This is a genomic window from Microbacterium barkeri, assembly GCF_027921765.1.
Lineage (GTDB): Bacteria > Actinomycetota > Actinomycetes > Actinomycetales > Microbacteriaceae > Microbacterium > Microbacterium barkeri.
In genome coordinates this window covers 1-54090 of record NZ_BSEJ01000009.1, presented here as the reverse complement: position 1 = coordinate 54090, position 54090 = coordinate 1, and the positions used below count along the sequence as shown (strand labels likewise).

The 54090-nt window shown below is 72.2% G+C and carries 58 protein-coding genes and 3 tRNA genes (1 of these 61 only partly in view); 34 read left to right on the top strand and 27 right to left on the bottom strand.

All coding sequences use genetic code 11. The features are described 5' to 3' along the window. Together ygfZ and PKE79_RS10190 are read left to right on the top strand one after the other, a co-directional pair. On the top strand, positions 1-280 hold the final stretch of the coding sequence (gene ygfZ / locus PKE79_RS10195) for a CAF17-like 4Fe-4S cluster assembly/insertion protein YgfZ (RefSeq protein ID WP_271173593.1). It extends 818 nt beyond the left edge of the window; only the last 280 of its 1098 coding nucleotides appear in the window; its start codon lies off the left edge, out of view; its stop codon occupies positions 278-280. A gap of 17 nt (positions 281-297) precedes the next feature. Then, positions 298-1422: an FUSC family protein gene (locus tag PKE79_RS10190; RefSeq protein ID WP_271173592.1), complete on the top strand. Its 1125-nt coding sequence runs from the start codon at positions 298-300 to the stop codon at positions 1420-1422. Between the two features lie 12 nt (positions 1423-1434). Here PKE79_RS10190 and PKE79_RS10185 read toward each other — a convergent pair whose 3' ends face one another. Next, positions 1435-2253 (bottom strand): class I SAM-dependent methyltransferase, encoded by an 819-nt coding sequence (locus tag PKE79_RS10185; protein WP_271173591.1) that lies wholly within the window; start codon positions 2251-2253, stop codon positions 1435-1437. Between the two features lie 71 nt (positions 2254-2324). Between PKE79_RS10185 and PKE79_RS10180 the strand changes: the two genes are divergently transcribed. Continuing rightward, positions 2325-3068: a phosphoglyceromutase gene (locus PKE79_RS10180; protein ID WP_271173590.1), complete on the top strand. Its 744-nt coding sequence runs from the start codon at positions 2325-2327 to the stop codon at positions 3066-3068. Positions 3069-3122: 54 nt separating this feature from the next. Here the strand turns inward: PKE79_RS10180 and phoU are convergent, their stop codons facing one another. Continuing rightward, positions 3123-3812 (bottom strand): phosphate signaling complex protein PhoU, encoded by a 690-nt coding sequence (gene phoU, locus PKE79_RS10175; RefSeq protein WP_271173589.1) that lies wholly within the window; start codon positions 3810-3812, stop codon positions 3123-3125. 190 nt (positions 3813-4002) lie between these two features. Between phoU and PKE79_RS10170 the strand changes: the two genes are divergently transcribed. Both PKE79_RS10170 and PKE79_RS10165 read left to right on the top strand, forming a co-directional pair. Beyond that, on the top strand, positions 4003-5193 hold the full coding sequence (locus PKE79_RS10170) for a sensor histidine kinase (RefSeq protein ID WP_271173588.1): 1191 nt from the start codon (positions 4003-4005) through the stop codon (positions 5191-5193). 28 nt (positions 5194-5221) lie between these two features. Beyond that, on the top strand, positions 5222-5905 hold the full coding sequence (locus PKE79_RS10165) for a response regulator (RefSeq protein ID WP_271173587.1): 684 nt from the start codon (positions 5222-5224) through the stop codon (positions 5903-5905). A 71-nt stretch (positions 5906-5976) separates the two neighbouring features. Here PKE79_RS10165 and PKE79_RS10160 read toward each other — a convergent pair whose 3' ends face one another. Next, positions 5977-6504 (bottom strand): DNA modification methylase, encoded by a 528-nt coding sequence (locus PKE79_RS10160; protein WP_271173586.1) that lies wholly within the window; start codon positions 6502-6504, stop codon positions 5977-5979. Between the two features lie 174 nt (positions 6505-6678). Between PKE79_RS10160 and PKE79_RS10155 the strand changes: the two genes are divergently transcribed. Then, positions 6679-7164: a CarD family transcriptional regulator gene (locus tag PKE79_RS10155; RefSeq protein ID WP_271173585.1), complete on the top strand. Its 486-nt coding sequence runs from the start codon at positions 6679-6681 to the stop codon at positions 7162-7164. 76 nt (positions 7165-7240) lie between these two features. Then, positions 7241-8422: a 2-C-methyl-D-erythritol 4-phosphate cytidylyltransferase gene (gene ispD, locus PKE79_RS10150; RefSeq protein ID WP_271173584.1), complete on the top strand. Its 1182-nt coding sequence runs from the start codon at positions 7241-7243 to the stop codon at positions 8420-8422. 10 nt (positions 8423-8432) lie between these two features. Here ispD and PKE79_RS10145 read toward each other — a convergent pair whose 3' ends face one another. Together PKE79_RS10145 and PKE79_RS10140 are read right to left on the bottom strand one after the other, a co-directional pair. Next, positions 8433-8894, bottom strand: a complete 462-nt coding sequence (locus PKE79_RS10145) for a GNAT family N-acetyltransferase (RefSeq protein WP_271173583.1) — start codon at positions 8892-8894, stop codon at positions 8433-8435. A gap of 1 nt (position 8895) precedes the next feature. Next, complete coding sequence (locus PKE79_RS10140) at positions 8896-9807, bottom strand: DMT family transporter (RefSeq protein ID WP_271173685.1); 912 nt, start codon at positions 9805-9807, stop codon at positions 8896-8898. A gap of 86 nt (positions 9808-9893) precedes the next feature. On the opposite strand from PKE79_RS10140, the gene cysS reads away from it, so the two are divergent. Then, positions 9894-11285: a cysteine--tRNA ligase gene (gene cysS, locus PKE79_RS10135; RefSeq protein ID WP_271173582.1), complete on the top strand. Its 1392-nt coding sequence runs from the start codon at positions 9894-9896 to the stop codon at positions 11283-11285. Continuing rightward, positions 11278-12252 (top strand): 23S rRNA (guanosine(2251)-2'-O)-methyltransferase RlmB, encoded by a 975-nt coding sequence (gene rlmB, locus PKE79_RS10130; RefSeq protein ID WP_271173581.1) that lies wholly within the window; start codon positions 11278-11280, stop codon positions 12250-12252. Before cysS ends, rlmB begins: the two co-directional genes overlap by 8 nt. A 65-nt stretch (positions 12253-12317) precedes the next feature. On the opposite strand, the gene PKE79_RS10125 is transcribed toward rlmB, so the two are convergent. Both PKE79_RS10125 and PKE79_RS10120 read right to left on the bottom strand, forming a co-directional pair. Beyond that, positions 12318-13601, bottom strand: a complete 1284-nt coding sequence (locus PKE79_RS10125) for a DUF4032 domain-containing protein (protein ID WP_271173580.1) — start codon at positions 13599-13601, stop codon at positions 12318-12320. A gap of 78 nt (positions 13602-13679) precedes the next feature. Next, positions 13680-14777, bottom strand: a complete 1098-nt coding sequence (locus PKE79_RS10120) for an ABC transporter ATP-binding protein (RefSeq protein ID WP_271173579.1) — start codon at positions 14775-14777, stop codon at positions 13680-13682. Positions 14778-15047: 270 nt separating this feature from the next. Between PKE79_RS10120 and PKE79_RS10115 the strand changes: the two genes are divergently transcribed. Both PKE79_RS10115 and PKE79_RS10110 read left to right on the top strand, forming a co-directional pair. Continuing rightward, positions 15048-16037 carry a DsbA family protein gene (locus tag PKE79_RS10115; RefSeq protein WP_271173578.1) on the top strand — a complete coding sequence of 330 codons (990 nt, stop codon included), beginning with the start codon at positions 15048-15050 and terminating at the stop codon, positions 16035-16037. A gap of 53 nt (positions 16038-16090) precedes the next feature. Continuing rightward, positions 16091-16166: transfer RNA gene (locus PKE79_RS10110), tRNA-Thr, on the top strand. Between the two features lie 60 nt (positions 16167-16226). Here PKE79_RS10110 and PKE79_RS10105 read toward each other — a convergent pair. Both PKE79_RS10105 and PKE79_RS10100 read right to left on the bottom strand, forming a co-directional pair. Next, positions 16227-19121: a glycosyl hydrolase gene (locus tag PKE79_RS10105; RefSeq protein ID WP_271173577.1), complete on the bottom strand. Its 2895-nt coding sequence runs from the start codon at positions 19119-19121 to the stop codon at positions 16227-16229. 77 nt (positions 19122-19198) lie between these two features. Beyond that, positions 19199-19969 carry a metal-dependent hydrolase gene (locus PKE79_RS10100; RefSeq protein WP_271173576.1) on the bottom strand — a complete coding sequence of 257 codons (771 nt, stop codon included), beginning with the start codon at positions 19967-19969 and terminating at the stop codon, positions 19199-19201. 306 nt (positions 19970-20275) lie between these two features. On the opposite strand from PKE79_RS10100, the gene PKE79_RS10095 reads away from it, so the two are divergent. Together PKE79_RS10095 and PKE79_RS10090 are read left to right on the top strand one after the other, a co-directional pair. Next, positions 20276-20575 (top strand): hypothetical protein, encoded by a 300-nt coding sequence (locus PKE79_RS10095; protein WP_271173575.1) that lies wholly within the window; start codon positions 20276-20278, stop codon positions 20573-20575. Between the two features lie 100 nt (positions 20576-20675). Continuing rightward, the gene (locus PKE79_RS10090; RefSeq protein ID WP_271173574.1) at positions 20676-21626 is read left to right on the top strand and encodes a DMT family transporter; all 951 of its coding nucleotides are present in this window, start codon (positions 20676-20678) and stop codon (positions 21624-21626) included. A gap of 4 nt (positions 21627-21630) precedes the next feature. Here the strand turns inward: PKE79_RS10090 and PKE79_RS10085 are convergent, their stop codons facing one another. Then, positions 21631-22611: an ArsR/SmtB family transcription factor gene (locus tag PKE79_RS10085; RefSeq protein ID WP_271173573.1), complete on the bottom strand. Its 981-nt coding sequence runs from the start codon at positions 22609-22611 to the stop codon at positions 21631-21633. 65 nt (positions 22612-22676) lie between these two features. Here PKE79_RS10085 and PKE79_RS10080 point away from each other — a divergent pair, with 65 nt between their 5' ends. Continuing rightward, a complete protein-coding gene (locus PKE79_RS10080; protein ID WP_271173572.1) occupies positions 22677-23009 on the top strand; it encodes a cupin domain-containing protein in 333 nt (110 codons plus the stop codon). Continuing rightward, positions 23009-23302, top strand: coding sequence for a DUF4287 domain-containing protein (locus tag PKE79_RS10075; RefSeq protein WP_271173571.1), 294 nt, complete (start codon positions 23009-23011; stop codon positions 23300-23302). Before PKE79_RS10080 ends, PKE79_RS10075 begins: the two co-directional genes overlap by 1 nt. A gap of 1 nt (position 23303) precedes the next feature. Here PKE79_RS10075 and PKE79_RS10070 read toward each other — a convergent pair whose 3' ends face one another. Further along, entirely contained in the window at positions 23304-23852 is a 549-nt protein-coding gene (locus PKE79_RS10070) for a nitroreductase family protein (protein ID WP_271173684.1), read from the bottom strand. Between the two features lie 11 nt (positions 23853-23863). Continuing rightward, the gene (msrB, locus tag PKE79_RS10065; RefSeq protein WP_271173570.1) at positions 23864-24265 is read right to left on the bottom strand and encodes a peptide-methionine (R)-S-oxide reductase MsrB; all 402 of its coding nucleotides are present in this window, start codon (positions 24263-24265) and stop codon (positions 23864-23866) included. Positions 24266-24337: 72 nt separating this feature from the next. Here msrB and PKE79_RS10060 point away from each other — a divergent pair, with 72 nt between their 5' ends. The 5 genes from PKE79_RS10060 (at position 24338) to groL (ending at position 28277) form a co-directional block, all read left to right on the top strand. Beyond that, entirely contained in the window at positions 24338-25321 is a 984-nt protein-coding gene (locus PKE79_RS10060; protein WP_271173569.1) for a DUF2332 domain-containing protein, read from the top strand. A 35-nt stretch (positions 25322-25356) separates the two neighbouring features. Beyond that, entirely contained in the window at positions 25357-25602 is a 246-nt protein-coding gene (locus tag PKE79_RS10055; RefSeq protein WP_271173568.1) for a DUF3263 domain-containing protein, read from the top strand. A 29-nt stretch (positions 25603-25631) separates the two neighbouring features. Beyond that, complete coding sequence (locus PKE79_RS10050) at positions 25632-26171, top strand: LytR C-terminal domain-containing protein (RefSeq protein WP_271173567.1); 540 nt, start codon at positions 25632-25634, stop codon at positions 26169-26171. A 103-nt stretch (positions 26172-26274) separates the two neighbouring features. Then, the gene (locus PKE79_RS10045) at positions 26275-26478 is read left to right on the top strand and encodes a cold-shock protein (RefSeq protein ID WP_271173566.1); all 204 of its coding nucleotides are present in this window, start codon (positions 26275-26277) and stop codon (positions 26476-26478) included. Positions 26479-26657: 179 nt separating this feature from the next. After that, the gene (gene groL, locus PKE79_RS10040) at positions 26658-28277 is read left to right on the top strand and encodes a chaperonin GroEL (protein WP_271173565.1); all 1620 of its coding nucleotides are present in this window, start codon (positions 26658-26660) and stop codon (positions 28275-28277) included. A gap of 82 nt (positions 28278-28359) precedes the next feature. Here groL and PKE79_RS10035 read toward each other — a convergent pair whose 3' ends face one another. The 6 genes from PKE79_RS10035 to PKE79_RS10010 form a co-directional block, all read right to left on the bottom strand. Further along, positions 28360-28647 (bottom strand): WXG100 family type VII secretion target, encoded by a 288-nt coding sequence (locus PKE79_RS10035; protein WP_271173564.1) that lies wholly within the window; start codon positions 28645-28647, stop codon positions 28360-28362. A 47-nt stretch (positions 28648-28694) separates the two neighbouring features. Then, positions 28695-30497, bottom strand: coding sequence for a sensor histidine kinase (locus PKE79_RS10030; RefSeq protein WP_271173563.1), 1803 nt, complete (start codon positions 30495-30497; stop codon positions 28695-28697). A 61-nt stretch (positions 30498-30558) separates the two neighbouring features. Then, positions 30559-31254 (bottom strand): response regulator transcription factor, encoded by a 696-nt coding sequence (locus PKE79_RS10025; RefSeq protein WP_271173562.1) that lies wholly within the window; start codon positions 31252-31254, stop codon positions 30559-30561. Positions 31255-31335: 81 nt separating this feature from the next. Further along, on the bottom strand, positions 31336-32979 hold the full coding sequence (locus PKE79_RS10020; RefSeq protein ID WP_271173561.1) for a DNA repair helicase XPB: 1644 nt from the start codon (positions 32977-32979) through the stop codon (positions 31336-31338). A 49-nt stretch (positions 32980-33028) separates the two neighbouring features. Then, positions 33029-34720 carry a helicase-associated domain-containing protein gene (locus PKE79_RS10015; protein WP_271173560.1) on the bottom strand — a complete coding sequence of 564 codons (1692 nt, stop codon included), beginning with the start codon at positions 34718-34720 and terminating at the stop codon, positions 33029-33031. Between the two features lie 4 nt (positions 34721-34724). Beyond that, positions 34725-34991 (bottom strand): multidrug ABC transporter ATPase, encoded by a 267-nt coding sequence (locus PKE79_RS10010; RefSeq protein WP_271173559.1) that lies wholly within the window; start codon positions 34989-34991, stop codon positions 34725-34727. 96 nt (positions 34992-35087) lie between these two features. Between PKE79_RS10010 and PKE79_RS10005 the strand changes: the two genes are divergently transcribed. Next, entirely contained in the window at positions 35088-35471 is a 384-nt protein-coding gene (locus PKE79_RS10005) for a cold-shock protein (protein WP_271173558.1), read from the top strand. Next, on the top strand, positions 35464-36180 hold the full coding sequence (locus PKE79_RS10000) for a DUF3027 domain-containing protein (protein WP_271173557.1): 717 nt from the start codon (positions 35464-35466) through the stop codon (positions 36178-36180). Before PKE79_RS10005 ends, PKE79_RS10000 begins: the two co-directional genes overlap by 8 nt. Positions 36181-36242: 62 nt before the next feature. On the opposite strand, the gene serC is transcribed toward PKE79_RS10000, so the two are convergent. Further along, positions 36243-37352 (bottom strand): phosphoserine transaminase, encoded by a 1110-nt coding sequence (gene serC, locus PKE79_RS09995; protein WP_271173556.1) that lies wholly within the window; start codon positions 37350-37352, stop codon positions 36243-36245. A gap of 98 nt (positions 37353-37450) precedes the next feature. Here serC and PKE79_RS09990 point away from each other — a divergent pair, with 98 nt between their 5' ends. From PKE79_RS09990 to PKE79_RS09980, 3 genes are all read left to right on the top strand, one after another. Next, positions 37451-38152: an iron-dependent transcriptional repressor DtxR gene (locus tag PKE79_RS09990; protein WP_271173555.1), complete on the top strand. Its 702-nt coding sequence runs from the start codon at positions 37451-37453 to the stop codon at positions 38150-38152. A 198-nt stretch (positions 38153-38350) separates the two neighbouring features. Further along, positions 38351-39271, top strand: a complete 921-nt coding sequence (locus PKE79_RS09985; RefSeq protein WP_271173554.1) for a M23 family metallopeptidase — start codon at positions 38351-38353, stop codon at positions 39269-39271. Between the two features lie 366 nt (positions 39272-39637). Beyond that, complete coding sequence (locus PKE79_RS09980) at positions 39638-40135, top strand: HNH endonuclease (protein ID WP_271173553.1); 498 nt, start codon at positions 39638-39640, stop codon at positions 40133-40135. Positions 40136-40140: 5 nt separating this feature from the next. Here the strand turns inward: PKE79_RS09980 and PKE79_RS09975 are convergent. The 4 genes from PKE79_RS09975 to PKE79_RS09960 all read right to left on the bottom strand — a co-directional run bounded on the left by PKE79_RS09975 (position 40141) and on the right by PKE79_RS09960 (position 41984). Then, positions 40141-40213, bottom strand: a tRNA-Arg gene (locus tag PKE79_RS09975). A gap of 76 nt (positions 40214-40289) precedes the next feature. Then, a complete protein-coding gene (locus PKE79_RS09970) occupies positions 40290-40571 on the bottom strand; it encodes a Fe-S cluster assembly protein HesB (protein ID WP_271173552.1) in 282 nt (93 codons plus the stop codon). Positions 40572-40703: 132 nt separating this feature from the next. Beyond that, a complete protein-coding gene (locus tag PKE79_RS09965; protein ID WP_271173551.1) occupies positions 40704-41057 on the bottom strand; it encodes a histone-like nucleoid-structuring protein Lsr2 in 354 nt (117 codons plus the stop codon). Between the two features lie 60 nt (positions 41058-41117). Continuing rightward, on the bottom strand, positions 41118-41984 hold the full coding sequence (locus PKE79_RS09960) for a LuxR C-terminal-related transcriptional regulator (protein WP_271173550.1): 867 nt from the start codon (positions 41982-41984) through the stop codon (positions 41118-41120). 133 nt (positions 41985-42117) lie between these two features. Here PKE79_RS09960 and PKE79_RS09955 point away from each other — a divergent pair, with 133 nt between their 5' ends. Continuing rightward, positions 42118-42468: a DUF485 domain-containing protein gene (locus PKE79_RS09955; protein ID WP_271173549.1), complete on the top strand. Its 351-nt coding sequence runs from the start codon at positions 42118-42120 to the stop codon at positions 42466-42468. After that, positions 42465-44072, top strand: a complete 1608-nt coding sequence (locus tag PKE79_RS09950) for a monocarboxylic acid transporter (RefSeq protein WP_271173548.1) — start codon at positions 42465-42467, stop codon at positions 44070-44072. The genes PKE79_RS09955 and PKE79_RS09950 overlap by 4 nt, the downstream gene beginning before the upstream one ends. An 82-nt stretch (positions 44073-44154) precedes the next feature. Here PKE79_RS09950 and PKE79_RS09945 read toward each other — a convergent pair whose 3' ends face one another. Further along, positions 44155-44667, bottom strand: coding sequence for a methylated-DNA--[protein]-cysteine S-methyltransferase (locus tag PKE79_RS09945; RefSeq protein ID WP_271173547.1), 513 nt, complete (start codon positions 44665-44667; stop codon positions 44155-44157). Between the two features lie 168 nt (positions 44668-44835). On the opposite strand from PKE79_RS09945, the gene PKE79_RS09940 reads away from it, so the two are divergent. Next, positions 44836-48525, top strand: coding sequence for an AAA family ATPase (locus PKE79_RS09940; protein ID WP_374727775.1), 3690 nt, complete (start codon positions 44836-44838; stop codon positions 48523-48525). Beyond that, the gene (locus tag PKE79_RS09935; protein ID WP_271173545.1) at positions 48525-48728 is read left to right on the top strand and encodes a hypothetical protein; all 204 of its coding nucleotides are present in this window, start codon (positions 48525-48527) and stop codon (positions 48726-48728) included. Before PKE79_RS09940 ends, PKE79_RS09935 begins: the two co-directional genes overlap by 1 nt. A 73-nt stretch (positions 48729-48801) precedes the next feature. On the opposite strand, the gene mscL is transcribed toward PKE79_RS09935, so the two are convergent. Genes mscL through PKE79_RS09920 form a run of 3 tightly spaced genes read right to left on the bottom strand, consistent with a single transcriptional unit; the run spans position 48802 to position 50153 of the window. Further along, positions 48802-49206, bottom strand: coding sequence for a large conductance mechanosensitive channel protein MscL (gene mscL, locus PKE79_RS09930; protein WP_271173544.1), 405 nt, complete (start codon positions 49204-49206; stop codon positions 48802-48804). Between the two features lie 55 nt (positions 49207-49261). Further along, positions 49262-49534 (bottom strand): FmdB family zinc ribbon protein, encoded by a 273-nt coding sequence (locus PKE79_RS09925; RefSeq protein ID WP_271173543.1) that lies wholly within the window; start codon positions 49532-49534, stop codon positions 49262-49264. Positions 49535-49565: 31 nt separating this feature from the next. Further along, positions 49566-50153 carry a 5-formyltetrahydrofolate cyclo-ligase gene (locus PKE79_RS09920; protein ID WP_271173542.1) on the bottom strand — a complete coding sequence of 196 codons (588 nt, stop codon included), beginning with the start codon at positions 50151-50153 and terminating at the stop codon, positions 49566-49568. Between the two features lie 77 nt (positions 50154-50230). Here PKE79_RS09920 and galU point away from each other — a divergent pair, with 77 nt between their 5' ends. The 5 genes from galU (at position 50231) to PKE79_RS09895 (ending at position 53673) form a co-directional block, all read left to right on the top strand. Further along, positions 50231-51118, top strand: coding sequence for a UTP--glucose-1-phosphate uridylyltransferase GalU (gene galU, locus PKE79_RS09915; RefSeq protein WP_271173541.1), 888 nt, complete (start codon positions 50231-50233; stop codon positions 51116-51118). Between the two features lie 34 nt (positions 51119-51152). Beyond that, positions 51153-51782: a GNAT family N-acetyltransferase gene (locus tag PKE79_RS09910; RefSeq protein WP_271173540.1), complete on the top strand. Its 630-nt coding sequence runs from the start codon at positions 51153-51155 to the stop codon at positions 51780-51782. A gap of 66 nt (positions 51783-51848) precedes the next feature. Continuing rightward, the gene (locus tag PKE79_RS09905) at positions 51849-52853 is read left to right on the top strand and encodes a large exoprotein (RefSeq protein ID WP_271173539.1); all 1005 of its coding nucleotides are present in this window, start codon (positions 51849-51851) and stop codon (positions 52851-52853) included. Positions 52854-52942: 89 nt separating this feature from the next. Then, on the top strand, positions 52943-53545 hold the full coding sequence (locus PKE79_RS09900) for an SGNH/GDSL hydrolase family protein (RefSeq protein ID WP_271173538.1): 603 nt from the start codon (positions 52943-52945) through the stop codon (positions 53543-53545). 55 nt (positions 53546-53600) lie between these two features. Then, positions 53601-53673, top strand: a tRNA-Ala gene (locus PKE79_RS09895). Positions 53674-54090: the final 417 nt, after the last annotated feature.

Below are 54090 nucleotides of genomic sequence, written 5' to 3'. Positions count from 1 at the left end.
TCTCGACGGCAGCGACAGCGTGCTCCCCGAGCGCGGTGCGCGCGTGCTCGCGGGCGAGGCCGAGGCCGGGCACGTCACGTCGTCGGCGTGGCATCACGAGCTGGGCCCGATCGCGCTCGCGATCGTCGCCCGCCGCATCCCGGAGGGGGAGACGCTCGCGGTCGAGGCCGACGGCGTGCGCGTCGCCGCGGCGCAGGAGGTCATCGTGCCGGGCGACGCGGGCGCGACCGCGGAGGTGCCGCGCATCACGCGCCTGTCGCGCCGCCCGCTCGCGCAGTGACGGCGTAGCGTCGGAACGTGCCCGAGCCGCGTGACGCCCCCGAGACCTCGCCGCTGACCGCGGCGATCCCCGTCACATGGCGCCGCCGCCTCTCCCTGCGGCCGGGGCTCGAGCGCGTGCGCGACTCGGGGGCGGCGATCGCCCAGATCGTCATCGCGGCCACGGGCGCCTTCCTCCTCGCGCACTATCTCCTCGGCCACGAGGCGCCCCTGCTCGCGGCGACGGTGTCGATCTCCTCCCTCGGCCTCGCGCGCGACGCGCGACCGCGCAAGGTCGTCGAGACGGTGCTGGGCATGCTCACGGGCATCCTCATCTCCGAGCTGCTCCGCCTCGTCTTCGGCTCAGGGCCGTGGCAGCTCGCGCTCACGCTCGCCGTCACGCTCCTCGTCGCGCGCTTCCTCATGCCCTCTCCGCAGTTCGCCGTCGCGGCGGCCATCCAGTCCGCGATCGCGATGGTGCTGCCGGCCGGGCCGCTGCCGTTCCTCCGGCTCGCGGATGGGGCGATCGGCGGGGCGCTCGCGATCGTCATGACCGCGCTGCTGCCGCGCAACCCGATGAGCACCGAGCTGCGCGATGCCCGCGTGCTGTTCACGGCGCTCGACGCGGCGATGGGGCGCGTCGTCCAGGGGCTCCGACGCGGCGACGCCGTGCGGGCGGATCGCGGGCTCGAGAAGGCGCGCGGGCTGCAGGGCGATGTCGACGCCTGGCGCACGTCGCTCGAGTCGGCGCAGGCGGTCTCGGCGCTCTCGCCGTTCCTGCGCTCGCGCCGGATCGAGCTCGCCCGCCACGCGCGCGTCCTGCAGAGCGTCGACCTCGCCGCCCGGAATCTGCGCGTCGTCGCGCGGCGCGCGGCCTACGTCGTGCGCGACGGCGAGCCGCGCCCGGCGATCGCCGAGCCGCTCGCCGAGCTCCAGCGCGCGGCGGGCGTCGTCGCGCACGCGCTCGAGGACATCTCCGCCGAGCCCGCGGCGCGAGAGGCGCTCCTCGCGATCGCGCGGCGGCTCGATCCCGCGGCGATGATGCCCGACGCGTCGCAGGGCGAGCTCGCGCTGCTCGCGGCGCTGCGCCCGTTCGCGGTCGACCTGCTCGTCGCGAGCGGTCTCACCCACGCCGAGGCGGCAGCGGCCATCCCGCGCATCTGATCGCGTCGCGCCTCACGCGGGCGCGACGGCCGCCCAGGGGACCGTGAGCTCGCCGAGCCGCCACCGCCGCCGGGTGCCGACGACATCCCATCCGCCGCGGCGCATCGCCTCGACCGTCGCGATCCAGCGCTGCACGGGGCCGAAGGGGGAGAGGTGCGCTGCGCGCTCCCATTCGCCGTCGAGCGCCTGCAGGAACGCGTGCACGCGCTCTCCGGGCACATTGCGGTGGATGAGCGCCTTCGGCAGCCGCTCGGCGACGATGCCGGGGCGCTCGAGATCGGCGAGCCGCAGCGAGACCGTGAAGCGGACGGCCTCTCCGGTCGGCGCGACGTCGACCCACGCGCAGACGCGGCCGAGCTCGTCGCATGTGCCCTCGATGAGGACGCCGCCGGGCGCGAGGCGCTCGGCCATCCGGCGCCACGCCGCAGCGACCTCGTGCTCGTCGTACTGCCGCAGCACGTTGAACGCGCGCACGACGGCAGGCCGCCGCCCGCCCTCCGTCGGGATCTCGAATCCACCGCGTGCGAACGAGACCGCGATGTCGGGCGCGAACACGGTGCGCCCCGCGCGGACGTCGGCCAGCTGCGCCCGCGCTCGCACGACCCGCTCGAGGTCGATCTCGAGACCGCGCACCTCGACATCCGCGCGTGCGCGACGCAGGCGCGCGGCGAGCTCGAACGCCGTCACGCCGCTCGCGCCGAAGCCGAGGTCCACGACGAGCGGGTCGCCGGCGCCGAGGAGCGCGGGGTGCTGCGCGATCCAGCGGTCGACGCGGCGCAGCCGGTTCGTGCCGGTCGTGCCGCGGGTCGGTCGGCCCTCGGTCGTCGGCATGCCTCCATTCTCGCGTGAACGCACGGGGGCCGCGGCATCGGGCCTCGCGTCGCCTCGGTAGCATGTCAGGTATGACGCACACCCTGATCCTGCTCCGCCACGGGCAGAGCGACTGGAACGAGAAGAACCTCTTCACCGGATGGGTCGACGTGCGGCTCACGGAGCAGGGGAAGGCCGAGGCCCAGCGCGGCGGCGAGCTGCTGAAGGAGCAGGGCGTGCTGCCCGACATCCTCCACACCTCCGTGCTGAGCCGTGCCATCCAGACGGCGAACATCGCGCTCGACGCGGCCGACCGCCTCTGGATCCCCGTCAAGCGCTCGTGGCGCCTGAACGAGCGCCACTACGGCGCTCTGCAGGGCAAGGACAAGGCGCAGACGCTCGCCGAGTTCGGCGAGGAGAAGTTCATGGAGTGGCGTCGCTCGTTCGACGTGCCGCCGCCCGTCATCGACCCCGAGGACGAGTACGCCCAGACGCACGACCCGCGCTACGCCGGGATCGACGGCGAGATCCCCGGGACCGAGTCGCTCAAGATCGTCATCGACCGCCTGCTGCCGTACTGGGAGTCGGAGATCGTGCCCGACCTCGCAGCCGGCAAGACCGTGCTCGTCACGGCGCACGGCAACTCGCTGCGCGCGCTCGTGAAGCACCTCGACGGCATCAGCGACGACGACATCGCCGGCCTGAACATCCCGACGGGCATCCCGCTCGTGTACGAGCTCGACGACGACATGAAGCCGACCGGCCCGAGCCGCTACCTCGACCCGGAGGCCGCAGCGGCCGGCGCCGCAGCGGTCGCCGCCCAGGGCAAGAAGTAGCGCGAGAACGACGAAGCGCCCCGCCGACCGGCGGGGCGCTTCGTCGTTCTCGGGTCAGACGCCCGGCGTGCGGTCCACGACCTCGATCTCGGGGTCGGCGGAGCCGGTCCAGTCGCCCGTGGCGAGGTAGACGATCTTCTTCGCGATCGAGACCGCGTGGTCGCCGAAGCGCTCGTGGTAGCGGCTCGCGAGAGCGGCGTCGATGACGTGGCTCGCGTCGCCCGCGAACGCCTCGCTGAGCACCTTCTCGTAGACGGTCGCGTGGAGCTCGTCGATGACGTCGTCGGCGTCGCGGATCTGCGCGGCGTAGGCGAGGTCCTGCGTGCGCAGGAGCTCGACGAGCGTGCGCGCGACCTCGACGTCGAGCTTGCCCATCTTCACGAACGTGCTCTTGAGGCCCTTGGGGATGGCGCGCTCGGGGAAGCGGGAGCGGGCGAGCTGCGCGATGTGCTCGGCGAGGTCGCCCATGCGCTCGAGCGACGCGCTCGTGCGCAGCGCGCTCACGATGATGCGGAGGTCGCGGGCGACGGGCTGCTGCATCGCGAGCGTGTCGATCGCGAGCTCGTCGACCGAGAGGGCCAGCTCGTCGATGCGGACGTCATCGGCGATGACCTCCTCGGCGAGGGCGACGTCGCCGTTCTCGAAGGCGATGGTGGCCTTGTCGATGGCCACCGTGACCAGCTCGGCGATCTCGACCAGCCGGTTCTGGATGTCCTCGAGGGCCTGGTGGAAGACTTCGCGCATCTGGCGAACCTTTCGTCGGTTTCGGGTCTCGGCCGCGCAGCGGCGGCTTCTCACACTGGCCTGTGCGCCTCGCGATTGTCATGCGCGAAGGTGAACGGCCGGTGCCCGGTCGGTGAACAGTGCGTCGGGGCGGCGCCCCGACGAGCCCATTCGTCCAGAGGGGCTCTCGGCTGCACTCTACTCTGGAGACATGGACTCCACGCAGCTCGCGCTGCTCGCGCTCGCCGCAGGGATCATCCTCGGCGTCGGCGTGACCCTGATCGTGGTGCTCGCGTTCCGCGCCAGGGAGCGGGCGCTCCGCGAGCAGAGCCTGGCGCTTCCGCCGGCGCTCACGGCCGCGCTCGACGCGATCGACGACGCGACGGCCGTGATCGACTCCTCGGGTGCCGTCGTCTCGGTCTCGGCATCGGCGACGTGGCTCGGCCTGACACCGGGGCAGGGGCTCGAGCAGCCCGAGCTCCGCGAGCTCGTGAAGGCCGCACGCGGGCTCGGCTCCTCGACCGAGTCGCAGACGCTGCGCATCCGCCGCGGCCGGATCTCCGACGACACCCGGCTCGTCGTCGCGCGCGCGACGACGATCGCCGACCGGCTCACGCTGCTCATCGTGCGCGACATCTCGGAGCAGGAGCGCCTCCAGCAGATGCGGCAGGACTTCATCGCGAACACGAGCCACGAGCTGAAGACGCCGGTCGGGGCGATCGGCCTCCTCGCCGAGGCGATGGAGTCGGCCTCCGACGATCCTGAGCAGGTGCGCCGCTTCGCCGCGCGGATGTCGGCGGAGGCCCAGCGCCTCGGCCAGCTCACGGGGCGCATCATGAACCTGTCCAAGCTGCAGGCCGCGGACGAGCTCACCGAGGTCGGCGACGTCGCGATCGACGAGGTCGTCGCCGCGGCCCTCGAGCAGTACCAGGTGCAGGCCGAGTCGGCGGATGTCGCGCTCGTGCGCGGCGGCGACCGCGGGCTCTTCGTGCGCGGCTCGGCGACCATCCTCGTCGAGGCGCTCGGCAACCTCGTCGCGAACGCCATCGCGTACTCCCCGCGCGGCTCGCGCGTGGGCATCGGCGTGCGCGGCACCGCGGAGGCCGTCGAGATCGCCGTGACCGACCAGGGCATCGGCATCGCGGAGGCCGACCAGCAGCGCGTGTTCGAGCGCTTCTACCGCGCCGACCAGGCGCGCTCGCGCCGCACGGGAGGCACCGGTCTCGGCCTCTCGATCGTGAAGCACGCGGTGAATCGGCACGGCGGCGAGGTGCGGCTCTGGTCGCAGCCCGATCGCGGGTCGACATTCACCATCAGGCTCCCGCGCACGGAGGCCCCGCTCGTCGGCGCCGAGTCCGCGAAACGCAAGAGGAAGGGCGCCCGCGCGGTCGACGCCGCGTGACGAGGCGCCACGGAAGGAAAGAGAACGAATGACGCGTGTTCTGCTCGTGGAGGACGAACCCGACCTCGCCGACCCGCTCGCCTACCTGCTGCGGCGCGAGGGCTACGAGGTCGAGATCGCCGAGGACGGAGACGCCGCGCTCGCGGCGTTCCGGGACCAGGAGCCCGACGTCATCCTGCTCGACCTCATGCTCCCCGGGATGCCGGGCACCGAGGTCTGCCGCCAGGTGCGCACGACGTCGGCCGTGCCGATCATCATGCTGACGGCCAAGGACTCCGAGGTGGACATCGTCGTCGGGCTCGAGCTCGGCGCCGACGACTACGTCACGAAGCCGTACTCGGCGCGCGAGCTCCTCGCGCGCATGCGGGCGGTCATGCGCCGCTCGCTGCAGGCGGAGGCCGACCTCGACGAGCGCGTGCTCGAGGGCGGCCGCGTGACGCTCGACATCGACCGCCACACGGTGTCGGTCGACGGCGAGCAGATCAACATGCCGCTCAAGGAGTTCGAGCTGCTCGAGGTGCTCATGCGCAACGCGGGCCGTGTGCTCACGCGCGGCCAGCTCATCGACCGCGTGTGGGGCAGCGACTACTTCGGCGACACCAAGACGCTCGACGTGCACATCAAGCGCATCCGCTCGCGCATCGAGAAGGTGCCCAGCGAGCCGGTCATGCTCGTGACCGTGCGCGGCCTCGGCTACCGCTTCGAGGGCTGACCCCAGGACGCGAAGAAGGGCCGAGCGGGAGGATCTCCGCTCGGCCCTTCTTCACGCCATCGGGCGTCGGGTCAGTGGCCCTCTTCGCCGTGCTCGGCGGGGGCTTCCTTCTCGCAGTCGCTCGCGCCGCCGCCGGGCACGAGGTCGGCGAACTGCTCGAGGCAGCCGTCGAGCACCGGGACCTCGGTGAGGACGCCCTCGGCGTCGCCGGACTGGAAGTAGACGGGGAGCGTCGAGCCCGCGGGGGAGTCGATCGCGTCGAGCAGCAGCGGCTCGGTCTCCTCGGTGCCGAGGCTCACGACGCTCTCGGCCGGGATCCGCACCGTCTCGCTCTCGTCGCCCCACTCGAGCGTGAGGGTCGCGGCGCTGTCGGTGCGGTTGACGAGCGCGGCGGCGAGGTTGCCCTGGTCGCCGTCCTCGTCGGCGATGATGACCGCGTTGCGGATCTCGACGGGCGCGCCCTCGGCATCGGGGACGTTCACGCCGTCCGACGCGGAGTACTTGATCGTCGTCGCCTGCGACGTGATGGCCTGGCAGCCCGTGGCTCCCAGGATGACGAGGCCGGCAAGGGCGGCGGACGCGAGTGCGCGCGTGTTCACGGATCCTCCAGATGCTGCGGCGTCGCCCGTCGGCAGACGCTCCCACGCCATTCTAAAGGGATGGCGTGCGGGCCCGTGATCACGCGGATGGCGTGGCATGCGGGCCGATGCCGCGCGAACCTTAGTGCATCGCGAGCTGTGATATCCTTGAGATCGCCGAAAGGACACAATTCTATGCTTTTTGAGGTTGGCGAGACGGTCGTGTACCCCCATCACGGGGCGGCGACGATCACCGAAGTCAAGACTCGCGTCATCAAGGGCGAGGAGAAGATCTACCTCAAGCTGAACGTCACGCAGGGCGACCTCGTCATCGAGGTCCCCGCAGAGAACGTCGACCTCGTCGGCGTGCGCGACGTCATCGGCCAGGAGGGGCTGGACAAGGTGTTCGAGGTGCTGCGCGCCCCGTTCACCGAGGAGCCGACGAACTGGTCGCGCCGCTACAAGGCGAACCTTGAGAAGCTCGCCTCGGGCGACGTCATCAAGGTCAGCGAGGTCGTGCGCGACCTGTGGCGCCGCGACCAGGACCGCGGGCTCTCCGCCGGCGAGAAGCGGATGCTCGCCAAGGCCCGCCAGATCCTCGTCTCCGAGCTCGCGCTCGCGGAGAAGGTCGAAGAGGAGAAGGCCGCAGAGCTCCTCGACGAGGTCCTCGCGAGCAGCTGACGCGCGATCGATCGGAACGGCCCGGTTCACCTGAGGTGAGCCGGGCCGTTCCGCGTCCGGCGGGTACCGTGGGGGTGTGAGCACCGTCACGCCGTCGCCCCGTGTCGCCGTCATCGTCGTCGCCGCCGGATCCGGCACGCGCCTCGGCGCCGGCGCGCCCAAGGCCTTCGTCGGGATCGACGACCACACGATCCTCCGGCACTGCCTGGACCGCGTCTTCGCCGCCCGGCTCGCGCAGGTCGTCGTCGTCGCGCCCGAGGAGCGGGTCGGCGAGGCGCTGACCGACGCGCAGGAGGCAGCGGGCGCGCGCCGTGAGCTCGTCTCGGTCGTGGCGGGCGGGAGCACCCGCCAGCAGTCCGTCGCGGCGGGTCTCGCCGCGGTCTGGCCCGACGTCGAGATCGTGCTCGTGCACGACGCGGCGCGCGCGCTCGCGCCGGCCGAGCTCATCGACCGGGTCGTCGACGCCGTCGAGCGGACCGGATGGGGCGTCGTGCCCGTTCTCCCGGTCGTCGACACCATCAAGCGAGTCGACGGCGAGCTGATCACGGGGGTCGTCGACCGCTCGGAGCTCGCGTCCGCGCAGACGCCGCAGGGCTTCCGACGCGACATCCTCGAGACGGCCTACCGTGTGGCGGGCGAGGAGCACACCGACGACTCGGCCCTCGTCGCGGCCGCCGGCCATCCGATCGCGTCGGTCGAGGGCGATGCGCGCGCGTTCAAGATCACGACGCCGGCCGACCTGCAGCGCGCGCGGACTCTCATCAGCCCGGCCCCGGCCGGCCCCGCCCTGCCCCGCATCGGCGTCGGGACGGACGTGCACGCATTCGGCGGCGAGGGCGCGCTCTGGCTCGCGGGCCTCGAGTGGCCGGGCGAGCCCGCCCTCTCCGGCCACTCCGACGGGGATGCCGTCGCGCACGCGATCGTCGACGCCCTGCTCTCCGCTGCAGGCCTCGGCGACATCGGCTCGCGTTTCGGGACCGACCGCCCCGAGTTCGCCGGCGCGCACGCCGCCGCGTTCCTCGAGGACACCCGCGCCCACCTGGCGGCCGAGGGGTGGACCATCGGCAACGTCTCGGTGCAGGTGCAGGCCGCGCGGCCGCGCTTCGCGCCGCGGCGAGCGGAGGCCGAGGCGGCGCTGTCTGCCGCGCTCGGCGGTGCGCCCGTGACGGTGTCGGCGACGACGACGGACGGCCTCGGGTTCACGGGCGCTGCGGAGGGCGTGCAGGCGTTCGCGGTCGCCCTCGTGCACCGCGCGTGAGCCGCGCGCGTCAGAGCGTGCGCGTCATGAAGGCCGACAGCGGGTCGAGGACGTAGTCGTCGAACGGCCCGCATTCGACGAAGCCCTCGCTCGCATACAGGCCGCGCGCCGGGGCGAACGCGGCGTCGCTGCCGGTCTCGAGCCACAGCGACGCCATCCCGCGCGTCCGCGCCTCGGCGATGATGTGCCGCAGAACGGCGCGGGCGACGCCGCGGCCAAGGTGCGTCTCCGCGGTGCGGAACGACTTGAGCTCGCCGCGCTCGTCGTCGAGGCGCTTGAGCGCGCCGATCCCGGCGATCTGATCGTCGATCCACGCCGACCACAGCGTGACCGATGGGTGCCGCAGCCCGTCGAGATCGAGCGCGTGGACGCTCTCGGCGGGTGTGCCGGCGTGCATGCCCGCGAGGTGGATGGCCGCGAGCGCCTGGGTCGCGGGGTGGGTCAGGTCGTCGACGCGGATGTCGATGGTCATGTCAGGCCTCCAGGGCGTAGGGGCGGATGGGGCGCCGCGCGCCCCTGGCGAGCAGGACGAGTCCGATGGCGAGGGCTGCGAGCCCCGCGATGCCCAGCGGCGCGAGGCGCTCGCCGAGCACGATCACGCCGAGCAGCGCCGCCGTCAGCGGCTCCGCGAGCGTGAGGGTCGCGGCGGTGGGCGCGGGCACACGTCTCAGGCCCCACGTGAACGAGGCATAGGCGAGCGTCGTCGCGCCGAGGCCGAGCCACAGCGCCATCGCCGCGCCGTCAGGGCGGGCGAGCCATGCCAGGTCCTGAAAGGGCAGCAGTGCGGCGGCCAGCACGGCCGCGACGCCGCCCGCGACGCCCATCACGGTGAGGGGCTGCCAGCCGCCGTCGAGAAGGCGCCGCTGCGCGACGGCGAAGACGGCGAAGGACGCGCCGGCGCCGACAGAGGCGGCCACGCCGAGGGGCGCGGTCGCCGCGCCCTCCTGCCCGCCCAGGGCGAGCAGGGCCACGCCGCCGGTCGCGATGAGGGTCGCGACCACCCAGGTGCGCCCCGGCAGGCGGCGCGTGAGCGCTCCCTCGATCGCGCCGGCGAGCACGGGGGAGGAGCCGAGGGCGATGACCGTGCCGACCGCGACGCCGTTCACCGAGGCGCCGAGGAAGAACAGCGGCTGGTATGCGAACAGGCAGACGCCCGCGATCGCCATGAGGAGCAGTGGGCGCGCCTCGGGCCGCGGCGACCGGACGCCGCCCGTGCGTCGCGCCCCCGCGCCGGCGATCGCCGCGAGTGCGGCGAGGGCGAGACCGCCGACCGCGACGCGGACGGCTCCCACCGCGAGGGGCGTCGTGCCGTCGGGGCCGAGGGCCTGCGTCGTCCCCGTCGTCCCGAACAGGACGGCCGCGGCGAGCACGGCGAGGACGGACATCACCCTTCGGTTCTACACGCTCCGGATGACGGCCGTGTGACGCGGGCCGCCGGAACGAGGCGGATGGCGGCCAGTAGTCTGAGGGGGTGACTCTCCGGCTGTACGACACCCGCGCTCAGACGCTGCGCGACTTCGCGCCTCTCGACCCGGAGAACGTGACGATGTACGTGTGCGGCCCGACGGTCCAGTCCGGCCCGCACATCGGGCACCTGCGGGGCGCCCTCGCCTTCGACCTGCTGAGGCGATGGCTCGCGCACCGCTACCCGCGCGTGACGTTCGTGCGGAACGTGACCGACATCGACGACAAGGTGCTCGCCAACGCGACCGACGCCGAGCCGTGGTGGGCGCTGGCCTACCGCATGGAGCAGGAGTTCACCGCCGCGTACGCGGCCATCGGCATCCTGCCCCCGACCTACGAGCCGCGCGCGACCGCATCCATCCCGCAGATGCAGGAGCTCATCCAGGAGCTCATCGAGCGGGGTCATGCGTATGCGTCAGCGGGCGACGTCTACTTCGACGTGCGGTCGTGGCGCGCGTACGGCGCCCTCACGCGCCAGTCGGTCGACGCGATGGAGGACGCGGCCGACGCGGATCCGCGCGGCAAGCGCGATCCGCACGACTTCGCGCTCTGGAAGGGCGCCAAGCCCGACGAGCCGCGCAGCGCGGTGTGGGCGTCGCCGTGGGGCGAGGGGCGCCCCGGATGGCACATCGAGTGCTCCGCGATGTCGCGCCGCTACCTCGGGCCGGCTTTCGACATCCACGGAGGCGGACTCGACCTGCGCTTCCCGCACCACGAGAACGAGCTCGCGCAGTCGACCGCCGCCGGAGACGCGTTCGCGAGCTACTGGGTGCACAACGGCCTCGTCACGGTCGACGGGCAGAAGATGTCGAAGTCGCTCGGCAACTTCACGCTCGCGGCCGACGTGCTCGCGGCCGAGGATCCGCTCGTGGTCCGCTACGCGCTCGCGGCAGCCCACTACCGCTCGAGCCTCGACCTGACCGATGCGTCGTGGCGCGAGGCGGAGGCGGCGCTCGCGCGCATCCGCGGCTTCCTCGAGCGGTTCCTGCGGGTGCATCCGCGCCCTGAGGTGGCCGAGATCCCCGACGCGTTCGCGGACGCGATGGACGACGACCTCGGCGTCCCGCAGGCGCTCGCGGTCGTGCACGAGACCGTCCGCGCGGGCAACACCGCGCTCGATGCGGGCGATAAGGCGGCGGCGCGGGGCGCGTTCTCAGCCGTGTCCGCCATGATGGACGTCCTGGGCCTGGATCCGTTCGGCGCGCTCGCGCGGAGCTCCGGAGACGGCCCGACGGCAGAGTCCCTCTCCGCCCTCGTCGAGCAGCTCATCGCGCAGCGCGCCGAGGCGCGTGCGGCGAAGGACTGGGCGAGCGCCGACCGCATCCGCGATGCATTCGCCGCGGCGGGCATCGCCCTCGAAGACACCGCACACGGAACCACTTGGAGCATCAATGGCTAAGCCTGGACGACCCGGCGCCGCGAAGGGCAAGAAGGGCCCCACGAAGGGCACGGGCGGCAAGAACCGCCGGTCGCTCGAGGGCAAGGGCCCGACCCCGAAGGCCGAGGACCGGCCGTACCACGTCGCGCACAAGCGCAAGCAGGCCGCCGAGCGCCTCGCCGCCAAGCGCGGCGGGAGCGCGCAGAAGCCGCAGCAGCGCTCGTCACGCCCGAAGGACGACACCGAGAACGTGACCGGGCGCAACAGCGTGCTCGAGGCCCTGCGCGCGAAGATCCCCGCGACCGCGCTCTACATCGCGCAGCGCGTCGAGATGGACGACCGGGTCAAGGAGATGCTCGCGATCGCCCGGAACCGCGAGATCCCCGTGCTCGAGGTCACCCGCCCCGAGCTCGACCGCATGGCCGGCTTCGACGGCGTGCACCAGGGCGTCGCGCTCAAGGTGCCGCCGTACGAGTACGCGCACCCCCAGGACCTCCTCGAGCAGGTCGTCGACACGGGCGCGACCCCGCTGTTCGTGGCGCTCGACGGCATCACCGACCCGCGCAACCTGGGCGCGATCATCCGCTCGACCGGCGCGTTCGGCGGCCACGGCGTCATCGTGCCGCAGCGTCGCTCGGCCAGCGTGAACTCGGCGGCGTGGAAGACGAGCGCAGGCGCCGCCGCGCGCATCCCCGTGGCGATCGCGCCGAACCTCACGACCACGCTCAAGGAGTTCAAGAAGCAGGGCGTCTTCGTGCTCGGCCTCGACGGCGACGGCGACGTGTCGCTGCCCTCGATCGAGCTCGCCGACCGCCCGGTCGTCATCGTCGTCGGCAGCGAGGGCAAGGGCCTCTCGCGCCTCGTGACGGAGACGTGCGACCAGGTCGTGTCCATCCCGATCTCCGACGTGACCGAGTCGCTCAACGCGGGCATCGCGGCATCCGTCGCGCTCTACCAGGTCTCGACGATCCGAGGCGCCCAGGCGTAACCCGCGCGACGGCGCGGGTTCGCCGCGAAACGGGGCAGGCGCCTGCGGGCCCTGCCCCGGCTCGGTCAGACCAGGTCGCGCCAGTCGCGCGCCTCTCCCGAGGCCGTCGCGAGGGGCTCGGTGAGCGTCTCCGTGAGGGGGCCCATGATCGTGGCCTCGTCGCGCCGGTGCCGCAGCACGTCGCGGATGTAGCTCGTGAGCGTCTCGGCGAGCGGCACGGATGCGCCGCGCGCCTGCGAGAGATGCCAGCGGTGCTCGAGCACCTGGTGGAACACCTCGGCGGGCTCGAGCTTCGCGCGCATCTCATAGGGGATGGCCCGGACGACCGGCTCGAAGACGCGCGTCACCCACTCGTGCGCGGCGACCTCCTCGTCGGACGAGCGCGAGATCCGCGAACGGTACTCGTCGAGATCGTTGAGGAGACGGCGGGCCTGGTTCTCCTCGGCGTCGAGGCCCGTGAGACGCAGCAGGCGGCGACGGTGGTGCCCCGCGTCGACGACCTTCGGCTGGATCGAGACGCGCGTGCCGTCGGGGTCGGTCTGGATCGTCATCTCGTCGATGTCGAAGCCGAGCTCGTTGAGCCGCTGCACGCGCTCGGTGATGCGCCAGGTCTCGGTCAGGGCGAACGACTCGGCCTCCGTGAGCGCCGACCACAGCTCGCGGTAGGTCGCGACGAGCTGATCGGCGACCTCGACGGCGTCGACGCCGATCTCGACGCGTCCGCCGGCCTCGAGGTCCATGATCTCGCCAGCGATGTTCGTGCGCGCGATGTCGATGTCGTGCTCGCGCTGGCCATCCGTCAGCCCGCCCTCATAGAGATCGCCGGTCTCGGCGTCGACGAGGTACGCGGCGAACGCGCCGGCGTCGCGGCGGAAGAGCGTGTTCGACAGCGAGACGTCGCCCCAGCGGAAGCCGACCTTGTGCACGCGCACGAGGAGGAGGGCGAGCGCATCCACGAGGCGCGTGGCGGTGTCGGGGCGCAGCGTCTGTGTGAACAGCGCGCGGTACGGCATCGAGAACTTCAGATGCGCGGTCACGAGGGCCGCGGGGAGCGGGTTGCCCTGCTCGTCGGTGCGCCCGTCGATGACCGCGACGCGGCGCACGCACGGGACCTCGAGGCGCTGCAGCGCACCGAGGAGCTCGTACTCGCGCTGGGCCATGTGCGCCGTCGTCTCCTTGACGGCGATGACCATCCCCGACAGCTCGCTGAAGCGGACGATGTGCCGCGAGATGCCCTTCGGGAGCTTCACGATCGCGCTGCTCGGCCACTCGGCGAGCTTCGTCCGCCAGGGCAGCGTGAGCAGCTGCGGGTCGATCTCGGCGGCGGTGATGCGGAGCGAATCGGCCATAGAGAAGATCTTCCCCCAGAAACGGCGACGGCGCGGACGAACCCGGAGGTTCGCCCGCGCCGTCGCGCGGTGACAGCGTTACGCCGAGACGATCGCCTTGTCGAGCAGGCGCTCGCCGGTCTCCACGTCGAAGACGTGGATGTGGTCGGGCGTCGGCAGGAGCGAGACGGTGTCGCCGGCCATCGGGTGGCGGCGGCCGTCGACGCGCGCGACGATCTGCGCGTCCGAGCCCTCGACGTGGCCGTACAGGTAGCCGTCGGCGCCGAGCTCCTCGACGAGGTCGACCTTGACCGCGAGGCCCTCGCTGCCGGCGGGGCCGACGATGAAGTCCTCGGGGCGGACGCCCGCCGTCACCTTGGAGCCGTGCGCCTTGTTGAGCGCCGACGCGTCGACGCCCACGACCTTCGTGCCGAAGCGGATGCCGCCCTCGGCGATCTCCGCGGGGAAGAGGTTCATCGCGGGCGAGCCGATGAAGCCGGCCACGAAGACGTTGTTCGGCTTCTCGTACAGGTCGCGCGGCGTGCCCACCTGCTGGAGGAGGCCGTCCTTGAGGACCGCGATGCGGTCGCCCATCGTGAGCGCCTCGGTCTGGTCGTGCGTGACGTAGACCGTGGTGACGCCGAGGCGACGCTGGAGCGACGCGATCTGCGTGCGGGTCTGCACGCGGAGCTTGGCGTCGAGGTTCGACAGCGGCTCGTCCATGAGGAACACCTGGGGCTCGCGGACGATGGCGCGGCCCATCGCGACACGCTGACGCTGACCACCCGAGAGGGCCTTCGGCTTGCGGTTGAGGTACTGCTCGAGGTCGAGGAGCTTGGCGGCCTCGAGGACGCGCTTGGCGCGCTCATCCTTGCTGACGCCGGCGATCTTGAGCGCGAAGCCCATGTTCTCGGCGACCGTCATGTGCGGGTAGAGCGCGTAGTTCTGGAACACCATCGCGATGTCGCGGTCCTTCGGCGGCACGTCGGTGACGTCGCGGTCGCCGATGAGGATGCGGCCGTCGTTGACCTCTTCGAGGCCCGCGAGCATGCGCAGCGAGGTGGACTTTCCGCAGCCCGAGGGGCCGACGAGAACGAGGAACTCGCCGTCGCCGATCTCCAGGTTCAGCTTGTCGACCGCGGGACGGGTTCCGCCCGGGTAGAGGCGGGTGGCGTCGTCGAAAGTGACACTGGCCATGGTTCTTCTCCTTCACCGGCAGGTACGTGCCGGACGATCCGTAGTGAATGGAACCGACGGTGCGAACCGCCGTAGACCCCTCGTCGGGTCTCGGCTCAGTATGCCATCGAATCCGCGCGCGTGGGGAAATCGTTTGCTGATGAGCGGATGGCGCGGGCGCGGAGACGGCGGATCTGCCGTGTCTGCCGGGGCATTTCCCAGTGACACGCTCTAGCCTCTTCGAGGTCGACCGCCGGTACCCGTGGCGGCGAAGGGGAGTGCGAGCAGGCGATGACGAACGAGAACCCGATCGTTCCCCCGGGCAGCGAGCGACGCGATGCTGTGCGGGAGAAGGCGCAGAAGGTCAAGGCGAAGCAGACGCGCGCGAAGATGCTGCGTCGAGGCGGGATCACCCTCGTGATCGTCGCGGGCGTCGCCGCGATCGCGTTCGCGGTGACGAGCGTCGTCGTCCCCGCCCTCAACCGCCCGACCCTGACACCGGAGAACCTCGAGGACGACGGCATCGTCGTGGCCGACTCCGACGACCTGTCGCCCATGGTGACGAGCTCGCTCGAGGCCACCGAGCCCGCTGCGCCCGAGGCGGAGCGCGCGAGCTCGGCGTCCGCCGTCAGCATCCGCGTGTATGTCGACTACCTGTCCGAGGGGTCCGCGCAGTTCGAGCAGACGAACTCGTCCCAGCTCGCGGAGTGGGTCGCCCAGGGCGCTGCTGACCTCTCCTACCACCCCGTGGCCCTGCTCACGGCCAAGTCGAACGGCTCGAAGTACTCCCTGCGCGCAGCGGGCGCGGTCGCCTGCGTGCGCACGCACGCGCCCGAGTCGGCGCTCGCCTTCAACCACGAGCTGCTCGTCGAGCAGCCCTCGGTCGACAGCGAGGGGTACACCGACAAGGAGCTTGCCGCGCTCGCGGCCGCCGTCGGCGTCGACGACACGAAGGCCGTGCGCGAGTGCATCGAGAACGAGGACTTCGTGACCTGGGCGAGCGAGACGACCCAGCGTGTCCTCGAGGAGCCCCTGCCCGACACCGAGGACGTGCGCCTGACCGGCGCGCCGATGATCCTCGTGAACGGCCGTCCGTATCAGGGTCAGCTCGACGACCCGGCCGAGTTCGCGCAGTTCGTGCTCACCGTCTCGAGCGAGGCCTACTACTCGACGGCCTCGCCGACGCCGACTCCCGCCGAGGAGCCCGAGGCGACAGAGGAGCCCGAGCCCGCGCCGAGCGAGACTGCAGAGCCCGAGCCGACCGAGACCCCCGCGGAGTAGCGGATCCCGCCGCCGCGCGACGGTATGCTTTCCAGGTCCCCTCGGGGACCCGCGCCGGCTTAGCTCAGTTGGTAGAGCACCTGTCTTGTAAACAGGGGGTCGTCAGTTCGAACCTGGCAGCCGGCACCATCACGCGGCCGCGCCCGGGCCATCCGCTCGATCAGCGGATGGCCCGGGCGCGAGCCGCGTTCAGCGCACGCGGATGGCGTCGATCGCGTGCTGCCCCGCGTCGAGGCGCAGGTTGACGCCGCGGACGTCGCCGAGCTGATCGCGGCACTCGGATGACAGCGCGCCGAGGTCGATCGCGACCGACGCGCCGCCGGAGACAGGGGCGCCGGCGGGCAGTTCGCACCAGCTCCACGAGGGGCCGACCTGCAGCGCGAGGCCGATCGACGTGCCGGTCGTCTCCGCGACGTCGATGACGAGCGTCGAGCGGCCGGAGAGGTCCCACGAGCCGGTCGCCCAGATCCATCCGCTCTCCGCGAGGTCGACCGTGAGGCGTCCGTCCGCGGCGTCGATGGCCCCGTTCGCGGCCCATCCCTGCGGTCCGTCCGCGAAGTCGAAGAGGGTCGTCGGCGGCTCCGTGCCCGGGGCCGCGTCGAAGGCCCGCAGGGCGCGGGCGAGCTCCGCCCGCGTCACGGGACCGCGCATCCCGAAGCGGTCGTCCCCGGCGGGCTCGACGATGCCGTTCTGCGTGACCCACGCGATCGCCTCGGCCGACGGATGGGCGGACGGCACATCGTCGAAGTCCGCGGGCTCCGCGGGCGTCGGCGCGCCCGCGAGCTCCCACAGCGCGTGGGCGAGCTCGGCGCGCTCGACGGGCGCCTTCGCCGTGCCCTCGACCGCCGGGGCATCCTCCCGGTACGCCGCGAGTGCGCGCGTCGCCTCGGCACGCGTCACGGGGCGCGCGGGGTGGAAGCGGCCGTTCGCGTCGCCGAGATCGACGACCTCGTCGTGCAGCCAGGCGATCGCGGCGTAGTCGGGGTCGTCGCGTTCGACGTCGACGTAGACCGGCGGCGGGGGCGTGCCCTCGACCGCGCGGAGCTCGTCGACGACGATGGAGCCCTCGACGGCGCCTGCGTCGGCTGCGTTGACGAACACGCTGAACTGCGACACGTGGGCGAGGGCCTCGGGCGTGAGGCGGCGATCGGCGTTGGCGGTGTCCCAGGGAGCGGGGCGCCAGTCGGCGAAGGGGATGGTGGCGAGGTAGGGGTCGTCGCCGGCGAGGGAGGGGTAGGCCTCGAAGGCGACGCCGTCGGCGACGAGCTGGAGGACGAGCCGGTTGCCGGACGCGTCGGGATCGATCCACGCCTGGAAGTCCCAGAACGACGACCAGTCGCCCGAGACCGGCCGGCCAGCACCCGTGTACGACTGCGTCGCGAAGGAGTATGACAGCCGCATCGCGGCCTCTCCGCCTCCGACCGCGTCGCCCTCGGCCGCGCGGGCGAGCTCGAGGACGTTCGCGTTCTGGGGCACCCACCTGCTCTGCAGGGCGGCGTCGGCGTCGTAGGACTCGAAGTCGTCGACGACGCCGAGCGGCAGCACCGGCTCGGGACCGAGGACGACGGTCGACGCCGTGGTCTCCACCTCGGCGCCGCCCGCGAACACGCGCAGGGTCAGCCCGTGCGACGTGTTGTCGAGCTGCTCGGGGGCGACCTCCCACGCCCCGGTCCACCACATTCCGCCGTCAGCCGGGGCCGCGAGCTCGATCACCTCTCCCGCGTCGGTCGTGACCGTCACGCGATCGGCCGCGTGACCCGTCACCGATGCGCGCAGCTCGACGGGCCCGGCCACCACGCGCGCGCCGTCGGCGGGGGAGGCGAGGTGCGCAGCGGCCGAGGCGACGGACGCGGTCTCGGCGTCGTAGACGCCCGCGAGATCGTCGGCGAAGAACGTGCGCGGGTCGTCGTGGTACGCCTGGAAGTCGGGCAGCATCTCGCCCTCGACCGGGAAGTAGGGCGTCGAGTCGCCGCCGTAGTTCGCCCACGTCATCATGTAGGCGGTCCGCGCCGCGTCGGGATCCGACATGATCGCGTCGAGCACATCCGTGAACCACGTCACGTTCGCGTTCTCGCCGTCGGGGCGCACGCCGCCCGAGATGCCGAACTCCGTCAGCGCGCTGATCTTCCCGCGCGCCTGCGCGAGCCGGCCCATCATGCCGAGGTCGGCGACGAGCCCGTCCCGGAAGCTCTGCGCGGCGCCCGAGCTGTCGTAGACGTCGTAGCCGAGCACGTCCACGAAGTCGTCGCCGGGGTATGTGCGCAGGTACAGGTCCTCGTCGCCGCCGAACCCGCCCCCGGGCGAGAACGCGTACAGGAGGTTGTGCACGTCCTTCACGTCGCGCAGGTACTCGACCGTGAAGCGGAACAGCTCGGCGTACTCGCCGGGCAGGCCGAACGCCGCGCCCCACCAGAACCACGAGCCTGCGTTCTCATGCCACGGGCGGAACACGATCGGGATGGCCGTGCCGTCGGCGGCGACGGCGGCATGCGCGGTCGCGGCGATGCGATCGAGATACGCGCGGAGCGCATCGTGCTGCGCTCCGCCGGGGAGGACGGCGCGCAGGGCGTCGCCCGAGGTGTCGTAGAAGTCGCCGCCGGTCGCGAGGTTCTCCATGTGGATCGTGAGAGTGCTGATCGCCCCGACGTCGTGCGCCTGGCGGATGTTCGCGGCCAGCTGCTGCGCCTTCGCCTCGCGTTCGGCGAGCGGCATGCCCGCGGTCTCGAGCGTGTCGAATCCGATGACGGCCGGATGGTCGCCCGTCGCGGTGAGGGTGTCGGAGGACGTGCCGTCCTGCGTGGGGAAGGACTCCCCGAAGTACAGGTCCTCCTGGTGCCCGAACAGGACGCCCTCTGCGTCGATGTCGCGCAGGTACGCGAAGAGCGAGCGCGTCTCGGGAGTCGCGTCCGGGTCGACCAGGTCGACCTCGGCCGCGACGGGGGCGGCGTGCGCGACCGGAGTCACGGCGAGCGGAGCCGCGAGGCCGAGCGCAAGCGCGACGGCGACCGCGGCGCGCCTGCCGCGTCGTCGCGGTCGGACGCGACGGGATGGCTGCGCCCAGTCGGGCGCGGGGGTGCTGTTCATCGGCGAACCTCCTCAGGTGAGCGTCGGTGCCCACAGAAGTCCTACCGCGACTTAGTTACGCATGTCAACAAACGTCCTCACATCCCTCCCGCGAGGACAGCGGTCGCCTCGGCCGCGACACCCCACAGGGCGTAGCAGCTGAGCGCGGCGAAGAGCGCCTGCTCGCGCCAGGATCCCGTGTCGCCGAGGACCGGCACCGCGATGCCGCCGCCGCGCAGCCACACCCGGCGGAGGAGCGGCGTGCGCCGCGCCCACCGGGGAGCCCGCACGCGGATGGGCCACAGCAGCGGGATGCCGCCGGTCGTGAGGAGGTCGCCGGCGAGGTGCGCGAGGTATCCGACCCCGACGCACCACGGGAGCCACGACGTCTGGGCGGGGGCGAGGAAGCCGGCCGCCGCGCCGAGCGCCGCGCCGCCCGCCCACGCGAGGGGCCACCGTCGCGCGATCCGCAGCACCTTGAGCGCGAAGGCGGTGCACGCCGCGACCGCGATCGCGACGCCCAGGTGGTAGGGCTCGGCCGAGCCGTCCGGGTGCCAGACGACCTCCCCGAGGAAGCGCATGCCGACGATGACGCCGAGCACGGCGAGCAGCGAGTGCATGCCCTTCCGGTGCCCGCCCGACACGGCGCCGACGACACCTGCCGCGAGTCGCCCGGCGATGGGCACGGAGTGGGCGATCGTCGCGCTGTGATGATCCGCGTCGGGCAGGAGGGCGGCGCCCGCCGCGATCGGCGCACCGAGCAGCACCGCGGCGGGCGCGAGCTCGTGCGCCCCCAGGGCGGGGAGCGTCGTGGCGGTGAGCGCGATCCAGGCGGCGGCGCCGCTGGCGGCGTGCGAGGTCCCCATCATGGCGGGGGTCTCCTTGGAGGTCGAAGGGCGTGGCGCGTCACGACGTCGGGACGACGTTCAGGCTATGCGCGGGCGCCGACATCGCCGGGCGCGGCGACACGCGGATGGCCTTCTCCGCCCGCTGCAGGTAGACTGGACGGAGCTTGCAGTGCGATGTCCGCCGCCTCTCACGGCCGATCGCCGCAGCTCACCGGCTCAGGGCCATCCACGGATCCCCTCGCACAGATGCGAGCGGCGATCGCCCGGAGCCGCCGCATCGCGGGCATGCCCACGCGGCCGCCCGCACTCAGACGAGAAGAGCACGACATGACCATCACCCACCTCGACGACCCTCACCATACCGACGAGCCGCTTGCCTGGAAGCAGGCGGCAGACGACGTCTTCGTCGCGACGCATGCCGGCGAGTTCGCGGGCTTCGTCACGGTCGACGGCCGGCGCCACCTCGCGCACGACCGCCACGGCGTCGCGATCGGCGAGTTCGCCTCGCTCGCGACCGCCCTCGCGGCGCTCGAGGAGCGCGCCCGCGACGTGAAGCCCATCCTCAAGGCCGCGCACCCTCCCCGCACGCCTCGCCCGCGCCGACTCTCACGGCGCGCGATCGCCTGACCGCGCGCCGCCGGCGGCTGCCGCTCCCGAGCTGTGCCGGGATTCGGATGCCCGGTGCCGCCGTAGGATGGCCGAGGTCGCACGAGCAGGGGGAGGCGCGATGGACCGCGGAGCGCCGAAGCACCGGCTCGCGATCGCGATCGGCGTCGGCGGCGCCGTCCTCGTGGGCGCCCTCACGGCCATCCAGGCGCGCGTCAACGGGCAGCTCGGCGTCGCGCTCGACGCCGCGCTGGTGGCGGCCCTCATCTCGTTCGGGTCGGGCCTCGTCATCCTGCTCGTGCTCGCGCCGCTCCTCCCGAGCGGCCGTGCCGGCGTCCGTGCCCTCCGATCGGCCCTGCGCGAGCGCCGCGTGCCCTGGTGGATGCTCGTGGGCGGCGCGGCGGGGGCGTTCAGCGTCGCGACGCAGAGCTTCACGGTCGCCGTCATCGGCGTGGCCATGTTCTCGGTCGGCATGGTTGCAGGCCAGACCGTGCACGGACTCGTGCTCGACCGCATCGGCTACAGCCCCGCGGGCGTGAGCGCCGTGACGCTGCCGCGGGTCGCGGGAGCCGCTCTCGTGCTCTCGGCGGTCGTCGTGTCGCTGACCGGAGACGCCGTGGCGCAGGCCCCGCTGTGGATGCTCATCCTGCCGTTCCTCGTCGGGGCGGGCGTCGCGTGGCAGACGGCGACGAACGGGCGGCTGCGCCAGGCCGTCGGCTCCGCGTTCGCGGCGACGCTCGTCAACTTCATCGGCGGGACGGCCGTGCTCGCCGTCGCCGCCGTCTGGCACCTCGCGACGGCGGGTGCGCCCGCGTCCGCGCCGCGCGAGCCGTGGCTCTACCTCGGCGGAGCGCTCGGCGTCGCGTACATCTTCATCTCGGCCGCGCTCACTCCGCGCACGGGAGTGCTGCTCATGACACTCGGGTCCGTGCTCGGCATGCTCGGCGCATCCGTCGTCCTCGACGTCGTCTGGCCGCCCGCCGCGCCGCCCGCCTTGTGGCAGCGCGCGCTCACGGTGGCGCTCGCCGCGGGCGGCGTCGTCGTCGCGACCGTGCGCGCCGGGCGCCGCTGACCGGTCAGCCAGCGAGGAGGGCCTCGCCCAGCGGCGTGCGCGCATGGAGCATGCGCTGTCCGGACCGCCGCGACGTGATGAGCCTCGCGTCGCGCAGCGCGCTGAGGTGATGCGATGCCGTCGCGATCGCGAGCCCGGTCGCCGTGGCGACGGCACTCGTCGAGAGCGGCTCCCGCAGTGCCAGGAGCACCGAGAGCCGCCCCTCGCCGAGAAGCCGGCCGAGTGCGGCCGCGTGCGCGACCCCCTCGCGATGCCAGTCCTCGGCGACGCCGAGCGCGGGGTAGAACAGCGTCGGCTGCGCCGGCGGCTCGGTGATCACCGAGCACCGCCGCGCGAACACCGACGGCACGAGCACGAGGCCGCGCCCCGTGCAGTCGACGGTCTCCTCGTGGCGCGTGAGCTCGACGCGCACGGAGTCGGCCGACCAGTCCACGGCCGGGTGGAGCGCTGTCGCCATCGCGCCGATGCCGGCCGTCGTGACGACCCGCGTCCGTGCCACGATGTCAGCCCGCAGGACGCGCTCCAGCTGCGACCAGGATGGCGCGAGCACGGCATCCCACACGGCGTCGGCGGCCTCGGCGATGACGGCTCGCGCGCGGTGCGGGTCGTCGAGAAGTCGGAGGAGCGCCGTCCGCTCGCGGCCCGCGCTGCGGTCGACGCGCTTGCGGAGGTCGACCTGCATCCCCGGCAGCCGAGCCCGGCGGCGGCGCGCCGCCTCCTCGGCAGGGTCGAGATCCCACGACGGCTCTGACGTGAGGAAGTCCGGGACGTAGCCGTCTTCCCCGACGACGGTTCGCAGCAGCTCGAAGGCTGGGCGCGGAACGACGTCGCGGGCCTGGCGCAGCCATCCCCACTGGAGCGGGTTCTCCGCGGGGCGGGCGAGGGAGCGCACCGCGTGGACGAGCTCGTGCCCCGGCGAGATGCCGAATCGGATGGCCGACACGTCGTCCGGGCGCAGGCGGAACTCGACGAGCTTTCGATGCACGTCGAAACCTTATCCTCGCCGAACCGCGCCTGCGAGAGTCGCGTCGTGAGAGAGAGGAGCCGCTCATGGGCATCGTGACGGCGGATCGGATCCGCATGCCGGGCAGCAGGACGCTGCGCTTCGAGGGGCGGGAGCACGGCGCGGCGGTGTCGTTCTTCCATGTCGACAACGAGCCGGGTCAGGGGCCCGGGCTGCACCGCCATCCCTACTCGGAGACCTGGCATGTCCTCGCGGGCGAGGCCACGATCACGATGGGCGAGGAGACGATCGTCGCCCGCGCGGGCGACACCGCGACGGTCGGAGCCGGCGTGTGGCACGGCTTCGTCAACTCGGGCGATGGGCCTCTGCGCATCCTCTGCATCCACGCATCCGACACGATGATCCAGGAGTTCCTCTGATGTCCTTCCAGGCGTACCTCGACAACATCGAGACGAAGACCGGCGTCACGCCGCGCGCCTTCGTCGACCTCGCCGCCGAGCGCGGCTTCGGCCCCGGGACCAAGGCGGGCCCGATCATCGAGTGGCTCGCAGCCGACTACGGCCTCGGCCGCGGCCACGCGATGGCGCTCGTGCACGTCATCACCAAGGGCGACCGCATCGACGCGAAGCACGTCGGCAGCGGGACCGCCCACAGCGACGCGTCGGACCGGCTGTGGCTCGACGGCAAGGACACCCGGCCCGCGGGCTGGTGACCTAGGGGCGCTCGCCGCCCGGCATCCTGCCGAGGATCCGGTCCGGGTCGACACCGGGCCGGAACCCCTCGCGGTCGCGCGGAGGGCGCCCGCCGACGTACAGCCATCCGAGGAGCTTCTCGCGGCGGGTGAGGCCGTGCGCCTTCGCGACCGCGGGGGAGCGCACGAAGGCGCCCGTGCGCCACATCACACCCCAGCCGGCCTCGTCGAGGAGCAGGCTCAGCAGGTGGGCCACGCCCGACGCGACGGCCTCCTGCTCCCACTCCGGCACCTTCTCGGACGGGCGGGGGCTCGACACGATCGCGATGAGCAGGGGAGCGCGCAGCGGCTTCGTCGAAGGTCCGTCGCCTGTCGCCTCGCCGATCGCGCGGCCGAGCCGCAGACGGTCGTCGCCGCGCAGCTCGATGAGCCGCCACGGGGTGAGGTTCGAGTGGTCGGCGACGCGACCGGCCGCCGCCACGAGCGGCAGCAGCTCCTCGCGCGTGGGAGCCTCGTCGGTGACCTTGGACGATGAGCGCCGCGCGCGGGCGGCCTCGAGAGCGGAGCCCATGCGCGGAGCGCTCACGCCTCGGGCGTGAAGTTCAGCGAGAGCGAGTTCATGCAGTAGCGGTCGCCGGTGGGCGTGCCGAATCCGTCCGGGAAGACGTGCCCGAGGTGCGAGCCGCAGTTCGCGCAGCGGACCTCTGTCCGCACCATGCCGTGGCTCGTGTCCTCGAGCAGCTCGACGGCCTCGGGCCGCACCGACTCGTAGAAGCTCGGCCACCCGCAGTGCGAGTCGAACTTCGTGCCGCTCTGGAAGAGCTCGGCGCCGCATGCGGCGCACGTGTACAGGCCCGCGCGCTCCTCGTCGAGCAGCTCGCCGGTCCACGGCCGCTCGGTTCCGGCTTCGCGCAGCACCGCGTACTGCTCAGGCGTCAGCTCTGCACGCCACTCCGCCTCGGACTTCTCGACCCTGTACGACATGCCCCGATTCTACCGCCGCACAGGACGGCAGGGGCCGGAGGAGGGGCGCCGGGAGAAGGCAGAATGGCGGGGATGGACGAGGTCGCGCAGGTCGCCGAACGCTTCGCCCGGTTCGCCGCGGAGGAGGCGCCGGGACGGTCTCGCGTCTACGGCGACTGGGCGGCGAGGGTCGCCGAGGACGGCACGGTGGCCGCCGTGCTCGCCCGCATCCCGGCGGCGCACCGCCAGCCGCCGCTCGTGTTCGCCGTGACGCGCCTGCTCGGCGCGGCGGACGACGCCGACGCCGCCGACTGGGCGCGCTTCGTGCGCGAGCGGGCCGACGACATCGTCGCCGAGTGCGGCGTCCGCGGCCTGCAGACGAACGAGCCGCTGCGCTGCGCGGCGCTCCTGCCCGCGCTCTCGCTCGTCCCCGGCCCGATCGCCCTCCTCGAGCTCGGTGCATCGGGTGGCCTGTGCCTCTACCCCGACCGCTACTCGTACCGGTATGCGGCGACCGGCCGACACGTGCACCTCGACCCCGTCGACGGGGCGTCCGGGGTCGTACTGACCTCGACCTGGGATGGCCCGCTGCCGGAGCTGCGGCTGCCGGAGGTCGTCTGGCGCGCGGGCGTCGACCTGCAGCCGCGCGATCCGCGCGACCCGCGCGACCGCGCCTGGCTCGAGATGCTCGTGTGGCCGGGCGAGGAGGGGCGGCGCGAGCGGATCGCGCGGGCGCTCGACATCGCGGCGGCCGATCCGCCTCTTCTCATCGCAGGCGATGCCGGCGATCCCGAGGCCCTCCGCGCGCTCGCCGCGGACGCGCCATCGGAGGCGACGCTCGTCGTGTCGACGCCGGGCGTGCTCCCGTACCTCCCGCGTGCCCGCCGCGAGGCGCTCATCGACGCCATCCGGGCACTCGGGGCTCGCTGGATCACGCTCGACGCGCCGGGGCTCCACAGCGGATGGACCGAGCCGGTCGGCGAGGCGGAATGGCCCGGTGGCTTCGCGCTCGCTCTCGACGGCCGCGTGCTCGCCGCGGCGGATCCGCTCGGGGCATGCGTCCGCTGGCGCGCCTGACGGCCGAGCGGCGCCGCGCGCCATACGCTCGGAGCATGTCCACCTCCCTGTCGGAACGCGAGCGCGCCATCCTCGCCTTCGAGGCGGCGTGGGGCGCCCACGGCGGCGCCAAGGAGGAGGCGATCCGCGCAGAGCTCGCGATGACCCCGGCGCGGTACTACCAGCTGCTCGGGCGGCTGATCGACACCGAGGCCGCGCTCGCCGCGGATCCGCTCCTCGTCAAGCGCCTCCGCCGACTGCGCGACGAGCGCGAGGCGGCGCGCCTCCGCGTCACCAGCTGATCCACGACGTCCGCGGATAGCATCGAGGGATGCCGAGCACCTACCCCCGGGACCGCTTCGACGACATCCCGCGCGAGACCGGGCGCGTCGGCGCCCACCGCGCGGAGAACCCGGGCATGAGCGGACCCGCCGTGCTGCTGTGGGCGATCGTCGCGATGATCGTGCTCGTGATCGCGGGGATCCTCGGCTTCCTCGTCCTCTCGCAGCAGGGCGCGCTCCCGGCGCCCGAGAACACGCCGGCGCCGGCGGCGACGACGGCGCCCGTCGTCGACACGTCGTACTCGGTGCTCGTCCTCAACGGCACGGCGACAGAGGGGCTCGACGACGAGGTCGCGGCGCAGCTCGTCGACGCGGGCTTCCCCGAGGGGGCCGTGACCCCCACCGACTCCGACGAGACCGACTTCGAGAAGACGACCGTCTTCTACGCGAGCCCCGAGGACGAGCCGGCGGCGCGCGGCGTCGCGGAGGCCATCGGCGCGACCGAGGTGGTGCAGAGCGACGCGTACCAGAGCGGCGACGGCCGACAGCTCACGGTGGTCGTCGGACTCGACCGTGTTTCCGGCGCGTAAACGTCACGAGACGACCGTGTCAAACGTCGCCTGATCGACGTTCTGCCGCGGAATCACGCGGATACGATCGCTCCAGTTCCATCCCGCAACAGGAGTGATCGCCATGACCCAGGGCACCGTGAAGTGGTTCAACGCCGAGAAGGGCTACGGGTTCATCACCGTCGCCGACGGCGGCCAGGACGTCTTCGTGCACTATTCGAACATCGAGATGACCGGCTTCCGCGTGCTCGAGGAGGGCCAGGCCGTCGAGTTCACGGTGGGCACCGGGCAGAAGGGCCCCCAGGCCGAGGCGGTCCGCCCCGTCTGAGCGCTCCCGCCTTCTCCGCAGCCGCCCCGCGACCCCGGTCGCGGGGCGGCTGCGCGTGTGTCGGCGGGTGACGCCTCCCGGCTTGCACTCGATGGGGTCGAGTGCCAAAATGGCGTTTAGCACTCCCGTCAAGAGAGTGCTAAACCCATACGCCTACGTCCGGGAGGGACGACAAACACATGGCAAAGATCATCGCTTTCGACGAAGAGGCCCGTCGCGGCCTCGAGCGCGGCCTCAACACGCTGGCCGACGCCGTCAAGGTGACGCTCGGCCCGCGTGGTCGCAACGTCGTGCTCGAGAAGAAGTGGGGCGCTCCCACGATCACGAACGACGGCGTCTCCATCGCGAAGGAGATCGAGCTCGACGACCCGTACGAGAAGATCGGCGCCGAGCTCGTCAAGGAGGTCGCGAAGAAGACCGACGACGTCGCCGGTGACGGCACGACCACGGCCACCGTCCTCGCCCAGGCGCTCGTCCGCGAGGGCCTCCGCAACGTCGCCGCGGGCGCCGACCCGATCAGCCTCAAGCGCGGCATCGAGAAGGCCGTCAAGGCGGTCACCGACCAGCTCCTCTCCACCGCGAAGGAGATCGAGTCGAAGGAGCAGATCGCCGCGACGGCGTCGATCTCGGCTGCGGACACCTCGATCGGCGAGCTCATCGCCGAGGCGATCGACAAGGTCGGCAAGGAGGGCGTCGTCACGGTCGAGGAGGCCCAGGCCTTCGGCACCGAGCTCGAGCTGACGGAGGGCATGCGCTTCGACAAGGGCTACCTCAACCCCTACTTCGTGACGGACCCGGAGCGCCAGGAGGCCGTCTTCGAGGACCCGTACATCCTCATCGCGAACCAGAAGATCTCGAACATCAAGGACCTTCTGCCCGTCGTCGACAAGGTGATCCAGGCGGGCAAGGAGCTCGTCATCATCGCCGAGGACGTCGAGGGCGAGGCTCTCGCGACGCTCGTGCTCAACAAGATCCGCGGCATCTTCAAGTCGGTCGCCGTCAAGGCCCCCGGCTTCGGCGACCGCCGCAAGGCGCAGCTGCAGGACATCGCGATCCTCACGGGCGGCCAGGTCATCACGGAGGAGGTCGGCCTCAAGCTCGAGAACACCGACCTCGAGCTCCTCGGCCGTGCGCGCAAGGTCATCATCACCAAGGACGAGACGACGATCGTCGAGGGTGCCGGTGACGCCGCGCAGATCGAGGGTCGCGTGACCCAGATCCGCCGCGAGATCGAGAACACCGACAGCGACTACGACCGCGAGAAGCTGCAGGAGCGCCTCGCCAAGCTCGCCGGCGGCGTCGCCGTCATCAAGGCGGGCGCGGCCACCGAGGTCGAGCTCAAGGAGCGCAAGCACCGCATCGAGGACGCCGTCCGCAACGCGAAGGCGGCCGTCGAGGAGGGCATCGTCCCCGGTGGTGGCGTCGCGCTCATCCAGGCGGGCCAGGTCGCGTTCGACGGTCTCGAGCTCACGGGCGACGAGGCGACCGGCGCGAACATCGTGAAGATCGCCATCGAGGCTCCGCTCAAGCAGATCGCGCTCAACGCGGGCCTCGAGCCGGGCGTCGTCGCGAACCGCGTCGCCGAGCTCCCGGTCGGCCAGGGCCTCAACGCGGCCACGGGCGAGTACGTCGACCTCTTCGAGGCCGGCATCATCGACCCCGCCAAGGTCACGCGCTCGGCTCTGCAGAACGCCGCGTCGATCGCCGGCCTGTTCCTCACGACCGAGGCGGTCGTCGCGGACAAGCCGGAGAAGGCCGCGGCCGCTCCTGCCGACCCCAGCGGCGGCATGGACTTCTGATCCGCGCCGCGCGCTCGTCGCGCTGAACGACACGAAGGGCCCCTCCTCGCGGAGGGGCCCTTCTGCGTACCGGGACGCGGGCTCAGCGGAACATGCCGGCGCTGGCCTGCTCCGCCTCGGCGTACTGCATCCCCGCGACGCTGAGCGCCTGCCCGATCGACGCGAGGGACTCCTGGATGGCGAGCTGTGCCGCCCGCCACTGGTCCATGACGCTCTGGAACCCCGCGGCGGCCGATCCCTGCCACACCGCCTGCAGCTCGAGCAGCTGTGCGAGCATGGTGTCGGAATCGGCCTGGATGCGGTCGCCCGTGGCACGGACGTTGGCGGACTGAGCGACGAGGGCGTCGCTGTCGACGGCGAAGATCGGCATGGGTGCTCCTTCTCGTGTGACCGCCGGAGATCGGCGTGGTCCTCACGCTAGGAGCGGGGCGCGCCGCCCTCCGGGTCGTCCACAGCGTCGCCCGGCGACACCGCGGCGATGCCGGACTGTGCACGCGGCGTCGCCCCGGCATCCGACCCCTCCCGGGCGAGCGGGAAGGCCACGCGGAACGTCGCGCCGCCTCCCGGGGTGTCGGTCACCTGGACGGTTCCGCTGAGGGAGTCGACGATCGAGGCGACGATCGAGAGGCCCAGGCCGCTGCCTCCCGTCTCCCGTGCGCGCGAGGTGTCGGCCCGCCAGAACCGCTGGAAGACCTTGTCCCTGATCGACTCGGGGACGCCCTCGCCATGGTCGACGATCGCGATCCATCCGGTGCGCGCCGCGGCGTCCACGCCCACCTCGATGACGATGGGGGATTCGGCGGGGCTGTAGCGGCGCGCATTGCCGAGCAGGTTCGACACCACCTGGCGGATCTTGTCCTCCTCGCCGCGGACGATCGGAGGGAGCGCGACGGGCTTCGCGGGCGGCTGCACGGGGATGTCGAGCTGCGCGACGAGCGGCTGCTCGCCTGTCTGGGCCGGGCGTCGGCGACGCAGCGCCGCCGACGCGCGGGCGATCGCGGCGGTTCCCGGCGCCCAGCGCCGCCGCGGCGCGTCGGGCCCGTCCGCGCGGCCGTCCTCGGGAGCGGATGTCGCGGCCTCGAGCTCGGCGCGCTCGGGCAGCGTCACCGCGCCCGTGATCGCCTCGAAGGTGTGGTCGACGACCGTGACGTCGCGGCCCGGCTCGGCCGCGCGGACGTCGAGCGCGGCATCGTGCGCGATCGGGCGGAGGTCGACCGGGCGGATGTCGAGCTCGCGGCGGTCGTCGAGCCGGGTGAGGGCGAGCAGGTCCTCGACGAGGACGCCCATCCGCTTGGCCTCGGCCTCGATGCGCTCCATCGCCTTGGCCGTCGCCTCCTCGCCCTGCAGCGCGCCCATCCGGTACAGCTCGGCGTAGCCGCGCACGCTCACGAGCGGCGTGCGCAGCTCGTGGCTCGCGTCGCCGATGAAGCGGCGCATCTGCCGCACCGTGGCGTCGCGCTCGTCGATCGCCCCGTCGATGCGGTCGAGCATCGTGTTGATCGCGATCTTGAGGCGGCCGATCTCGGTGCTGGGCTCGATGTCGGTCATCCGCTGGCTGAAGTCACCCGCCGCGATCTCCATGGCGGTCGCCTCGACCTGGCCGAAGCGGCGGAACGTCAGCGTCACGAGGCCGCGGGTGAGGAACGCCGCCGCGATGACCGTCGCGAACGCGACGAGCGTGAAGACGGCGATGTACGTGCGGACGAAGCTGTCGACGTCGGCGAGGGGGAGCGCGACGACCGTGGCGTACGGGAGGTCGTAGCTCTCCGACTGGAGCGTGTTCACGGTCGTCGCGGCGTAGAACCCGGGTCCGCGCCCGGTCTCCGCGTCGAGGGGGACGATGCTGCCGCGCCGGATGTACGCCTCGTCGAGGGGCAGGCGGCGCGGGAAGGCGGGCTCCGCGGCCTCCTCCGAGCCGCCCGCGGTCGCGATGAGCTCGCCCTCGCGGTTGTACATCGCGACGAAGTACTCGGTGCGCGGCTCGTTGTCGGCCGGCACGAACATGAGCTCGCCCGACGCCGTCGTGAGCGGCGTGAGGAGCCGCTCGGCGACGTTCGAGTCGGCGTACTCCTGGACCGTGCTGCGGACGCTGCCGAGCAGGTTCTGCTGGAGGATGGGCACGGTCACGACGCCCGTGATGAGGAGTCCGACGGCGAGGACGAACACCGTCACGCCGGTGACCTTCGCCCGCAGGCTGACGCGTCGCCACCACCGGGTCACGGCGTCGTGCTTGCGTGCCAGGGCAGGGCCTTTCCGCGAGGCGGGGCGCGCCCGCCGACTGTCAGGAGACCTTGTCGACCTTCAGCATGTAGCCGAAGCCGCGCTTGGTCTGGATGAGCGACTCCGCGGTGTGCGGGTCGATCTTGCGGCGCAGGTACGAGATGTAGCTCTCGACGATGCCCGCGTCGCCGTTGAAGTCGTACTCCCACACGTGGTCGAGGATCTGCGCCTTCGACAGCACGCGGTTCGGGTTGAGCATGAGGTAGCGGAGGAGCTTGAACTCCGTCGGGCTCAGGTCGATCTGCTCGTCGCCGACGTAGACGTCGTGCGTGTCCTGGTCCATCGTGAGCTCGCCCGCGCGGATGACCGACTCCTCCTCGTCGTTCTGCATCGTGCGGCGCAGGACGGCCTGGATGCGCGCGACGATCTCGTCGAGGCTGAACGGCTTCGTGACGTAGTCGTCGCCGCCGACGTTGAGGCCCTTGATCTTGTCCTCGGTCTCGTCCTTGGCGGTGAGGAAGATGATCGGGGCGGTGTATCCGGCGTCGCGCAGGCGCTTGGTGACGCTGAACCCGTTCATGTCGGGGAGCATGACGTCGAGCACGATGAGATCGGGCTCCTCCTCCAGCACGGCCGAGATGGTCTGGGCTCCGTTGGACACGGTCCGAACCTGGAATCCGGCGAATCGCAGGCTCTGCGAGAGCAGGTCGCGGATGTTCGGCTCGTCGTCGACGACCAGGATGCGCGGTGCGGTCATGACCCCATTATGTCGGTGCCGGGTAAGCGCGGGCTGGAAATCCGCGCGTCGGGCCCGGAATCCGTGCGCCGAGCGCGAACGCTACGCGGCGGCGAGCCGCTCGGCGTCGAGGATCGTGTAGCTGTAGCCCTGCTCGGCGAGGAACCGCTGACGGTTCTGCGCGAAGTCCTGATCCACCGTGTCGCGCGCGATGAGCGTGTAGAAGCTCGCTGTGTGGTCGGTCTGCTTCGGACGCAGGAGGCGTCCCAGGCGCTGAGCCTCCTCCTGGCGGGAGCCGAACGACCCCGACACCTGGATCGCGACCGACGCCTCGGGCAGGTCGACGGAGAAGTTCGCGACCTTCGACACGACGAGCAGCTTCAGCGACCCCTCCCGGAACGCCGAGAACAGCCGCTCGCGCTCGTCCACGGGCGTGGCGCCCGTGATCTTCGGCGCGCCGAGCGCCTCGGAGAGCTCGTCGAGCTGGTCGAGGTACTGGCCGATCACGAGCACCTGCTCGTCGGGGTGGTGCGCGAGGATGCGCCGCACGGCGTCGATCTTCGCGGGCGCCGTCGCCGCCAGCCGGTAGCGCTCGTCGTCGGCCGCGGCCGCGTACTCGAGGCGCTCCGACGCCGGCAGGTCGATCCGGACCTCGTAGCAGGCCGCGGGGGAGATGTAGCCCTGCGCCTCGATCTCCTTCCACGGCGCGTCGAACCGCTTGGGCCCGATGAGGCTGAAGACGTCGCCCTCCCTGCCGTCCTCGCGCACGAGCGTCGCGGTGAGTCCGAGCCGTCGGCGCGCCTGCAGGTCGGCGGTGAGTTTGAAGACGGGCGCGGGCAGCAGGTGCACCTCGTCGTACACGATCAGCCCCCAGTCGAGGGCGTCGAGGAGCGAGAGATGCGCGTACTCGCCCTTCCGCTTCGACGTGAGGATCTGGTACGTCGCGATCGTGACCGGCTTGATCTCCTTGGACTGCCCCGAGTACTCGCCGATCTCCTCGGGCGTGAGCGTCGTGCGCCGCAGCAGCTCGTCGCGCCACTGGCGCGCCGACACCGTGTTCGTCACGAGGATGAGGGTCGTCGTCCCGGTCGCGGCCATCGCGCCCGCTCCGACGAGGGTCTTCCCGGCGCCGCACGGCAGCACGACGACGCCCGAGCCGTCCTCGCGGAAGGTGTCGACCGCGAGCCGCTGGTAGGGGCGCAGCGCCCACCCGTCCTCGGCGAGGGCGATGGAGTGGGGCGTGCCCGGCGTGTAGCCCGCGCGGTCCTCCGCGGGCCATCCGATCTTCAGCAGCTCCTGCTTGATGTGCCCGCGCGCCCACGCGTCGACGATGTAGGAGTCGGGCGTCGGGTGCTCGACGAGCAGCGGCTGGATGCGCTTGTTGCGCGAGACCTCGGTGATCACCGCCTCGTCCTGGGAGACGAGGCGCAGGCGGCCCTCGTCGTCGCGGTCGATCACGAGGCGCCCGTATCGGTTCACGGTCTCGCGGATGTCCGTCGACACCGAGGGCGGGACGGGGAACCGCGACCATCGGTCGAGGGTCTCCAGCATGTCGTCGGCGGTGTGCCCGGCTGCGCGCGCGTTCCACAGGCCCAGCCGGGTCACGCGGTACGTGTGGATGTGCTCGGGCGCCCGCTCGAGCTCGGCGAACACCGCGAGCTCGTGGCGCGCGGCCTCCGCGTCGGGGTGCGCGACCTCGAGCAGCACCGTGCGGTCGCTCTGGACGATGAGGGGGCCGTCGGACATAGCTGTCCAGTCTACCGGCGGGCCGCCGCCGTGGGGTCGGGGCGGTGCGTCACGCGGTGCGGACCGAGCGGATGAGCGAGACCGGGAGGGTGCGCTCGACGTCGGCCGCGCGGTCGAGGCCGCGCAGCCGTCCTCCGCCGATCCCCGACGCCTCGAGCGTCAGCTCGCGCGTCGTCCCGTCGGGCATCGCGACCTCGACGACGATGACGGCCTTCGCGCGGACGGCGGCGTCGAGCTCGCGCTCGCGCCACGCGGCCTCCGCATCCTCGCCGTGAGAAGCGCGCAGCCGGTCGATGACGGCCCGGTACCGGTCCTCGGGAGCATCCTCCTCGGCAGCGGGCGCGAGTCGGCGGCGGTGCAGCGCGACGGTGCGGCCGTCGTCGTCGATCGCGACGACGGGATAGCGCGCGTCGGCGAGCGCCCAGTAGACGGTCTGCCGTGCAGCGCGCGTCCGCAGCAGCGCGCCCTCGCGCACGAGGCCCAGCGGGCGCAGCGCCTGGTCGACGCCGATGGTCTCGACGAGATGGTGGTCGCGGCTCGACACGATCGTGTGGCCGCTGCCCGGCTCGACCGAGACCCGCACGAGGCCGTGCCGCTCGGCGGTCCGGGTGAGCAGGTAGTCGAGCGGCTGCGGGATGCCGGTGAGCGAGAGCTCGGAGAGGAACGAGCGGATGGCCTCGGCCGTCTCGCCGCCCGCGATCGCCGACGAGAGCGACGCCTCGGTGAAGCGGTAGGTCGAGGCCTGCGCGTGCGACTCGCGGACGGTCATCGCGCGCAGGCGCATGTCGAGCGCGGGCACGAGCGGTCCGGGGGAGATCGCGGTGAGGTCGTTCTGCAGGAAGACGCGGTCGACCTCACCGGGGAGGAGCTCTGCGAGGGGGCCGGCGTCGGCGGCGCCGCCCGCCCGGAACGGCGTCGCCCACGGGGTCTCCGTGCCGTCGGGCGCGATGAGGCCGAGCAGAGCCGCCAGACGCAGGGCCGAGGCCGCCCGCTCGGGCCAGGCCGGGTCGAGCGGATAGGCGTCGACCCACGCCGACGGCGGCACCCAGCCGCCCTCGCGGGTGCGCAGACCTGCGGGCAGCGCGTCGCGCCATCCCGTCGCGAGGATCTCCCAGCGACGACGCGTGGGCTCGCGCGTCCAGTCCTCGCCGGCGTCGGCCACGAGCCAGGCGCGATCCACCGGACGCACGAGGCCGGCCGCCTCGGCGAGCGCGACGAGGTCGTCGAGCTCCTCGGCGTCGCGCACGACCTCGTCCTGCACGAGCCGGCGCCGGTCGGACGCGCCGACCGACCCGCCGCCGACGCGCGACAGCGGAGTCGCGAGCGCCGCGACGAGCACGTCAGCGAGCGCCCCGAGGGTCGTGAAGGCGCGCTCCGCCGCCCGAGCCGCGGCCGACTCGTCGGCGGGCTGAGGGGCGTCGTGGCGGGCAGGCGCGAGGTCCACGCCGTCGAGCGCGCGATGGACCGACGGCAGCGGCGACCCGGATCCGTCGACGAGCGAGGACGCGATGCCCTCGTCGGCGATCGGACGGCGGCTGGCGAGGTCGGCGAGCACGTCGCGCGGGAGCTGACGCAGCGCCGTCGTCAACGACTCGGGGGCGAGCAGCGCGTCGGCGGCGTCGAAGAAGTCGCGCCAGCCGACGTGGGCGGAGACCCGGCGGGCCGCGAGGAGCGAGCCGAGCCGCGCGTCGGACATCGCGGCCAGCCGCTCCGCCAGCACCCGTGCGTCCGCGCCGCTCATCCGCTCAGCTCCGGCGCGAGGCGCGACCCCTTCGCACGAAGCTCATGACGAGCAGCGTGAGGAGCAGGAGGAAGGCGATCACGGGCCCGATCATCTGCACGAGGAACACGACCGGCCACGCGCCGCCGCTGAAGTCGGTGACCCCTGAGGCGGTCGCGATGATCACGGCGAGGAAGCAGCCGATCGACAGCACGACGATCCCCAGGGACATGAACGCGAGGATGCGGTCGACGCGGCGGACCGCGGGCTGCGCGCTGGGCTGATCACTCATCCTGACCAGGATAGTCGTACGCCTGCCGGACTAGGATGGCGGGGAGGGATCGATCGATCCCTCTCTCTACGTTCCAGCGGTATCAGCGAGGTTCACATGCCCACCGGCAAGGTCAGGTTCTACGACGAGGACAAGGGCTTCGGCTTCATCACGTCGGACGACGGACAGGACGACGTGTTCCTGCACGCGAGCGCGCTCCCCGCGGGCGCGGTCGTGAAGGCCGGGACGCGGCTCGAGTTCGGGATCGCCGACGGCCGCAAGGGGCCGCAGGCGCTCTCGGTGCGGGTGCTCGAGGCTCCGCCGAGCCTCGCGAAGGCGTCGCGCAAGAAGGCAGACGACATGGCCGTCATCGTCGAGGACCTCGTGAAGCTCCTCGACGACATCGGCGGCGACCTGCGTCGCGGCCGCTACCCCTCGTCGTCGCACGCGCGCAAGGTCGCGGCCGTGCTGCGCAAGGTCGCGGACGAGCTCGATGTCTGAGGCTCCCGAGCCTGCGGCGGACGCGGAGGCGCTCGCGGATTCCGCGGCGCCCCGCGAGGACGCCTCCCTCGAGGCCGCGCCCGTCGAGCCCGACCCTCGCCTGCTCGAGGCTCGGGATCTCGCGCTCGCCGCGCTGCGGGAGATCACGCCCGCGCAGACCATCGGCGAGCCGGCGGGCTACACCGTCGAGGGCGACGGCGTCGTCTCGCTGCGCTTCGAGAACCGCCTGAGCGGCTATCCGGGATGGCACTGGACCGTCTCCCTCGCGGTGGTCGAGGACGCCGAGCCGACCGTGCTCGAGGCGGAGCTGCTGCCGGGCGATGGAGCGCTGCTCGCGCCCGAGTGGGTGCCGTGGTCGGTGCGCCTCGAGGAGTACAAGGCGGCGCAGAGCGCGGCGGCCGAGGCCGCGGCGGCCGACGAGTCCGATGAGGGCGAGGACTTCGCGCCCGAGGGCGACGAGTTCGACCAGGACGAGGACGACTTCGACGAGGACGGCTCGCCGATCCTGCACGCGGGAGACGTCGACGGCGTCGACATCGACGAGCTCGACGCGGGCGACGACGATGCGGCCGACGACGATGCGGCCGACGACGACGATGCGGCCGAGTCCGACGAGGACTACGACGAGGACGACGACGAGGCGCGCAGCGAGGACGACGACGCGGACGAGGACGACGACGCGTGGGATGACGACGACGCGGAGGACTGACCGCGTGAGACAGGAGGAGCCCCGGCCGGCCGGCCGGGGCTCCTCCTGTCTGCGGCGACGGATCAGCTGTTCTCGAGAACGAAGTCGATCGCGCGCGTGAGCTGGCGGACGTCCTCGGGCTCGATCGAGACGAACGTCGCGATCCGGAGCTGGTTGCGGCCGAGCTTGCGGTACGGCTCGGTGTCGACGATCCCGTTGGCGCGCAGCGTCTTGGCGACCGCCGCCGCGTCGACGGCCTCGTCGAAGTCGATCGTCACGACGACGGGGGAGCGGTGCGCGGGGTCGGCCACGAACGGTGTCGCCGAGGACGACGCCTCGGCCCACGTGTACAGCGCCTGCGACGACTCCGCCGTGCGGGCCGCGGCCCACTCGAGGCCGCCGTTCTCCAGGATCCAGCCCAGCTGGCTGTCGAGGAGATGGAGCGTCGCGAGGGCAGGGGTGTTGAGCGTCTGCTCCTTGCGCGAGTTGTCGACCGCATTCCAGAGGCTGAGGAACTCCGGGATGTAGCGGTCGGAGGCGTGCAGGCGCTCGATGCGCTCGATCGCCGCGGGCGACATCGCGGCGAACCACAGCCCGCCGTCCGAGCCGAGGTTCTTCTGCGGCGCGAAGTAGTACACGTCGGTCTCGGCGACATCGAAGTCGATGCCGCCGGCCGCGCTCGTCGCGTCGATCACGGTGAGCGCACCCGCGTCGCCGGACACGCGCCGGATCGGTGCGGCCACGCCCGTGGACGTCTCGTTGTGCGGCCAGGCGTAGACGTCGACGCCCTCGACCGGCTCGGACTCGGCGCGCGTGCCCGGCTCCGCCTTGCGGACATCGGGGGCCTCGAGCCACGGCGCGGCGGCCGCCTTCGCGAACTTCCCGCCGAACTCGCCGAACACGAGGTTCTGCGCGCGGCGCTCGATGAGCCCGAACGCGGCCGCATCCCAGAACGCGGTCGAGCCGCCGTTGCCCGTGACGATCTCGTAGCCGTCGGGCAGGCGGAGCAGCTGCGCGAGGCGCTCGCGCACGCTCGCGACGAGGTTCTTCACCGGCGCCTGGCGGTGCGACGTCCCGAGGAGCGACGATCCCGCCTCGGCGAGGGCGGCGACCTGCTCGGGACGCACCTTCGAGGGGCCGCAGCCGAACCGGCCGTCGGAGGGAAGGAGATCGGCGGGGATCGTGAGCGTCATGCTGCTCATCCTACGGCGCGTGCGCGGGCGGCCACGGCGGCCAGCGCCCGGTGTCCGTGCTCCCGGTTAGGATTGCCTTCGACGCAGACGGAGGATCGATGACCGACCTGATCGACACCACGGAGATGTACCTCCGCACCATCCTCGACCTCGAGGAGGAGGAGATCATCCCCCTGCGCGCGCGCATCTCCGAGCGCCTCGGCCACTCCGGCCCGACCGTCTCGCAGACCGTCGCCCGCATGGAGCGCGACGGCCTCGTCGTCGTCGCCGAGGACCGCCGTCTGCAGCTCACCGACGAGGGCAGGGCCAAGGCCGTCGAGGTGATGCGCAAGCACCGCCTCGCGGAGCGCCTCCTGTCGGACGTGATCGGCCTCGACTGGGCCTACGTCCACGACGAGGCGTGCCGGTGGGAGCACGTCATGAGCGAGCAGGTCGAGCGCCGCCTCGTCGAGCTGCTCGGCTACCCGACCGAGTCGCCGTACGGCAACCCGATCCCCGGGCTGGAGCAGCTCGGGGAGTTCTCCGTCGAGCGAGCCGATCAGGGGGTGGTCGGCCTCGTGCGCCGCCTCGACGAGAACGGCGGGCCCGTCTCCGGCACGGTCCGGCGGCTCGCCGAGTCGGCCCAGGTCGATCCCGAGCTCCTGCAGCAGCTGCGCGACGCCGGGGTCGTGCCGGGTGCGCACGGCGACTTCCGCTACAGCGAGGGGTACGTGCTGGTCCAGATCGCGGGCGCGCAGGACGCGCTCGAGCTGCCCGTGGAGATCGCGTCGCACATCTTCCTCGTCGACGATCGCGGCTGACGCTCGGCTGGGAGCCCGACGGGGAGCGTGACATTTCCGTTATCTTCCGTTACCGTTGAGCGATACCCGGCGGCTCCGAGCCCCGGGCGCTCCGTGAGAAATCGCCTCCCCGGCTCGTCGTTCTGACGGAGTGAGACTGTGCCCCGACCAGTTCTGACGAGTCGGCGCTCCCTGGCGCGAGGCGACGGAGGAGACAACTTGGCTGAGAACCCCACGTCCGCTGGCGCCCCCGACGCCGACGCGACGACCCCGACGAAGGCCGTGCAGCCCGTGACGCGAGGAATCGTCGTCATGCCGCGCAGCGACGTCCGGCGCATGGAGCGGGCCGCCCGCCGTGCCGGCGCCCCCCAGGTGAAGCCGGTCCGCGCCGCGGGCACGATCGCCGCCGTCCTCGCCCTGCTCGCCGGTGTCGCGATCCCTGCGTACGCGGCGACGCAGCCGGCGCCCGAGACCGTCTCGATGCAGGACGCCGCCGAGCGCGAGGCCCAGTCGATCGCGGTGGACGCCGCGGTCGAGACCGCCCCGCTGAGCGGCGCGGCGTACTCCGCGACGACCCCGGAGGAGATCGAGGAGGCCAAGGCGGCCGCCGCGGCGGCGGAGGCCGCCGAGCGCGCCCGTGAGCAGGCAGAGCTCCTCGCCCAGCAGCAGCGCGAGCAGCAGGCCCAGCAGCAGGAGCAGCAGGCGCAGACCGCGCCGCAGCAGCCGCAGCAGCAGCCGCAGACGTACGAGCCCCCGGTCGTGAGCGACGGCGGCATCTGCCCGCTGCCCGCCGGCACCTACTACGTGAGCCGCTCGGTCGGGTCGGGCCACGAGGGCACCGACATGGTCGCGCCCGCGATGACCCCGATCTACGCCGTGAAGTCCGGCACCGTCATCACCTCGCAGGAGGCGCTCGGCGGCTGGGGCGTCACCGTCGCGATCGACCACGGCGACGGCACCTCGAGCCTCTACGGCCACATGACCTACGGAACCCGCCAGGTCGAGGTCGGCCAGACCGTCGAAGCGGGCCAGCTGATCGGCTACGTCGGCTCGACCGGCCGCTCCACGGCGAACCACCTCCACATCGAGTACCGCATCAACGGCGCGATCGTCGACCCGATGAGCTACCTCCCGATCTGATCGGATCCCGCGAGAGAGCGCCCGGCACGTCACGTGCCGGGCGCTCTGTCGCATCCGGCGACGGAATCCCCGGCTGTTCACCCGCTCTTCGCCCTCGACACGCCCGGGGTGCGCTAGCCTGACCCTGTCGCCGAGAGAGGCGGAGGGAGCCGATGGAACGAATACCTCGCATCCGCACCACGGATGCGCTCGGGCGTTACGTCCTCCGGCATCGTGTGCACACGGGCCGCGGAGCAGCCGCGGTCTCTCCAGGGCGCTGTCCATGAGACAGCGCCCTTTTTCGTGCCCGCGCACGCCCGCCGTCGATCGGAGCGGTCGCAGTTCGAATGCCCGGAAGCCGTCCGGGTCGTATCGAAGGGATCGAGTATGCGAACACTGGTGCTGAATGCGGGATACGAGCCCCTCGCGGTCGTCTCGTTCAAGAGAGCCCTCGTCCTCGTCATGAACGAGAAGGCGACCGTCATCGAGCACGTCGAGGGGGAGCCCGTGTGGGGCACGAGATCGGTGTTCGACCGGCCCGCCGTCATCGTCCTCACCCGCTACGTGCGCGTGCCCACGGCGCGTCGGACGCCGGTGACGCGTCGCGGCGTGCTGCGCAGGGACGGCTTCCGCTGCGGGTACTGCGGAGCCTCGGCCTCGACGATCGACCACATCCTCCCGCGCTCGCGCGGGGGACGGGACACGTGGGAGAACCTCGTGGCGTGCTGCCTGCGGTGCAACAACGTCAAGAGCGACCGGACTCCGCAGGAGATGGGCTGGGAGCTCCGCTTCGCGCCGGGCGCGCCGCGCAGCACGTCCTGGACGGTGCGCGGGGCCGAGCGCGCGGATCCGCGCTGGGAGCCGTACCTCGCGCTCGCGGCGTGAGACGGTGCCCCCGACTGGACTCGAACCAGCGACGCACGGTTTAGGAAACCGACGCTCTATCCACTGAGCTACGGGGGCGTCCGCACCAGCTTATCGGCAGTGCGGACAGGACACGGCGCCGCCCGGGATTCCAGGGCGGCGCCGTGCGACGCTCTCAGGCCTGGACGGCCAGCGCGAAGCGCACGCCGTCGGGCGTCACCTCGGCGTCGAGCACCTTGTCGTCGAGCTCGACGGCCGCCTCCTGGGGGAGGAAGACGCGAACCGGACCGCTCTCCACCACGGCGTCGGCGGCCTCAGGCGAGGGCGCGAGCGTGAGCGTGTACCCCTGCGGGGAAGAGCTCGAGCCGTCGATGCGCAGGCCCGCGGTGGCGGGATCCGGCGACTGGTCGACGATCGTTCGGACGGCGGTCTGGGCGTTCTCGGTGAGTGTGAGCATTCGGCTCTCCTTCCGTCGGGCCAGCCACGATTCCGAGAACGCCGCCGGGATGCAACCCCCGGACGCGACACGGCGCCGATTCACACGGGATGCACATGTGCATCCCGTGAATCGGCGCCGCGACGTGCGGGTTCAGTGAGCCGCTTCGTAGGCCTCGAGCACGGCAGCGGGGACGCGCCCGCGCTCGGAGACGGAATAGCCGTTCTCCTTCGCCCACGCTCGAACCGGTCCGTAATCGGTCTGGCCGGAGCGCCGGCGGGTCACGCGCGATGCGCTCGAATTCGTCGAGCCGGATCCGCTTCCGACGCGGCGGCCGGCTGAGATGTAGCGCTCGAACTGCGCGCGGAATTCCGCCGCGTTGTCGGCGGAGAGGTCGATCTCGTAGCTCTTTCCGTCAAGGGCGAAGAGGACGGTCTCGCCTTCTCCGGGCTCGAGAACGGTGTCGTCGAGGTCGTCAACAAGCTGGTGGATGATCTTTCGGGCCATATCTCGAATGTAGCGTCAGAAGGCGCCAATTCGAGCACAATTCGCGTCTGCCCGGGGATATCAGGGCAGAATACCGGCGCGACGCGCTTTCGCGACCGCGGCCAAACGCGTCGAGGCGTCGAGTTTCGACATCGCGGCGCCGAGATAGGCCTTCACCGTTCCCTCGCGAAGACCCAGCTGAGCGGCGATCTCGGCATTCGTCGCGCCGAGAGCAGCGCAGGCGAGCACGTCGACCTCGCGCGGCGAGAGGTGCACGGTCGGCTCGGCCGCCGGACGCTGTGCCGACACGGCCACGCCGGAGAGCGCGGCGAGCCGACGCTCGACCTCCTCGAGACGGGATCGGATGGCGCCGTCATCGACGGCGGCCGCGATGCGCCGCAGCTCGGCGTAGGTCTCCCGCAGCTCCTCCTGGTGCGCGGGCGGGAGCACGGCCGTCGACTCCGCGGCCGCCTCCCGTCGCCGCCGCGACGCGTCGAGCGCGGCGATCTGGCTCGCGAGCCGGTCGGCGACCTCGACGGCGGGAGCCGCGGCGACCCCGCCGACGTTCCACTGGCCCCAGGCGGCGCCGTAGAGCACGCCTCGTGCGCGCCCCTGGACGATGACGGGCACGGCGAGGAGGGTGCCGATGCCCTCGCCGAGGATGTACGGGTCGTAGTCGTGCGTGATCTGCTTCGCCGTGCGGTAGTCGCTCGCGAAGCGGGGGCGCAACTCCATGATGGCGCGGCCGCCGAGGCCGCGCTCGGGGCGCACCGCGAGCCCGTCGAGCGCCGACGTCCGCGTGCCGTGGAAGGCCGACATCGCGACGCGGCCGTCCTCCAGGAGTCCGCCGAACGCGACCGGGAAGCGCGTGCGCCGAGCGAGCTCGTCGACGGCGCCCGCGACGAGCCGCTGCTCATCGGCTCCGCGAGACGGCAACACTGTCTGCACCGGGGATACCTACTTTCGGGGGTGACGACCGCTCTGTCGCTTTCCGTAGCGTCGAAGATATCACCGGCGAGGTGCCGGAACACCGGCTCTGCGAACACGCAGTGCGGCAGGGACCATGCGGCAAGGAGGCCTCATGACTGACTCTCCGGGCGGCGTCGCCCCGACGACGTCGATCGACTATGCGGCGGTGGAGGATTCACCGCGTTTCCGCGAGCTGAAGCGCACCCAGCGGAGCTTCATCTTCCCGCTGGCGGCATTCTTCCTCGTCTGGTATTTCCTCTACGTCGTCCTCGCGGGCTTCTTCCCCGAGTTCATGGGGCAGAGGGTGTGGGGAGATATCACCGTCGGCCTGCTCTTCGGATTGGGCCAATTCGTCACGACATTCGCGATCACGATGGGATATGTGGCCTTCGCGAATCGCCGACTCGACCCGATCTCCGCCGAGATCCGGTCTGAACTCGAGCGGAAGGCGGCCGGCGCATGAGCGCATGGATGGCAGCGGCACCCGCGCAGATGGAGAACAACCCGATCCTCAATATCAGCGTGTTCGGCGCCTTCGTCGCGGTCACGCTGTTCATCGTCATCAGGGCGAGTCGCAACAACAAGACCGCGGCGGACTTCTACGCCGGCGGGCGCTCGTTCAGCGGGCCGCAGAACGGCTTCGCGATCGCGGGGGACTACCTCTCCGCCGCGTCGTTCCTCGGCATCGTGGGCGCGATCGCGCTGAACGGGTACGACGGCTTCCTGTACTCGATCGGCTTCCTCGTGGCGTGGCTCGTCGCGCTGCTCCTCGTCGCCGAGCTCATGCGCAACACGGGCAAGTTCACGATGGCCGACGTGCTGTCGTTCCGCCTGCGGCAGCGTCCCGTGCGGATGGCCGCGGCGATCACGACCCTCGCGGTGTGCCTGTTCTACCTCCTCGCGCAGATGTCGGGAGCGGGCGGCCTCGTGTCGCTTCTGCTCGGGGTCGGCGACCGCGTCGGCCAGTCGGTGGTCATCGCGGTCGTGGGCGTCCTCATGGTCGTCTACGTGCTCATCGGCGGGATGAAGGGCACGACCTGGGTGCAGATCGTGAAGGCCTTCCTCCTCATCGGCGGCGCCATCGCGATGGCGATCTGGGTGCTCGCGCAGCACGGGTTCGACTTCAACGGCCTCCTCGGCGCCGCGGTCGCGAACGCGTCGGCAGGCGAGGCCATCCTCGCGCCCGGCCTCCAGTACGGTGCGAAGCCGCTCGACTTCCTGTCGCTCGGGATGGCGCTCGTGCTCGGCACGGCCGGCCTGCCGCACGTGCTCATGCGCTTCTACACGGTGCCGACGGCGAAGGAGGCGCGTCGCTCAGTCGTGTGGGCGATCTGGCTCATCGGGCTGTTCTACCTGCTCACGCTCGTGCTCGGCTACGGCGCGGGAGCGCTCGTCGGCGCGGAGACGATCGCGGCCGCGCCGGGCGGCGTGAACTCGGCCGCTCCGCTGCTCGCGCAGGCGCTCGGCGGCCCCGTGCTGATGGGGTTCATCTCCGCCGTCGCGTTCGCGACGATCCTCGCGGTCGTCGCGGGCCTCACGATCACCGCCGCGACCTCGTTCGCCCACGACATCTACGCGAACGTCATCAAGAACGGGCGCGTGGAGGGCGACGGCGAGGTGCGGGTCGCCCGCATCACGGTGCTCGTGATCGGCGCGCTGGCGATCGTCGGCGGCATCGGCGTGCAGGGGCAGAACGTGGCGTTCCTCGTGGCGCTCGCGTTCGCGGTCGCGGCGTCGGCGAACCTGCCGACGATCCTCTACTCGCTGTTCTGGCGCGGCTTCACGACGCGCGGCGCGGTGTGGAGCATGTACGGCGGCCTCGGCACGGCCCTGGTGCTCATCATCTTCTCGCCCGTGTTCTCGGGCACCGAGACGAGCGTGTTCCCCGCCGCCGACTTCGCGATCTGGCCCTTGAGCAACCCGGGGATCGTCTCGATCCCGGTCGGGTTCCTCCTCGGGTGGATCGGCTCGCTGACCTCGCGCTCGGCGGAGGACCCGCGTCTCGCGGCCGAGATGGAGGTGCGCTCGCTCACCGGGTTCGGCGCCGAGAAGGCGGTCGAGCACTGAGCGGCGTGCACTGAGGCGGAAGGAGCGCCGACCCGCGGCCTACTCGCGGGTCGGCGCTCCCGTGTGCGGCGGGCGGATGGCCTCAGGCGCCGAGCGCGTCCTGCTCGAGCTCGATGAGGTGGCGCTTCAGCTCGATGTCGCCGCCGTAGCCGCCGATCGTCCCGTCGGCGCGGATGACCCGGTGCACCGGGACGATCAGCGAGTAGGGCGTCGTGCGGCAGGCCGTGCCGACCGCGCGGGCGGCGCGCGGGCGCCCCGCCATGGCGGCGACCTCGCCGTAGCTCGCCGTGGTGCCGTAGGGGATCTCGCGCACCGCCTCGAGGGCCTCTCGCGTGAAGCCCGTCGCGAGGCGCCAGTCCAGCGCGAGGTCGAAGCGCCGGCGCTCGCCCGCGAAGTAGCCCTCGAGCTGCGCGGCGAGCTCCTCGGCGGCGTCCGAGCCGTCGTCGGGAAGGAGGGCGCCGCGCAGCTCGCGGGAGACGGACTCGAGCGCCCACTCGGGCTCGGCGGCGAGACGCAGCGCGACGAGGCCCTCGTCGGAGAACGCAGAGACCGCGTCGCCGACGGGCGTGGAGAGGATCGCGTACCGGTAGGTCATGCGTCCATCCTGAAGGGGCGGACGGCCGTGCGGCGCTCGCGCGGCGCGGCCGGGAGCCGACGCGCCGATGGAGAGGGCCTGTGCACACGGCGTCGCGGGGGGCGTGCGCCCGGGTAATCCGGCGAAACTCCGCGGCACGCGGGTGACTTTGAGGCGCGTCCGCCTACCCTGACTGGTGTGCTGCCCGCTGAAGACGACGCCGTGGAGACCACGAGGCTCGTGCCCGTGACGCCCGCGGACCTCCGCGTGGCCGACCCCGACGTGTCGGTCGCGCATGTCGCGTCCTCCGAACGGGAGCAGCTGCGGTCTCTCGCCGGGGCGCTCGGCGGACGGTCGCCGCTCCTGCGCTATCGGCCGGCGCCCGAGTCGGGCATCGAGATCACGAAGGCGCATCCCGGCAGCCTCCCGCAGTTCATCACGGGACGGTCGACGCTGCTGTCGAACCTCTTCCGCGACGAGGTCGCGCTGCGCACCGCCCGCCTGGCCGCAGAGCGGATCACGGCGAAGAACCTCGAGCTGCGCACCGTGCGCGGAATCGACGCCGTGCGCCTCGCGGTCGGCCTCGCGACGTGGCGCGTCGGCGACGAGGAGTTCGTCGCGCCGGTCCTCCTGCGCCCGCTCGCCATCCGCCGCCATCACTCCGACTTCGAGCTGAAGCTCCACGGCCGGTTCGCCGTGAACCCCGAGCTCGTCCGCATCGCGCAGGACCACTTCGGGATCGACATCGACGGCGACGCGCTCGCCGAGCTCGCCTACGACGAGGGCGTGTTCAAGCCGCAGCCCGTGATCGACCGGCTGCGCAGCCTCGTCGCGCACGTCGACACCTTCAGCGTCAAGCCGCGGCTCATCGTCTCGACGTTCGCGGAGGTCGGCGAGGTCATGGCGCGCGATATGCGCGAGCTCGACCATCCGGTCCTGAACGCGCTCGCCGGCCACCCCGACGACCTCGCTGCCCTGGGCGCCCAGCGCCCGGCACCCGCCGTGCCGCACCCCGACGAGCGCGCGCCGGCATCCGACATGCTCCTGCTCGATGCGGATGCCGAGCAGGAGCGCGTGCTGGCGCGCATCACGGCCGGACAGTCTCTCGCGGTGCACACCCTGCCCGGCACGGGCGGCACGCAGACGATCATCAACGCCGTGGGCGCGCTCGTGCGCGACGGCAAGCGGGTCCTCGTCGTGAGCGCGCGCCGCTCGACCCTCGAGGGCATCCGCCATCGTCTCGCGGGCATCGGGCTCGACGCTCTCGCGGTGTCGCCGACCGACCTGCGGCGCGACCTCATCCGCGCGATCGGCCGCAACGAGAAGGCGACGCAGCCCAAGGTCTCCGACATCGACGACGCGCTCGTGCGCCTCCGCTCGGTGCTGCGCGACTACCGCCACGCGCTCACGCGCGTGCACGACGGGCTCGGCATCTCGGTGCTCGAGGCGACGCGCACCCTCACGCGGCTCGCGGCCCTGCCGACCCCGCCGTCGACATCCGCCCGCCTCGGCATCCGGGCCCTCGAGCAGCTCGCGGGCGACCGCTCGAAGGCCGCATCGACCCTGGCGCTCGCCGCGCGCCTCGGCGAGTTCCGCGTGGGCCCCGATGACTCGCCGTGGTACGGCGTCTCCTTCTCGTCGACCGACGACGCCCGTGCGGCGCATCGGATGGCCGGCAAGCTGCACCGCACGAGCGTGCCGAACCTCCTCGAGCGCGGATACGAGCTCATCTCGCAGACGCGGATGCGCCCGTTCACGACGATCGACGAGCTGGGGGAGTACCTGCGGCTCCTGCACGGGATCCGCGACTCGCTCGACCGGTTCACGCCGTCGGTGTTCGAGCGCCCGCTCGGCGACATGATCAAGGCCTTCGGCCCGCGGCGGGAGTCGGGCCTGCCCGGCGCGCAGCGCCGGCGCCTCAAGCGCCTCTCGAAGGAGTACCTGCGCCCCGGTGTGCACGTGACCGACATGCATGCCGCGCTGTCGCGGATCCAGCATCAGCGTCAGCAGTGGCAGCAGCTCGTCGACGTCGGGACGATCCCCGAGCTGCCGCTCGGACTCGCCGACGTGCAGGTCGAGTGGCAGCGCGTGGAGGCCGAGCTGAGCGAGCTCGACGCGGCCCTCGGGCGCGGGTCGCGGCTCGCATCGATGCCCGTGGAGCGTCTCGTGCGCACGCTCGCCGGGCTCGCCGCCGACTCCGACGTGTTCGACAACATCGTCGAGCGCGCCGAGCTGCGCGCCGAGCTGTCGCGCCTCGGCCTCGAGCCGCTCCTGACCGAGCTGTCGGTCCGCCATGTCGACGAGGAGCGCGTGGGCGAGGAGCTCGAGTTCGCGTGGTGGCAGTCGGCCCTCGAGCACCTTCTGCAGAGCGACCGCGCGCTGCTGGGCGCCAACACATCGGTCGTCGACCGGCTCGAGCGCGACTTCCGTCTCGTCGACGAGGCGCACGCCGCGGCATCCGGCCCGCTGCTCGCCTGGCAGCTCGCGACGCAGTGGAAGATCGGCATCGTCGACGAGCCGGGCGAGGCGGAGGCGCTCAAGCGCTCCCTCACGCGCGGCGACGTGAGCGCCGAGGCGCTCGCCTCGATCGCGCCGACCCTGTCGCGCGTCATCGCGCCGGTCTGGATCGCGTCGCCCTACGACGTGCCCCTCATCCCCGACGCGCCGGGCTTCGACGTCGTGCTCATCGCCGACTCCGGGGCGATCGGCCTCGCGGAGGCGGCCCCGGCCATCCGCCGCGCACGGCAGGTCGTCGCCTTCGGCGATCCTGTGACGCAGCGGCCCCTGCCCTTCTCCGTCGCGGTGCTCGAGAGCCCTCCCGCGGGCGGCGAGCAGGCCAGTGCGTTCGAGCGCCTCGCCGACGTGCTCCCGGTCGAGACCCTGACCCGCAGCTACCGGGCGGGCGGCGAGGACCTCGCCGAGCTCGTGAACGACGCGTTCTACGGCGGCGAGATCGTGTCGCTGCCCTGGGCCGGGTCGTATCTCGGCCGCGGCAGCCTGTCGGTCGACTACGTCGAGGGCGGCTACGGCGCGCCCGACCCGGAGAGCGGCGCCGTCGAGAGCCCCGATGCCGAGGTCCAGCGCGTCGTGACGCTCGTCGTCGAGCACGCCGTGAACCGCCCGCACGAGTCGCTCATGGTGATCACCGCGAGCCGTCGGCACGCCGAGCGCATCCGCTCCGCCGTGACGACCGCGTTCGCGGGCCGCTCGGATGTCGCGGACTTCGTCGCGCGCGACACGACCGAGCCGCTCACGGTGCTCACGCTCGAGGAGTCGGTCGCCGAGAGCCGCGACCGCGTGATCTTCTCGCTCGGGTACGGCGTGACCAAGCACGGCCGCGTGCTGAGCGACTTCGGCGACCTCTCCACGCCGGACGGCGAGAGGCTCCTGACCGTCGGCATGACCCGCGCGCGGCGCTCGATGGTGATCGTGTCGTCGATCCGCCCCGCGGCCGACGACGGCCGCCTCGAGCACGGCGCGGCCATCCTCATGGGCATCCTCGCGAGCATCGACGGGCGAGGCCGCGAGGCGCGGCGCGAGGACGACGCGGATCCGCTCACGCGCGTGCTCGCGCGCGAGCTGCGCCGACTGGGCGTCGCCGTCGACGTGGACTACCACGGGATGCTCCCGCTCGTCGCGCAGCGCAGCGGCAAGGCCGTCGTCGTGGAGAGCGACCCCGAATCGCAGGACGCGTCGCTGCGCGAGTCGCTGCGGCTGCGCCCGCACGCCCTGCGGCGGCTCGGCTGGCACTACGTCCGCGTGCACGCCTTCGACCTCTACAGCGACCCTGCCGCGGTCGCCGAGCGCATCGCGGCCGTGCTGGGCGTCTCCGCCGACACGCCGCGCGTCGACCCGGACACCGAGCCGCTCGCCTTCTGATGCCGGAGGAGCCTCGTCAGCGGGTCGAGCGCGTCGCCGGCGCGCGTCGAGCCCGTCTCACGCGCGTGGAGGGCACGCTCGCCGACGCGGATGCGGAGGCGACCCTGCGCGACGCGGACGCGGACGCGGGCGCTCGCCCCGCTGCGGGGGAGAAGGGCCCGAACGACGAGCGGCTCCGGAGGGATCGTCCGCCGCACTGGTGACACGGCCATCCGCCCCTCAGACGGAGAAGGGCGCCTCCCGAACGGGAGGCGCCCTTCGTCAGATGCGCGCGGGTCAGCGGGAGCTCTGCTTCGCGAGCAGGTCGCGGATCTCCGCGAGGAGCTCCTCCTGCGTGGGAGCGGGGACGTCCTCGGTGACGCCGAGCTTGGCCTTGCGGCGCTCGGCGAGCTTGTTCATCGGCAGCACGAGCGCGAAGTACACGACGGCGGCCACCGCGAGGAAGTTGATGATCGCCGAGATGATGCCGCCGATGCCGAGGTTCGCCGTGGCGAAGAGGCCCGGGATCGGGATGACCCAGCTGGCGAGGTCGCCCGAGGGCACGAAGGCGCCGATGAGCGGGTTGACGAGGTTGTCGACGACGGCCGTGACGATCGCGGCGAACGCGGCGCCGATGATGACCGCGACCGCGAGGTCGATGACGTTGCCGCGGGAGATGAACTCCTTGAAGCCCTGGATCATGGTGGTGGTTCCCCCATCTGCCGACGACGCCGGCGAGAAGTCGAACCGCGGGGCGTCAGGCGCCGGCCGCGGCGGGAGCGGAGGCTCCCGACCCCGATGATGGCGCAGACGAGGGCGCGGATCCAGCACCCGCGCCGGAGGAGGACGCAGTATTCCGCGAGTCCGTGCGGTAGAAGCCGGCGCCGTTGAACGTCACGCCGATCGAGCCGTACTGCTTGCGCAGCTCGCCCCCGCACTCGGGGCACTCGGTGAGCGAAGGGTCGCTGAAGGCCTGGACGGCGTCGAACCGGTGGCCACAGGACTTGCAGGCGTAGGCGTATGTGGGCATGGGTCCTCGTTCGGATGATGGAGCGGAGTCGTCAGCCGCGGAACGCGACGGTGCGCGTCGGGGTCACGACGCCGTCGACGGACTGATCATGGAGATCGCGCGGAACGCGATCGACCAACTCGGAATCATAGATCACCGCGTATACGGGCGGCCTGTGCGCCATCGAGCCGAGCGTCTTGTCGTAGAAGCCCCGGCCCCAGCCCATCCGGAGCCCCTCGCCGTCCACGGCCGACGCGGGCACGACGAGGAGGTCGACGTCGTTGACCGCGATCGGCCCGAGCACCTCGCCGACGGCCTCGGGAACGCCGTACGCGCTCTCGATCTCGTCGCCGTCCGCGCTCGCGGCCGTCCAGTCCAGGAGGCCGTCTGCACGCGTGATCGGCAGCAGCACGCGGAGGCCGCGCTCGAGGGCGGAGCGGATGAACGGGCGCGTGTCCGGCTCGGTCGGGCCCGACAGGTAGCAGGACAGGGAGCGCGCGCCCAGACGCGCGACGAGCGCGTCGAGCTCGCGGTGGATGCCCTCTCCCGCCGCCTCGCGCTGCGCGGGCGAGAGCAGCTGGCGGCGCTCGCGGATCTCCGCGCGCAGGGCGCGCTTGGCCTGATCGAGCTCTCCGGGCATGTCCCGATCCTAGGAGACGCGCCCCGTGTCGCAGGGCGATCACAGGCGGATAACGGGGCATCGCCTAGGCTGTCAGCATGGATTCACCGAAGATCAAGGCGGTCATCCCCGCCGCCGGGCTGGGCACGCGCTTCCTTCCGGCGACGAAGGCCACGCCCAAGGAGATGCTGCCGGTCGTCGACAAGCCGGCGATCCAGTACGTCGTCGAAGAGGCTGTCGCCGCCGGCATCCGCGATGTGCTGATGATCATCGGGCGCAACAAGAACGCGCTCGCGAACCACTTCGACTCGGTGCCCGAGCTCGAGCGCAACCTCGAGAAGAAGGGCGACACCGGCCGTCTCGAGCGCGTCCAGGCGTCCAGCGACCTCGCCGACATCCACTTCGTCCGCCAGGGCGACCCCAAGGGCCTCGGTCACGCGGTGCTGCGCGCCCAGGCTCACGTGGGCGACTCGCCGTTCGCCGTCCTCCTGGGCGACGACCTCATCGACGAGCGCGACGAGCTGCTCACGACGATGATCGACGAGCAGGCCAAGCGCGGCGCGCAGGTCATCGCCCTCATGGAGGTCGACCCCGACCAGATCCACATGTACGGCTGCGCCGACGTCGAGCCGACCGACACCGAGGGCGTCGTCCGCGTGAAGGGCCTCGTCGAGAAGCCCGCCAAGGAGGACGCGCCGTCGAACCTCGCGATCATCGGCCGCTACGTGCTGACCCCCGCGATCTTCGATGTGCTCGAGCGCACGGAGCCCGGCAAGGGCGGCGAGATCCAGCTGACCGACGCGCTGCAGGAGGTCGCGGCCGACGAAGCGGGCCCCGGGGTCTACGGCGTCATCTTCCGCGGGCGCCGCTACGACACGGGCGACCGCCTCGACTACATCAAGGCCATCGTCCAGCTCGCCGCGGACCGCGCCGACCTCGGCCCGGACCTGCGACCCTGGTTCAAGGAGTTCGCGACCACTCTCTGAGCCCGGTCGCCCGAGACATCTGCCGAGGAGTCGGATGGATACCCAGGCGTGGCGTGAGCACGGCGCGGTGTCCATCCGACTCGTGCGTCCGCGGGACGCGCGCACGCTCCAGCAGGAGCTGCTCGCGAACCGATCGTGGCTGCGCCCGTGGGAGGCCACGAACCCCGACGGCGCCATCTCCTTCGACATGCGCGCCGGCATCCGGCGCCTGCTGCAGCAGTACCGCGACGGCGTCGGCGTGCCCCTCGTCATGGAGTACGAGGGCGTCATCTGCGGTCAGCTCAACGTGTGGGGGATCGCCCGCGGCTCCCTCTCGTCCGCGACGATCGGCTACTGGGTGAGTGAGCGCTTCGCGGGCCGCGGCATCACCCCGACAGCCGTCGCGCTCGCGACCGACCTCTGCTTCACCGATCTCCGTCTGCATCGCATGGAGATCTGCATCCGGCCCGAGAACGTGCCGAGCCTGCGCGTGGTCCAGAAGCTCGGATTCCGGTACGAGGGGCTGCGCCGTCGGTACATCCACATCGACGGCGACTGGCGCGACCACTACGCCTTCGCGCTCGTCCGCGAGGAGGTGCCGGAAGGCGTCCTCGCCCGGTGGGTCAGCGGTCGCGCGCCCACCGACGCCGCGGCCATCCCGCCGAGCGACACACTCGCCTCCTGACCGCTCCGCGCGCGACACGCGGGCGCGAGCGCGGGCGGCGCACCGTCGTCGCCTACCTTTGTCTTCATGGGCGGGCAGATGCTGGGCGGCGGCGTGATCATCGCGGTCGCCGTGCTGCTCTGGATCGTCTACCTCCTCCCGACCTGGCAGGCGCGCATGCGCTACAACGCCGCCGAGCGCAACGCGGTCCGGCTCAACCAGGCTCTGCGCGTGCTCGCGGAGACGAGCGAGACACCCGACGAGATCCGCGTCGAGCTGAGCGCGCGCGAGGCACGTGCGCAGGAGAAGCTCGTGCGCCAGCTGCGCGCCGAGGACGAGCGGCTGCGCGCCGAGCGCGACCGCCTCGAGCTCGAGCGCAAGCGGATGGAGGTGCAGGCGCGCCTCGAGCGCGAGCGCGACGAGGCCGCGGCCGGTCGCGAACGCCGGCGCCGTGAGCTGGAGCTCGAGGCGGAGCGCCGCCGACGGGAGCTCGACGCCGCGCGCCGCGCTCCCGAGGTGCTCCGCGCGCGCCAGGCGCGCGCCCGTCGCGCCGTGCGGATGGCCGCCACCGTCGTCCTGCTCGCTGGCCTCGCGGCCATCGCCGTCGGCGTCGCGGCCCTCGCGCAGGGCGGAGCCGGGTGGTGGCTGGCGGGCGGTGCCGTCGCGACGCTCGTGGCGCTGCAGACGCTGAATCGGATGGCCGCGGTCGCGCGTCGCGCGAAGCGCCCGGCGGCCCCGGCGGCTGCGCCGATCGCCGAGGCGGCCCCGGTGGTCCGCCTGGCCGCGCCCGCGCTCATGGACCCCGAGGACCGCGGCTGGACGCCGCGCTCGCTCCCGGCGCCGCTGACGAGCGTCTCCGGCTCCCGCGCCGCGCTCGCGCTCGACGGCGCGCGCGCACACGAGGCGCTCCGCGCGGCCGCGCGCGAGGAGGCGCTGCGCACGCAGATCGCGGCCCAGACTCCCGCGCCGGTGCCGATCACGGCGGCCCGTCAGCAGCAGCCGGCGTCGCCGTATGCGCGCATGGGGTTCGTCGACGACGCCGAGATCGAGGCGCACGTGCGCGAGCTGCTCGCCCGCCGCGCGGCCGGATGACCGCAGATGTCCGATCCGGTGCGGCGACGCCCCGATCGTGAGACGCTCGCGGCGGGTCGGAGCCCGTCCGTCCCGCTCGAAGGAGAACGATGACCCGCCCCGCTCGACTCGTGTTCGTCGGAGACTCGATCACCGATGCCGGTCGCGATCGCTCGCACGCCGCCTCGCTCGGACACGGTTACGTGCACCTCATCGCCGAGGCGCTCGGCGATGAGGTGCACGTGGTGAACGTCGGGGTCGGGGGAGACCGCGCCGTCGACCTCGAGCGCCGCTGGAACGAGGACGTGGAGGCAGCCGAGCCGGACGTGCTCACCGTCTACGTCGGCGTCAACGACACCTGGCGGCGCTTCGATCGCGACGACCCCACCAGCGCCGAGGACTTCGAGGCGACCGTGCGCCGGCTGCTTGCGAGTGACGCCGCGCGCCGCGCACGGCTCATCCTCGTGGAGCCGTTCGTCCTGCCCGTGCGCGACGATCAGGAGGGGTGGCTCGACGACCTCGCGGCGAAGCGAGAGGTCATCGCGCGTCTCGCGGAGGAGCACGACGCGTCCTTCGTGCCGCTGCACCGTCTGCTCACCGAGGCCGCCCGCACCGTGGGTGCTGCCGCGCTCGCGCCTGACGGCGTCCACCCCTCTGCCGAGGGCGCCCGAAGGATCGCGGACGCATGGCTCGACGCCTGGCGACGCGCCTGACGCGCCTCGGTTTCGGCAAGCGGCTCGGGGTCTGGTAATGTATCTCGGGTTGCAAGGGCCCATGGCGCAGTTGGTAGCGCGTCTCGTTCGCAATGAGAAGGTCGGGGGTTCGAATCCCCCTGGGTCCACACTGAGTTGAGACAGTCGACAAGCCCCCGTCCATCGGACGGGGGCTTCGTCGTATCCGGCGGCCAGCACGTCGGCGCCGAGCAGGAGTCGTCGGGGCGCGGCCGTGCTGGCCGTGCTTCCGGGTTGCGACACGCCCGGGTGGTGGGTGGGTTTGCTGGGGGTGGGGGTTCGGCGTAATGTATTCCCTTGTCGCCGCCAAGCGGTGAGGTTGAGCCGGAAGGTTCCCCGCCCCAGGTCTGCGACGTACAACACAATCCCTGGTTCTGGTGAGGCTGTGGTCTTGCTGGTGCTGGGGGTGGATGGTTGCCCCGGAGGGCCGCGGCGGGAGTCGTGGGGCTGGGTGCGTCTGATCCTTGAGAACTCAACAGCGTGCACTTGTCAAATGCCAAATTATCCTCGTCCAGCTTCGGCTGGTT

Coding starts and splice junctions, on each gene's coding strand:
- PKE79_RS10000 (WP_271173557.1), top strand. CDS start 35,464: ATGTCTGAGGCTCCCGAGCCTGCGGCGGACGCGGAGGCGCTCGCGGAT.
- PKE79_RS10100 (WP_271173576.1), bottom strand. CDS start 19,969: ATGATGGGGACCTCGCACGCCGCCAGCGGCGCCGCCGCCTGGATCGCG.
- PKE79_RS10155 (WP_271173585.1), top strand. CDS start 6,679: ATGCTTTTTGAGGTTGGCGAGACGGTCGTGTACCCCCATCACGGGGCG.
- PKE79_RS09925 (WP_271173543.1), bottom strand. CDS start 49,534: ATGCCCACATACGCCTACGCCTGCAAGTCCTGTGGCCACCGGTTCGAC.
- galU (WP_271173541.1), top strand. CDS start 50,231: ATGGATTCACCGAAGATCAAGGCGGTCATCCCCGCCGCCGGGCTGGGC.
- PKE79_RS09920 (WP_271173542.1), bottom strand. CDS start 50,153: ATGCCCGGAGAGCTCGATCAGGCCAAGCGCGCCCTGCGCGCGGAGATC.
- PKE79_RS10180 (WP_271173590.1), top strand. CDS start 2,325: ATGACGCACACCCTGATCCTGCTCCGCCACGGGCAGAGCGACTGGAAC.
- mscL (WP_271173544.1), bottom strand. CDS start 49,206: ATGATCCAGGGCTTCAAGGAGTTCATCTCCCGCGGCAACGTCATCGAC.
- rlmB (WP_271173581.1), top strand. CDS start 11,278: ATGGCTAAGCCTGGACGACCCGGCGCCGCGAAGGGCAAGAAGGGCCCC.
- PKE79_RS09935 (WP_271173545.1), top strand. CDS start 48,525: ATGCCGGAGGAGCCTCGTCAGCGGGTCGAGCGCGTCGCCGGCGCGCGT.
- PKE79_RS09900 (WP_271173538.1), top strand. CDS start 52,943: ATGACCCGCCCCGCTCGACTCGTGTTCGTCGGAGACTCGATCACCGAT.
- PKE79_RS10035 (WP_271173564.1), bottom strand. CDS start 28,647: ATGCCGATCTTCGCCGTCGACAGCGACGCCCTCGTCGCTCAGTCCGCC.
- msrB (WP_271173570.1), bottom strand. CDS start 24,265: ATGTCGTACAGGGTCGAGAAGTCCGAGGCGGAGTGGCGTGCAGAGCTG.
- PKE79_RS10145 (WP_271173583.1), bottom strand. CDS start 8,894: ATGACCATCGACATCCGCGTCGACGACCTGACCCACCCCGCGACCCAG.
- PKE79_RS10090 (WP_271173574.1), top strand. CDS start 20,676: ATGGACCGCGGAGCGCCGAAGCACCGGCTCGCGATCGCGATCGGCGTC.
- PKE79_RS10080 (WP_271173572.1), top strand. CDS start 22,677: ATGGGCATCGTGACGGCGGATCGGATCCGCATGCCGGGCAGCAGGACG.
- PKE79_RS10170 (WP_271173588.1), top strand. CDS start 4,003: ATGGACTCCACGCAGCTCGCGCTGCTCGCGCTCGCCGCAGGGATCATC.
- PKE79_RS09990 (WP_271173555.1), top strand. CDS start 37,451: ATGACCGACCTGATCGACACCACGGAGATGTACCTCCGCACCATCCTC.
- PKE79_RS10045 (WP_271173566.1), top strand. CDS start 26,275: ATGACCCAGGGCACCGTGAAGTGGTTCAACGCCGAGAAGGGCTACGGG.
- phoU (WP_271173589.1), bottom strand. CDS start 3,812: ATGCGCGAAGTCTTCCACCAGGCCCTCGAGGACATCCAGAACCGGCTG.
- PKE79_RS09905 (WP_271173539.1), top strand. CDS start 51,849: ATGGGCGGGCAGATGCTGGGCGGCGGCGTGATCATCGCGGTCGCCGTG.
- PKE79_RS09970 (WP_271173552.1), bottom strand. CDS start 40,571: ATGCTCACACTCACCGAGAACGCCCAGACCGCCGTCCGAACGATCGTC.
- PKE79_RS10185 (WP_271173591.1), bottom strand. CDS start 2,253: ATGCCGACGACCGAGGGCCGACCGACCCGCGGCACGACCGGCACGAAC.
- PKE79_RS10050 (WP_271173567.1), top strand. CDS start 25,632: ATGCCGAGCACCTACCCCCGGGACCGCTTCGACGACATCCCGCGCGAG.
- PKE79_RS10120 (WP_271173579.1), bottom strand. CDS start 14,777: ATGGCCAGTGTCACTTTCGACGACGCCACCCGCCTCTACCCGGGCGGA.
- PKE79_RS10115 (WP_271173578.1), top strand. CDS start 15,048: ATGACGAACGAGAACCCGATCGTTCCCCCGGGCAGCGAGCGACGCGAT.
- PKE79_RS10125 (WP_271173580.1), bottom strand. CDS start 13,601: ATGGCCGATTCGCTCCGCATCACCGCCGCCGAGATCGACCCGCAGCTG.
- PKE79_RS10095 (WP_271173575.1), top strand. CDS start 20,276: ATGACCATCACCCACCTCGACGACCCTCACCATACCGACGAGCCGCTT.
- PKE79_RS09910 (WP_271173540.1), top strand. CDS start 51,153: ATGGATACCCAGGCGTGGCGTGAGCACGGCGCGGTGTCCATCCGACTC.
- PKE79_RS10165 (WP_271173587.1), top strand. CDS start 5,222: ATGACGCGTGTTCTGCTCGTGGAGGACGAACCCGACCTCGCCGACCCG.
- PKE79_RS10010 (WP_271173559.1), bottom strand. CDS start 34,991: ATGAGTGATCAGCCCAGCGCGCAGCCCGCGGTCCGCCGCGTCGACCGC.
- PKE79_RS09950 (WP_271173548.1), top strand. CDS start 42,465: ATGAGCGCATGGATGGCAGCGGCACCCGCGCAGATGGAGAACAACCCG.
- PKE79_RS10060 (WP_271173569.1), top strand. CDS start 24,338: ATGGACGAGGTCGCGCAGGTCGCCGAACGCTTCGCCCGGTTCGCCGCG.
- PKE79_RS10070 (WP_271173684.1), bottom strand. CDS start 23,852: ATGGGCTCCGCTCTCGAGGCCGCCCGCGCGCGGCGCTCATCGTCCAAG.
- PKE79_RS10075 (WP_271173571.1), top strand. CDS start 23,009: ATGTCCTTCCAGGCGTACCTCGACAACATCGAGACGAAGACCGGCGTC.
- PKE79_RS10015 (WP_271173560.1), bottom strand. CDS start 34,720: ATGAGCGGCGCGGACGCACGGGTGCTGGCGGAGCGGCTGGCCGCGATG.
- PKE79_RS10025 (WP_271173562.1), bottom strand. CDS start 31,254: ATGACCGCACCGCGCATCCTGGTCGTCGACGACGAGCCGAACATCCGC.
- PKE79_RS10055 (WP_271173568.1), top strand. CDS start 25,357: ATGTCCACCTCCCTGTCGGAACGCGAGCGCGCCATCCTCGCCTTCGAG.
- PKE79_RS10105 (WP_271173577.1), bottom strand. CDS start 19,121: ATGAACAGCACCCCCGCGCCCGACTGGGCGCAGCCATCCCGTCGCGTC.
- PKE79_RS09965 (WP_271173551.1), bottom strand. CDS start 41,057: ATGGCCCGAAAGATCATCCACCAGCTTGTTGACGACCTCGACGACACC.
- PKE79_RS09955 (WP_271173549.1), top strand. CDS start 42,118: ATGACTGACTCTCCGGGCGGCGTCGCCCCGACGACGTCGATCGACTAT.
- PKE79_RS10005 (WP_271173558.1), top strand. CDS start 35,088: ATGCCCACCGGCAAGGTCAGGTTCTACGACGAGGACAAGGGCTTCGGC.
- serC (WP_271173556.1), bottom strand. CDS start 37,352: ATGACGCTCACGATCCCCGCCGATCTCCTTCCCTCCGACGGCCGGTTC.
- PKE79_RS10020 (WP_271173561.1), bottom strand. CDS start 32,979: ATGTCCGACGGCCCCCTCATCGTCCAGAGCGACCGCACGGTGCTGCTC.
- PKE79_RS10140 (WP_271173685.1), bottom strand. CDS start 9,807: ATGTCCGTCCTCGCCGTGCTCGCCGCGGCCGTCCTGTTCGGGACGACG.
- PKE79_RS09945 (WP_271173547.1), bottom strand. CDS start 44,667: ATGACCTACCGGTACGCGATCCTCTCCACGCCCGTCGGCGACGCGGTC.
- groL (WP_271173565.1), top strand. CDS start 26,658: ATGGCAAAGATCATCGCTTTCGACGAAGAGGCCCGTCGCGGCCTCGAG.
- PKE79_RS09980 (WP_271173553.1), top strand. CDS start 39,638: ATGCGAACACTGGTGCTGAATGCGGGATACGAGCCCCTCGCGGTCGTC.